Annotated in this window: 51 protein-coding genes and 4 pseudogenes (2 of these 55 only partly in view); 22 read left to right on the top strand and 33 right to left on the bottom strand. The window is 70.4% G+C overall.

The genetic code is table 11. From position 1 onward, the window contains the following. Both ABT006_RS23840 and ABT006_RS23845 read left to right on the top strand, forming a co-directional pair. Positions 1-1,059, top strand: the 3' portion of a protein-coding gene (locus ABT006_RS23840) for an MFS transporter (RefSeq protein WP_350709711.1). The gene continues 369 nt to the left of window position 1, outside the view; the window shows 1,059 of its 1,428 coding nt (coding positions 370-1,428); its start codon lies off the left edge, out of view; its stop codon occupies positions 1,057-1,059. 551 nt (positions 1,060-1,610) lie between these two features. Further along, the gene (locus ABT006_RS23845; RefSeq protein WP_350709713.1) at positions 1,611-1,964 is read left to right on the top strand and encodes a hypothetical protein; all 354 of its coding nucleotides are present in this window, start codon (positions 1,611-1,613) and stop codon (positions 1,962-1,964) included. A gap of 72 nt (positions 1,965-2,036) precedes the next feature. On the opposite strand, the gene ABT006_RS23850 is transcribed toward ABT006_RS23845, so the two are convergent. After that, positions 2,037-2,507, bottom strand: coding sequence for a UPF0158 family protein (locus ABT006_RS23850; protein WP_350709714.1), 471 nt, complete (start codon positions 2,505-2,507; stop codon positions 2,037-2,039). A 157-nt stretch (positions 2,508-2,664) separates the two neighbouring features. On the opposite strand from ABT006_RS23850, the gene ABT006_RS23855 reads away from it, so the two are divergent. Further along, entirely contained in the window at positions 2,665-3,342 is a 678-nt protein-coding gene (locus tag ABT006_RS23855) for a YwqG family protein (protein ID WP_350709716.1), read from the top strand. A 179-nt stretch (positions 3,343-3,521) separates the two neighbouring features. Here the strand turns inward: ABT006_RS23855 and ABT006_RS23860 are convergent, their stop codons facing one another. Then, the gene (locus tag ABT006_RS23860; protein WP_350709718.1) at positions 3,522-4,016 is read right to left on the bottom strand and encodes a DinB family protein; all 495 of its coding nucleotides are present in this window, start codon (positions 4,014-4,016) and stop codon (positions 3,522-3,524) included. Positions 4,017-4,339: 323 nt separating this feature from the next. Here ABT006_RS23860 and ABT006_RS23865 point away from each other — a divergent pair. Then, a pseudogene (locus ABT006_RS23865) lies at positions 4,340-4,493 on the top strand (IS5/IS1182 family transposase); the annotation flags it as partial. Positions 4,494-4,575: 82 nt separating this feature from the next. Here the strand turns inward: ABT006_RS23865 and ABT006_RS23870 are convergent. Both ABT006_RS23870 and ABT006_RS23875 read right to left on the bottom strand, forming a co-directional pair. After that, positions 4,576-5,784, bottom strand: coding sequence for a helix-turn-helix domain-containing protein (locus ABT006_RS23870; protein WP_350709719.1), 1,209 nt, complete (start codon positions 5,782-5,784; stop codon positions 4,576-4,578). A gap of 533 nt (positions 5,785-6,317) precedes the next feature. Further along, positions 6,318-6,866: a hypothetical protein gene (locus tag ABT006_RS23875; RefSeq protein ID WP_350709721.1), complete on the bottom strand. Its 549-nt coding sequence runs from the start codon at positions 6,864-6,866 to the stop codon at positions 6,318-6,320. A gap of 242 nt (positions 6,867-7,108) precedes the next feature. On the opposite strand from ABT006_RS23875, the gene ABT006_RS23880 reads away from it, so the two are divergent. Then, entirely contained in the window at positions 7,109-8,659 is a 1,551-nt protein-coding gene (locus ABT006_RS23880; protein ID WP_350709723.1) for a peptide-N4-asparagine amidase, read from the top strand. Between the two features lie 267 nt (positions 8,660-8,926). Here ABT006_RS23880 and ABT006_RS23885 read toward each other — a convergent pair whose 3' ends face one another. Genes ABT006_RS23885 through ABT006_RS23895 form a run of 3 tightly spaced genes read right to left on the bottom strand, consistent with a single transcriptional unit; the run spans position 8,927 to position 11,189 of the window. Next, on the bottom strand, positions 8,927-9,658 hold the full coding sequence (locus ABT006_RS23885) for a hypothetical protein (RefSeq protein ID WP_350709725.1): 732 nt from the start codon (positions 9,656-9,658) through the stop codon (positions 8,927-8,929). Beyond that, positions 9,655-10,443: a hypothetical protein gene (locus tag ABT006_RS23890; protein ID WP_350709727.1), complete on the bottom strand. Its 789-nt coding sequence runs from the start codon at positions 10,441-10,443 to the stop codon at positions 9,655-9,657. Before ABT006_RS23890 ends, ABT006_RS23885 begins: the two co-directional genes overlap by 4 nt. After that, positions 10,440-11,189 carry an ABC transporter ATP-binding protein gene (locus ABT006_RS23895; RefSeq protein WP_350709729.1) on the bottom strand — a complete coding sequence of 250 codons (750 nt, stop codon included), beginning with the start codon at positions 11,187-11,189 and terminating at the stop codon, positions 10,440-10,442. Before ABT006_RS23895 ends, ABT006_RS23890 begins: the two co-directional genes overlap by 4 nt. A 96-nt stretch (positions 11,190-11,285) precedes the next feature. Here ABT006_RS23895 and ABT006_RS23900 point away from each other — a divergent pair, with 96 nt between their 5' ends. Next, positions 11,286-12,158, top strand: coding sequence for a sensor histidine kinase (locus ABT006_RS23900; protein WP_350709731.1), 873 nt, complete (start codon positions 11,286-11,288; stop codon positions 12,156-12,158). Positions 12,159-12,160: 2 nt separating this feature from the next. Beyond that, positions 12,161-12,826: a response regulator gene (locus ABT006_RS23905; protein WP_350709847.1), complete on the top strand. Its 666-nt coding sequence runs from the start codon at positions 12,161-12,163 to the stop codon at positions 12,824-12,826. A 437-nt stretch (positions 12,827-13,263) separates the two neighbouring features. On the opposite strand, the gene ABT006_RS23910 is transcribed toward ABT006_RS23905, so the two are convergent. Genes ABT006_RS23910 through ABT006_RS23920 form a run of 3 tightly spaced genes read right to left on the bottom strand, consistent with a single transcriptional unit; the run spans position 13,264 to position 16,451 of the window. Then, on the bottom strand, positions 13,264-15,003 hold the full coding sequence (locus tag ABT006_RS23910) for a multicopper oxidase family protein (RefSeq protein ID WP_350709733.1): 1,740 nt from the start codon (positions 15,001-15,003) through the stop codon (positions 13,264-13,266). Beyond that, complete coding sequence (locus ABT006_RS23915; RefSeq protein WP_350709735.1) at positions 15,000-15,452, bottom strand: DUF6220 domain-containing protein; 453 nt, start codon at positions 15,450-15,452, stop codon at positions 15,000-15,002. The genes ABT006_RS23910 and ABT006_RS23915 overlap by 4 nt, the downstream gene beginning before the upstream one ends. 9 nt (positions 15,453-15,461) lie before the next feature. Then, on the bottom strand, positions 15,462-16,451 hold the full coding sequence (locus tag ABT006_RS23920; protein WP_350709737.1) for a carboxymuconolactone decarboxylase family protein: 990 nt from the start codon (positions 16,449-16,451) through the stop codon (positions 15,462-15,464). A gap of 143 nt (positions 16,452-16,594) precedes the next feature. Between ABT006_RS23920 and ABT006_RS23925 the strand changes: the two genes are divergently transcribed. From ABT006_RS23925 to ABT006_RS23935, 3 genes are all read left to right on the top strand, one after another. Further along, on the top strand, positions 16,595-17,725 hold the full coding sequence (locus ABT006_RS23925) for a sensor histidine kinase (RefSeq protein WP_350709739.1): 1,131 nt from the start codon (positions 16,595-16,597) through the stop codon (positions 17,723-17,725). Between the two features lie 76 nt (positions 17,726-17,801). After that, positions 17,802-18,464 carry a response regulator gene (locus ABT006_RS23930; RefSeq protein ID WP_350709741.1) on the top strand — a complete coding sequence of 221 codons (663 nt, stop codon included), beginning with the start codon at positions 17,802-17,804 and terminating at the stop codon, positions 18,462-18,464. A gap of 306 nt (positions 18,465-18,770) precedes the next feature. Then, complete coding sequence (locus ABT006_RS23935; protein WP_350709743.1) at positions 18,771-20,057, top strand: erythromycin esterase family protein; 1,287 nt, start codon at positions 18,771-18,773, stop codon at positions 20,055-20,057. Between the two features lie 243 nt (positions 20,058-20,300). On the opposite strand, the pseudogene ABT006_RS23940 reads toward ABT006_RS23935, so the two are convergent. Further along, positions 20,301-20,399: pseudogene (locus ABT006_RS23940) on the bottom strand (IS5 family transposase); the annotation flags it as partial. A 671-nt stretch (positions 20,400-21,070) separates the two neighbouring features. Between ABT006_RS23940 and ABT006_RS23945 the strand changes: the two are divergent. From ABT006_RS23945 to ABT006_RS23955, 3 genes are all read left to right on the top strand, one after another. Beyond that, positions 21,071-21,721 carry a hypothetical protein gene (locus tag ABT006_RS23945; RefSeq protein WP_350709745.1) on the top strand — a complete coding sequence of 217 codons (651 nt, stop codon included), beginning with the start codon at positions 21,071-21,073 and terminating at the stop codon, positions 21,719-21,721. 57 nt (positions 21,722-21,778) lie between these two features. Further along, entirely contained in the window at positions 21,779-22,564 is a 786-nt protein-coding gene (locus ABT006_RS23950) for a cobalt transporter (RefSeq protein WP_350709747.1), read from the top strand. 68 nt (positions 22,565-22,632) lie between these two features. Beyond that, a complete protein-coding gene (locus ABT006_RS23955; RefSeq protein WP_350709749.1) occupies positions 22,633-26,832 on the top strand; it encodes a LamG-like jellyroll fold domain-containing protein in 4,200 nt (1,399 codons plus the stop codon). Positions 26,833-26,911: 79 nt separating this feature from the next. Here ABT006_RS23955 and ABT006_RS23960 read toward each other — a convergent pair whose 3' ends face one another. Next, positions 26,912-27,742: an alpha/beta hydrolase gene (locus ABT006_RS23960; RefSeq protein WP_350709751.1), complete on the bottom strand. Its 831-nt coding sequence runs from the start codon at positions 27,740-27,742 to the stop codon at positions 26,912-26,914. A gap of 48 nt (positions 27,743-27,790) precedes the next feature. After that, complete coding sequence (locus tag ABT006_RS23965) at positions 27,791-28,207, bottom strand: hypothetical protein (protein WP_350709753.1); 417 nt, start codon at positions 28,205-28,207, stop codon at positions 27,791-27,793. 305 nt (positions 28,208-28,512) lie between these two features. Here ABT006_RS23965 and ABT006_RS23970 point away from each other — a divergent pair, with 305 nt between their 5' ends. Beyond that, positions 28,513-29,289, top strand: coding sequence for an alpha/beta fold hydrolase (locus ABT006_RS23970; RefSeq protein ID WP_350709755.1), 777 nt, complete (start codon positions 28,513-28,515; stop codon positions 29,287-29,289). Positions 29,290-29,561: 272 nt separating this feature from the next. Here ABT006_RS23970 and ABT006_RS23975 read toward each other — a convergent pair whose 3' ends face one another. Further along, the gene (locus tag ABT006_RS23975) at positions 29,562-30,347 is read right to left on the bottom strand and encodes a VOC family protein (protein WP_350709757.1); all 786 of its coding nucleotides are present in this window, start codon (positions 30,345-30,347) and stop codon (positions 29,562-29,564) included. Between the two features lie 82 nt (positions 30,348-30,429). Then, a pseudogene (locus ABT006_RS23980) lies at positions 30,430-30,946 on the bottom strand (VOC family protein); the annotation flags it as partial. A 498-nt stretch (positions 30,947-31,444) separates the two neighbouring features. On the opposite strand from ABT006_RS23980, the gene ABT006_RS23985 reads away from it, so the two are divergent. Beyond that, entirely contained in the window at positions 31,445-31,894 is a 450-nt protein-coding gene (locus ABT006_RS23985) for a DUF1062 domain-containing protein (RefSeq protein WP_350709759.1), read from the top strand. Positions 31,895-31,992: 98 nt separating this feature from the next. Here ABT006_RS23985 and ABT006_RS23990 read toward each other — a convergent pair whose 3' ends face one another. Further along, positions 31,993-33,123 carry an FAD-dependent oxidoreductase gene (locus ABT006_RS23990; protein WP_350709761.1) on the bottom strand — a complete coding sequence of 377 codons (1,131 nt, stop codon included), beginning with the start codon at positions 33,121-33,123 and terminating at the stop codon, positions 31,993-31,995. On the opposite strand from ABT006_RS23990, the gene ABT006_RS23995 reads away from it, so the two are divergent. The 5 genes and pseudogenes from ABT006_RS23995 to ABT006_RS24015 form a co-directional block, all read left to right on the top strand. Beyond that, positions 33,052-33,873, top strand: a complete 822-nt coding sequence (locus ABT006_RS23995) for a TetR/AcrR family transcriptional regulator (protein ID WP_350709763.1) — start codon at positions 33,052-33,054, stop codon at positions 33,871-33,873. The two genes, ABT006_RS23990 and ABT006_RS23995, sit on opposite strands and share 72 nt — an antisense overlap. Positions 33,874-34,131: 258 nt before the next feature. Then, complete coding sequence (locus ABT006_RS24000) at positions 34,132-34,836, top strand: DivIVA domain-containing protein (RefSeq protein WP_350709765.1); 705 nt, start codon at positions 34,132-34,134, stop codon at positions 34,834-34,836. Positions 34,837-35,043: 207 nt separating this feature from the next. Then, positions 35,044-35,802, top strand: a complete 759-nt coding sequence (locus tag ABT006_RS24005; RefSeq protein ID WP_350709767.1) for a DivIVA domain-containing protein — start codon at positions 35,044-35,046, stop codon at positions 35,800-35,802. A 652-nt stretch (positions 35,803-36,454) separates the two neighbouring features. Continuing rightward, a complete protein-coding gene (locus ABT006_RS24010) occupies positions 36,455-36,835 on the top strand; it encodes a VOC family protein (protein ID WP_350709769.1) in 381 nt (126 codons plus the stop codon). Between the two features lie 35 nt (positions 36,836-36,870). Next, positions 36,871-37,011: pseudogene (locus ABT006_RS24015) on the top strand (hypothetical protein); the annotation flags it as partial. 41 nt (positions 37,012-37,052) lie between these two features. On the opposite strand, the gene ABT006_RS24020 reads toward ABT006_RS24015, so the two are convergent. The 6 genes from ABT006_RS24020 to ABT006_RS24045 form a co-directional block, all read right to left on the bottom strand. Continuing rightward, the gene (locus tag ABT006_RS24020) at positions 37,053-37,652 is read right to left on the bottom strand and encodes a class I SAM-dependent methyltransferase (protein WP_350709771.1); all 600 of its coding nucleotides are present in this window, start codon (positions 37,650-37,652) and stop codon (positions 37,053-37,055) included. Between the two features lie 20 nt (positions 37,653-37,672). After that, a complete protein-coding gene (gene tnpB, locus ABT006_RS24025) occupies positions 37,673-39,052 on the bottom strand; it encodes an IS607 family element RNA-guided endonuclease TnpB (RefSeq protein ID WP_350709773.1) in 1,380 nt (459 codons plus the stop codon). After that, positions 39,049-39,627 (bottom strand): IS607 family transposase, encoded by a 579-nt coding sequence (locus tag ABT006_RS24030; RefSeq protein WP_350709775.1) that lies wholly within the window; start codon positions 39,625-39,627, stop codon positions 39,049-39,051. The genes tnpB and ABT006_RS24030 overlap by 4 nt, the downstream gene beginning before the upstream one ends. Before the next feature lie 133 nt (positions 39,628-39,760). Continuing rightward, on the bottom strand, positions 39,761-40,711 hold the full coding sequence (locus ABT006_RS24035) for a M56 family metallopeptidase (protein ID WP_350709777.1): 951 nt from the start codon (positions 40,709-40,711) through the stop codon (positions 39,761-39,763). Beyond that, entirely contained in the window at positions 40,708-41,100 is a 393-nt protein-coding gene (locus ABT006_RS24040) for a BlaI/MecI/CopY family transcriptional regulator (protein WP_350709779.1), read from the bottom strand. The genes ABT006_RS24035 and ABT006_RS24040 overlap by 4 nt, the downstream gene beginning before the upstream one ends. After that, positions 41,097-41,558: a hypothetical protein gene (locus ABT006_RS24045; protein WP_350709781.1), complete on the bottom strand. Its 462-nt coding sequence runs from the start codon at positions 41,556-41,558 to the stop codon at positions 41,097-41,099. The genes ABT006_RS24040 and ABT006_RS24045 overlap by 4 nt, the downstream gene beginning before the upstream one ends. A gap of 87 nt (positions 41,559-41,645) precedes the next feature. Here ABT006_RS24045 and ABT006_RS24050 point away from each other — a divergent pair, with 87 nt between their 5' ends. Then, positions 41,646-42,407 carry a DsbA family protein gene (locus ABT006_RS24050; protein WP_350709783.1) on the top strand — a complete coding sequence of 254 codons (762 nt, stop codon included), beginning with the start codon at positions 41,646-41,648 and terminating at the stop codon, positions 42,405-42,407. Next, positions 42,404-43,264 carry a cytochrome c biogenesis CcdA family protein gene (locus tag ABT006_RS24055; RefSeq protein WP_350709785.1) on the top strand — a complete coding sequence of 287 codons (861 nt, stop codon included), beginning with the start codon at positions 42,404-42,406 and terminating at the stop codon, positions 43,262-43,264. The genes ABT006_RS24050 and ABT006_RS24055 overlap by 4 nt, the downstream gene beginning before the upstream one ends. Positions 43,265-43,361: 97 nt before the next feature. Here ABT006_RS24055 and ABT006_RS24060 read toward each other — a convergent pair whose 3' ends face one another. From ABT006_RS24060 to ABT006_RS24110, 11 genes are all read right to left on the bottom strand, one after another. Next, positions 43,362-43,568, bottom strand: a complete 207-nt coding sequence (locus ABT006_RS24060) for a hypothetical protein (protein ID WP_350709787.1) — start codon at positions 43,566-43,568, stop codon at positions 43,362-43,364. Next, positions 43,568-44,011: a hypothetical protein gene (locus ABT006_RS24065; protein WP_350709789.1), complete on the bottom strand. Its 444-nt coding sequence runs from the start codon at positions 44,009-44,011 to the stop codon at positions 43,568-43,570. The genes ABT006_RS24060 and ABT006_RS24065 overlap by 1 nt, the downstream gene beginning before the upstream one ends. Beyond that, complete coding sequence (locus tag ABT006_RS24070) at positions 43,995-45,851, bottom strand: hypothetical protein (protein WP_350709791.1); 1,857 nt, start codon at positions 45,849-45,851, stop codon at positions 43,995-43,997. The genes ABT006_RS24065 and ABT006_RS24070 overlap by 17 nt, the downstream gene beginning before the upstream one ends. Then, positions 45,848-47,155 (bottom strand): lipopolysaccharide biosynthesis protein, encoded by a 1,308-nt coding sequence (locus ABT006_RS24075; RefSeq protein ID WP_350709792.1) that lies wholly within the window; start codon positions 47,153-47,155, stop codon positions 45,848-45,850. Before ABT006_RS24075 ends, ABT006_RS24070 begins: the two co-directional genes overlap by 4 nt. 75 nt (positions 47,156-47,230) lie before the next feature. Further along, positions 47,231-48,046 carry a polysaccharide deacetylase family protein gene (locus ABT006_RS24080; protein ID WP_350709794.1) on the bottom strand — a complete coding sequence of 272 codons (816 nt, stop codon included), beginning with the start codon at positions 48,044-48,046 and terminating at the stop codon, positions 47,231-47,233. After that, the gene (locus ABT006_RS24085) at positions 48,043-50,451 is read right to left on the bottom strand and encodes a glycosyltransferase (protein ID WP_350709796.1); all 2,409 of its coding nucleotides are present in this window, start codon (positions 50,449-50,451) and stop codon (positions 48,043-48,045) included. The genes ABT006_RS24080 and ABT006_RS24085 overlap by 4 nt, the downstream gene beginning before the upstream one ends. After that, entirely contained in the window at positions 50,396-51,439 is a 1,044-nt protein-coding gene (locus ABT006_RS24090; RefSeq protein WP_350709798.1) for a phosphotransferase family protein, read from the bottom strand. The genes ABT006_RS24085 and ABT006_RS24090 overlap by 56 nt, the downstream gene beginning before the upstream one ends. Beyond that, positions 51,436-52,752, bottom strand: a complete 1,317-nt coding sequence (locus ABT006_RS24095) for a hypothetical protein (RefSeq protein WP_350709800.1) — start codon at positions 52,750-52,752, stop codon at positions 51,436-51,438. The genes ABT006_RS24090 and ABT006_RS24095 overlap by 4 nt, the downstream gene beginning before the upstream one ends. Continuing rightward, positions 52,749-54,257: a GH39 family glycosyl hydrolase gene (locus ABT006_RS24100; protein WP_350709802.1), complete on the bottom strand. Its 1,509-nt coding sequence runs from the start codon at positions 54,255-54,257 to the stop codon at positions 52,749-52,751. Before ABT006_RS24100 ends, ABT006_RS24095 begins: the two co-directional genes overlap by 4 nt. A gap of 2 nt (positions 54,258-54,259) precedes the next feature. Beyond that, the gene (locus ABT006_RS24105; protein ID WP_350709804.1) at positions 54,260-55,369 is read right to left on the bottom strand and encodes a GNAT family N-acetyltransferase; all 1,110 of its coding nucleotides are present in this window, start codon (positions 55,367-55,369) and stop codon (positions 54,260-54,262) included. Continuing rightward, positions 55,366-56,575: the 3' portion of a hypothetical protein gene (locus tag ABT006_RS24110; protein ID WP_350709806.1), read on the bottom strand. The gene runs 110 nt beyond the window's last position; only the last 1,210 of its 1,320 coding nucleotides appear in the window; its start codon lies beyond the right edge, outside the window; the stop codon is at positions 55,366-55,368. Before ABT006_RS24110 ends, ABT006_RS24105 begins: the two co-directional genes overlap by 4 nt.

The following is a 56,575-nucleotide window of genomic DNA, read 5'->3' on the forward strand; positions in this document are numbered from 1 at the left end:
ATGCTGGCCCCGGCGACGCTGGCCGTGATCAACACCTACTTCACCGAGCCGCAGGCACGGGCCCGGGCGTTCGGCGCATGGTCCGCCTCGGGCGGTGTGGGCGGGATGGCCGGCGCGCTCGCCGGCGGCGCCATCACCACTGGCCTGTCTTGGCGGTGGGTCTTCCTCATCAACGTACCGATCGGCGCCGTGCTGATCGCACTGGCCATGATGTCGCTGGTCGGCACACGAGCCAGCCGGCGGGAATCGCTCGACCTCACCGGCGCGGTCACGGGAACGGCTGGACTGGCCGCGCTGATCTACGGAGTCATGCAAAGCGCCGACCATGGCTGGACGTCCGTGCGGGTTCTCGGGCCAGCCGTGGCGGGCCTGCTCCTGCTCACCACCTTCACCGTGGTGGAGGCGCGTTTCGCCGCCCAGCCGATGATGCCCCTGCGGCTGTTCACGATCCGGACCGTGGCCGTCAGCAACGGCATGCTGCTGCTGTTCGGCGGGATCGCCATCGCGATGTGGTATTTCACGTCGCTTTTCATGCAGAACGCACTCGGCTACGGCGCACTTGAAGCCGGGCTCGGGCAGACACCCGCGGCGGTGACGTTCGTGGTGATCGCGCGATTCGCCGCCAACCTGCTGCCCCGAACCGGTGTACGCCCTCTGGTACTGGCCGGCAGCGCCTGCTTCCTCGCCGGCTTCGGCTGGCTCGCCCAGGCCGACACCGACAGCGACTACGTCACGAGCGTGCTCGGACCCACGCTGCTCATCGCCGTCGGCATCGGCCTGACCTTCCCCACCCTCATGGCCGCGGCCACCGCCGACGTACCCGAAGGCGACGCGGGCATCATCGGCGGCCTGGCCAACACCGCCAGCCAGATAGGCGGCTCGTTGGCCCTAGCCGTACTCGCCACAGCCGCCAGCGCCAAGGCCGGAACAGACGCCGCCGACGCCGGATCTCCTGCCGCCCTCGCCGCCGGCTACAACCTGGTCTTCCTCATGGCAGCCGGGATCGGCCTAGCTATCGCGATAGTCAGCCTGCTGCTACCACAACACCGGCGCGGCTGACCACGGCGACGCCGCGTGCTCACTCGCCGCACCCTTGCGTCCGCGTACGGCAGGGGTGCGGCGAGCGCCTGGTCAGCTCACCGCAGTTCCGCAAGCGCACGTTGCGGCTGCCAGACGAGCCCCGGGGAGACGAGTCGAAGCACGAGGCGATCAAGGCCGTAGCGTCGAGGCTGGGAATCGCCGCAGAGCCGCTGCGTCGTTGGCAGCGCGCCGAGCAGTGCCGGGCGCCGGGCAGAGCCCCAGCAAACCCATCGAGCCGGCATCAGGCCGACTGAGCCGTTGCATGGACTTTCCTGAGCCGCATCAAATGCGGCGAGCCAGGGCAGCAGCACAACGAGATGGCCATGCTGTCGATCGCCGCACGCGCACTACTTTCGGCAGTTTCCGGGCGTTGGCCGACGTGGAGTGCCGGCCACGGGGCGTGACGGCTCCCGGCTGGCTGCGCGCCCGGACGTCGGCACGAGAGTTGGCCGGATGTTGGAGTGCCCCACCATCGACAGGACGCTGTCCGGCGCTAGTTTTCGGTGTGCCGCCCCGGGACGTGCCTGCCGATGAGCCTTTCGAGAGCCGAGACCTCGAACTCGGACGCACCCTTACGGTCCTGGGCCGATGCGCACGCAGCATCGCTGGACCTCGAGCTCGAGGGTCCGCTCGATGCGCCGGGCATGGACCCCACCTGGATCCTTCGTATGTCCGGGCCGCGAGTCGAAGCTGAGGTGCACCTGTTCTACGGACCGCATGTAGACATTTCGGTAGTCCTGACCCAACATCCCGAAGACGGGATGTTCGTCTCGGGCGAAGACGGCATCACGGGGCAGTGGCTGACCGAGATGCTCGACGGACTCGAACAGATGAGTCGCGAAGACGCCATGCCGACGTGGCTGCGCCGACCGTCAGGCCCGTAGCCAACGAGCCACGCGCCATCTGCGGCAGATCCGTGCGTTCGTCGTACAGGAAGTCGCGGCGTGGACGCCCGCTCAGGGAAGGTCGGGATCCGGGTGCTCGGCCGCGAAACGCTCGCCCGCTTCCTCGTCGACCAGCGAGTTGTCGACCAGCCATTCAACCGCCCGCCGCCTTGCGCGAACCTCGCGGAAGGCGTACCACGCCGGCAGCAGGTGCGGATACTCCTCGTGCAACTCGTTCTTGAACCGCCGGAAGGCACCCCGGCCCTGGATAGCTCGCGCGAGTCGACGGCCGGCCGCCGCGTCACTGATCCTCTCAGCGAAGCCGGCCATGTCCTGGTACCAGACGTAGGACGGCAGCGGATCGATGCCCACCAGGTCGAGGTCGTCAAGTTCGACGGGCGCGTGTCCGTCGATGCCGCCGTCCGTCGTCCAGAACACGATCTCGCCGGTCTGCGGGTTGATCAGCCATCGGTGCTCGTAGTCGGTCTGGTCCTCGAGCGCGGTAGCGATCTCCTCCAGGTCTAGCCTGCTCAGGTCAAGCATCCAGCCACCATAAACCCGCTTCATTCCGCGTTTCGACCAGCGACAGCACGCGACAGTTCTGGGCGGCGATCATCGCTGTCGACCCGCCATCACACGACCAGCGCTGTCACGATTGGCTGCGGGCCGGGTGCTGGGGCTATCTGCTACGGTCGCCGCCATGGCTGCCGTATGGCGGATCGCGAACTATCACCAAGCCAAGGCACCGGTGACCGAGCCGGTCACCAAGTTCGGCGGTCAGCCCGTCTGGCTCACCGGACCGCAGTGGCCGGTCAGCCAAGGCTGGGACACCCCGATGCGGTTCGTCTGCCAGATCGCATTGGAGCCCGAGCTCGCCGGTGCCGGCCCGGGGCGGCTGGCCTACGTGTTTGTCACCCATGGCGACCACGGCAGCGACGTGGAGCACTTCGACCCGGACGTCATCTTCCCCGACGGCGGCGAGAACGCCGTCATCATCCAGCCCGGCGGCGTCTTCGACGGGTCGACCAGCCCACTGACCAGCGGCCCAACCCTCTACCACGGCGACGGGTCGCCGGCGGAGTACACCGTCGAGCTGGTCCGCGGCGAGGACCCCGAGCACCTGCCGTACGACGCCTACATGGCGCTGCCGCCAGACGAACGGGACCGCTACTTCCAGGCACTGGACCAGGACAAGATCGGCGGGACGGCGCTGATGCTCAACGAGCACGACTGGCCCAAGAGCGGGCCGTGGCGGCCCCTACTGCGCCTCGATGCGAACTGGAAACCGTTCTACCTCAACCTCGGCGCCGCACCGGTGGCGTTCGCGTTCATCTCCACCGACGGCCGGCACGGGTGTTTCCTCGTCCAAGACTCGTAGTCAATCCTGCCCGTACGCCAGTCGCCAGCGGCGAGCACAACGCGCCCTGTCAGCGCGCGCTCGCGGCAGATCAGTGCGCTCCTCACCGTCACCTGGCCGACCCGTCGGGCCGTGGTCTCCGCGCGCTCGACGACGCTGTATAGCACCGGACGGGGGGTACGGCCCCGAGTCGCGATCTCTTACCGACCGGTGGCGCCGTCGATAAGCTCCCGCAGGATGTCGGCGTGACCGGCATGCCGGATGGTCTCGCTCGTCATGTGGGCGAGCACCCAGCGAAGCGTACGAGGCGCGTCACCGACCGGCTGCGCGGTGAGGACGTCCGGGCCAGCGGCTGCGCTGATGTGGGTGTCGCTCTCGGCGATCGCAGCGCGGTAGCCGGCGATGATCTGATCTGGGGACCGGTCTGGCTCGACCACCATGTCGAAGTCCAGGTCGGCGTAGCGCGGGTCGCCGGCGACCGTGTAGCCGAACCAGTACCGTTCGGCGTCGGTCAAGTGCTGGACCAGGCCCAGCAGCGTGGTGTCGGAAACGACCAGGCGGCGCCGCAGTTGCTCCTCGTTCAAGCCCGCGACCTTCTTCAGCACGCATGATCGAGCGAAGGACAGGAAGGCGAGGGCGGTGTCGAGCTCGCCACCGTCGTTCCGCGGTACGGCTTCGCGTTGGGATTCGATCATGGCTCGACCTTACGTGATCGTCATCGAGGGGAGGCAGGCGCGGATGTCGTCTGAGCAGTTCCGACCAGGCTCCCGCTCATCGGCTACTTGTTCACTTGCCCTATGACCGGTGTCTGGCGAGCCTCGGCCCAGGCGCCCGGGCTGTCGCTCTCTCATCGGCTGCCCACGCTGATCGTGTGGATCTGTTTTGGCCTGCGCAGTCCCAGGCGTCGCCCAGGGCGGGGAGAGGCTCAACAGGGGTTTGCTCGGCTCGAAGTAGCGTTGCCCTCCCGGCTCGACAACCTGGACAGGATCGAGCATCGGAAGACTCTGATGAGCTCAGGGTGTCGCACCCCGCCGCGCATCGGGTCATCGACGCCGTCGGGCCCCTTGCTCGCTCTGGCGCCGGGGCGCCGGCGTCGGGTCGACCAGATCACCATCGTCGACGGCACCGTCATCCCGACGCGGGATCACCGCCTGGCCGTCCCGAGCAAAAACGTCTTTTTCGCGGAAGACGGCGAATAGCTGCTCGCGGTGCGGGTGCAGGTCGGCCTGCCCGCCGCGGTGATGTCCGATGCGGTCATCCGACCGTCAATCTGTGATGCAGCGCGGTGACCGCGGCCAGCTTGCGGGCGCGGGGTGGCACTGCAGCGATTACTGCCTTGGCGGCGACGTTGACGCTTTCGAAGCGCACGGTAGCGTCCAGGTCGTCGAGCACGCTGGTGGCGTAGGCGGTGCCGCCGGTGATGTCGCCGTCGATGACCAGGCAGCGGGCTCGGTGCAGCATGATTTTGGCCCGGTCGCGCGGCAGGTCCGTGTCGTAGAGGCTCAGGGCGCGGTCCTGGGCGGCGTAGGCGGCTGTGGTGTCCCGGCGGGCGGTGTACACATACGACTCGGCGTACCGCAGCCGGACCTCCGGCCAGCCGAACAATGATCCCCGATCGGCGGCAACCTCACTGGGGACACGCTCGGTGAGATCGGCCAGATGCCGCAGCGTCGTCAGAGCCACCGGGTCGCCGAGGTCGGCCTGGGTCTGCGCCAGTCCTCCCAGCAGCACGCAGGACGCACTGTTCGGGGCAAGGTGCTCGCCTAGCCGCTCCTGCGCCAGGGTAAGGGCTTCGCCTGGCCGGCGGCCGACGTTAGGCCCGTTGGTCACCGCCCACGCGCGCACCCACACTTGCGCGGCCGGGTCCCCGGATTGATCTGCGGCGTCAATGGCGGTGTGCCACCAGCGGCGGGATTGGCGGCGCTCGCCCATGTTCGACCATGCCAGCGCGGTGACGCCGGCCAGGTATCCCGCCGAGCGCAACAGGTCGCGTCGATCGGCATCGGCACCGTCGGCAACATGCTTCTCGAGCACAGCCGCGTCGGCGAGCAGATCACGCAGCATCTGCGCGGGGGGAGCCAGATAGTGGCTGGCGCCGTAGTCTGCTATTGCCTGCCGCCACCACTCGGCGCGGGAGCGGCGGCCGACTGCGTCATGCAGACCGGTGCGGATCGATTCGACAGCGGCCAGCGCGGGAACGGCGCCCAGCAGACCGACACCGGCATCGCGCAGCAACTCAAGCACTTCTCGGCGTTGCACGTCCTCACCTCCCACATCCAGGACGTGGCCCTTATCGGCCAGCGCGCGCTGGTACGCCTTTACCACCGTCGCAGTGGCCGCCCGATCACCACGCTCCACGTTGGACAGGTGGCTGTAGGAGATCCCGGTACGGTGCGCCATGCCCCGCATCGAAATCCCCGCCTTCGCTCGCTCGGCGCGCAGGGTCTGCCCATCGATAAGCATGCCAGCCTCACTTTACCCGTAGCCCTGGTTTGAATACGGCCGAATACCACTCGCTATAGATGCGCCCGCAGCGGGCAAGCGCTGGCCAAAGGTGCGGTTACCAGACCTTGTCGTGCATTGTGGACACGAGTTCAGCAGCTCAAGGCGCTACGCCTTAGATGATCACGTTTGTCAATATCTGCTCCAACTGTCGGCGGCGAGGGTCGAGGGGCCTGGCGGCGGCGCCAGGCCCCTCGGCGGGGCAATGCCTGACCGTGGACGCGCAGTTCGTAGATGCGTTTGCCCCGTCGGTGGTCTGGGGTTGGGGTCTAGATGTTCAGGCTCGCCCATGGCGAGACAGCGTTGTCATGTGCGCAAAAGTTTCGACCACGGTCGATGAAGCTGTCAAGAAGAAAGGACGCAAGGGAAACGCCTCTGCTACCTCACCCACGCGGCCCGTAGCGGCCACCACACGGGCAGTTCGTAGCCCCTTGGTTGCCGAAGTGGGCCACCCACTGGTTGTCCGCTGCCCGGAAGCTTCGGGCTCCGGACTCTCACCCCGGCATGGACAACGACCCGTGCACGGTTGGGCGAGACATCACCCGCGGCGAAGAACTGCCTTCACCGGCTTTGGGTCTGGCTGGTAGGGCCTTGAGCGGCCGGGCGGTGTGCTCGGTGCGGTCGTTGTGCTGGTGGTCGGACAGCAGGCCGGCGATGGCACGGATGGTGGCGTCGAAGTTCTCGCGTCGCCCGTGGTGGCGGCCCAGGATCCGCCAGTTCTTGAGGTGTCCGGTGACGTGCTCGACGCGAATGCGTTGTGAGGGGTGCCGTCTGCGGGCTGCGTCGTGCGCGGCGGCGACGCTCGCAGGCAGCGATGTCTGACGTTTACGCGGTTTGGGCCTCGGGGTGATCACGGCTCCGCGGGTTTCGGCGCCCAGTGCTTGGTGGCCGGCGCCGGCGAGATCCTGGACCTGGAGCGGCGCGTGCAGGAGGAGGTCGACGAGCCCGGCCAAGCCCTCAATCACCTGCCGGGACAGCCCAGTCATCCGACGATTCATCATGACCGCAGCACCAACCATGACGCGAACAGCGATCATCGACACTCAAAGGCTCGCAACCGTGCACAGGTCGTTAGGCCGGGTGCGTTGCGCGGCTCCATGTCGCCGTACCTGCATCCGCGAAGACCGCGCCAACGCTCAAACGATCACCCTGCTTGCCGAGCTCGACTGGATTGCGGTGTTGAACAGTATGAATACACCTCAGATTCGACACCAATCCGGTTTTCGGGCCAGCCGACCTACAATCCTAAACTATGAGACGATTTGCGACCGCTGGTGCCGCGGCAATGGTCCTGCTGCTAGGGGCCGGATCTGCCGCACACGCCGCCACCCCACCCCCAGAGTTCGGCACCGATTGGGACGACCCGCGCACGGCCACTCCGCCGATCGCCAAGCCCGGCGGGCCCTCGTGCACCGTCCGAATTGTCAACAACGAGTTCGTGAATTTCGACCCTTTCGTCGGCTCGTATGCCCCGCCCGCTGAGTGTGCCGGTCCGTGGCAGATGGTGGTGCTGACGTTGCACGGCGCGGTGAAGGGCCGTCAGTTCGACCGATTGGGCCGCTTAGCGCTCGGGGATACAACCATCTTCAAGACGTCCACTCCGGAGCCTTCGGCCGACGGTATCGCGTGGACGGTCGAAAAGGATGTGACCGCATACTCTGACCTGCTGGCGGGGCCCCAGCAGGTGACGATGTGGCTCGGCAACGTCGTCGACGACACCTACACGGGCATCCTGGACATCCAGGTGGACCTGACGTTCTACCCCGGCAGCAGGCCCACGGGAACCCCGGACGACGTGCTGCCATTCACCGGCGTCACCAGCGAGGGTCCGGATAGGACGGGTAGCGTGACGGTCGCCCGCAATACCGAGCGCCTGGTCGCCGAAGTCTACGCGACTGGCTCCGGCGGCGGCTGCGAGGAGTTCTGGTACCTCACCGCTCCCTCGTCCACCGGCTACTCCTGCCCCGCGGACAGCGGCCCCTACCGTGAGGTGCTCGTCGACGGCACCGTCGCGGGCATCGCCATGCCCTACCCGCACATCTACACCGGTGGCTGGTCAAACCCATTCCTCTGGTATGCCGTACCAGCCCCACGCGCCTTCAACGTCATGCCCATCGCCTATGACCTTAGCCCGTTCGTCGGCCAACTCACCGACGGCAAACCGCCTCAGGTGCGCGTGCGCGTGCTCGGTGTCTCGGCCGGACAGAGCGGCTGGGAGGTGCCGACGAACTTCCTCGCATGGCGTGACGTCAACTCCACCCAGGTGACCGGCGCCCTGCTCGCCTCGCGCGTGTCCGATCTGGGCATGTCGGTGACGACAAGCCCGAACGAGGTCAACGTCACGGCGGCACACGAGTTTACGGCCAACGGCTACGTGCAGACCTCGCACGGCCGCGTGACCTACAACGTGCATCGCACGGTCGGGAACACCTCGCGCCACACGTGGGGTGCGCAGGAAAACCCCGACGCGCTCAAGGCGGAGTGGACCGACAACTCCACCGTCGTCGCCGCCGGTCACCAGCCCTCAGTGACCGTCAACAATGCACGGTATGCCATCGACGGCTCGATCAGCGTCTCCGCGGAGAACCGCGTCACCACGACGTTGACGGCGACCGACGCCGCAATCCACTCGACCGTTGGATCGGGCCCGTCCAGCCGTTGGACGCTCGACGACACGTTCACCGGCACGGCGAGCTGGACCCTCGGCGTCCCACGCCCCGACCGCCACGCGACGGGCACCTCCCGCCAGCGCTACCAGCTGCACGGAGACGCCTGCTACGACCACACGCTCGCGACGGTGAACGGCTACTTCACCGAAGACAGCTCAGGCTGTTGACCCTTCGCCGAATAGCAGGAGGAGCGTCCATATACGTCCGTCGGCGTTGGGGTTTGGCGTGTGTCCGGGAGACACGAACCAATGCCCCGCCGCCGATGACGATCGGCAAGACCTTGAAACTCACGCACGTTGAGTCGCCTCCGGGACCTCTTCGGGTTCGCCGAAGAGGTCCCGGAGCAGGCAGCGCTGGCCGGAAGATTGCTGGTGGGATCCGAGTCCCAGATCCCAGGAACCCTGCCGACGCGAGCGCGACCGTAGCCATAGCATTCATGGGTCGTGCCGGATGAATCGTGCGGTCGCGATGCTCATGATTAGGACGATCCACGCGAGGGCGATGAGAGCGCCGGACCCTGGGGTGAGTACGGTGTCCGTGTTGTCGTAGAGCTGTGCGACGGCGCGGTCGGGGAGCCAGCGGGCGTGTTCGGTGACCCCGGCGAGCACGGGAGAGACGATGAGCACGAGGCTGAGCGTTCCGACGAGTGCGGGCACGAGGTGTCGCACGAGCAACGCGACGGCGTGGGAGAGCAGGCCGATCAGCGTGAGGTGAGCCGCCGCGCCGGCAGGGAGCCAGGGCTCGCCGTCTACAGGAGGCGGGGCGTCTGTCAGATGCTGCGTTACCGTGGCGGCGGCGAGGCTTGCGCCGATACTCACTGCCGCCGTGACGGCGACGACGAGAAACGCGGCAACCGTCTTGCCGGTGACCAGCAGGCCACGGTTCGGCACGGACGTGAGGGTCGTGCGGAGCTGGCGGCCGGCGTGCTCGTGCGTGGCGGGCAGGATGCCCAGCAGAACGAACCCTGCCTGCACGAACGGCATCGTCTGGAGGGTGATGTCGATGGCTGATGCCTGCGCGCCCTGATCGGCTGCGGAGGCGGCGAGGGCTGCGGCGATCGCGATGCCGGTGAGAATCGTGCCGATGACGGTGAGCGTCGTTGCGGGCAGGGTGCGGAGCTTGTCGAGCTCGGCCGTGGTGACGTTTCCGATGAGCACGAGATTCACGCGTCTCGGCGGCGGAAGACGACTGCGGCGACGATGAGCAGGGCGAGTGTCCAGCCACCCATGACGAGCGCGCCTGGCACGGCGTCCAGCCCGCCCTCGACGGTGTAGAGGCCGCCGAAGAGCCTGCGGCCGGCCATGTCGGGAAGCCAGTGCGCGAGCGGAGTGAGGTTCGTCAGCAGCAGCGAGAACGACACGACAGAGCTGTTCACGATGAGAACGATGAGCGGGATGATGCCGCTGCGGGTGAGCACCGTGATCGCAAACGCGATGAGCCCGGTGAGAGTCCAGTAGAGGGTGCCGCCGATACAGCGCGTCACCGCTTCGTCGAGCGTAACGGTCTCGGTTCCGGCCTGGCCGATGACGGCCCGTGCGATGCCGACGGTGATGGGCAGGGTGACTGCGGCGACCACTGCGACGAACACGACGATGGTGGCCGCCTTCGCCGTGAGCAGACCCACCCTGCGCGGGGATGCGGTCAGGGCCGCAGTGATCTGCCGGCCGCCGCCGGCATCGGTGCTGTTGGCCGTGTACTCGCTGCTGAAGACGATGACCCCGATGACGACCGCGCCGACGGTGCCCAGCGGCATCGCGGCGAACGCCGTCTCGAACGGGGAGGTGAACCCTCGCGTCTCCGGCTGGCTCGCGTCGAGCGCGGCACGAGTCGAGAAGGCGTTCAGTAGCGTGATCGCGACCGATCCGAGCAGCGCCACCGCAACCCCGGCCCACGCGGCGGGCAGGGTCGCGGTCTTCCGCAGCTCCGCTGCAAGCATGTTCCATGCGTTCATCGCCCGACCCCGCTTCCGCCGCCGGTGAGGGCGAAGAAGGCGTCCTCCAGGCTGCCGTACCCGACAGTCACTTCCGCCAGAGTCCCGGCCTTGACGATCCGACCGCCGGCGATGACGACGAGATCATCGGCGAGTCCTGCGACCTCACCCATCAGGTGGCTGGACAGCAACACGGTGCCACCGGCGTCAGCATGACGGCGCAGCAGCCCGCGAACCCAGCGGATGCCCTCCGGGTCCAGGCCATTGACCGGCTCATCCAGCACGAGCGCCTCCGGCTCGCCCAGCAGCGCCGTCGCAAGCCCGAGCCTTCGACCCATGCCCAGCGAGTACCGGCCGACGCGGGCCCTGCCGGCGTCGGCCAGTCCGACCTGTTCCAACACTTCCCCGATGCGGCGGCGCGGGATGCCGTTGCTGCGCGCCACCCAGACCAGGTGGTTCCGTGCCGTGCGGGAGCGGTGCGCGCCGGAGCCGTCGAGCATCGACCCGACCGTGCGGAGCGGATTACGCAGGCTCCGGTACGGGCGGCCGCCGACGAGGGCACTGCCGCCATCGGCGCGGTCCAGCCCGAGCAGGATCCGCAGCGTGGAGGACTTACCCGCGCCGTTCGGGCCAAGGAACGCGGTCACCCGCCCCGGGCGCGCCTCGAAGCCGACGTGGTCGAGAACGGTGCGGGAGCCGTGGCGTTTGACGAGTTGTTCGACCAAGAGCATGACCAACATCTCAGACCGATCACGTCGCGCAGGCATCGGCCCCGAGTCGGGACTTCGCCGTGATCCTCTGACGGTGGTCTGTCAGACCCGGGTCTGATGTGCGCGGACGGCCAGAAACCTAGACTTGGACAAGTGGAATCCACCGATCGGCCCGTGCTGCGCTCACGCGTGTGGCTGATCGCCGCCCTCCTGCTCGCGACCCTTGTCCTCGCGCTGTCGACCATCGGCATGAGCCGGCCGGCCGGAACCCTTGCCGTCCTGCTCGCCGCCGCCGGCTGCGCTGTTTCGGTGCTGGCGTGGGCGCTGCTGCGCACCCGCCGGCAGCGGCGCATCTACGAGGACGAACTGACCGCCTGGGCGGCCGAACGGGCCGCGCACGCCGAGCGGCTGCGCATCGCCCGCGACCTGCATGACCTCGCCTCCCACGGGCTCGGACTCATCACCGTCCGTGCCGCCGCCGCACGCACCCTCACCGGGCCGGCCGGTGACGCGGAACGCGTAGCCGCGCTGACCGACATCGAACGCGCCGGCCGCCAGGCCACCACCGAGTTGCGCCGGCTGCTCATGGTGCTGCGCACCCCCGGCGACGACGCGCCCCTGCGACCCGCCGAGACCCTGGACGACCTTCCCCGCATCGTGCACGCCGCCCTCACCAGCGGAGTTACCGTGACCCTCGACATCGGCGACATCGGCGAGATGTCCGCAGGCGTGCAGCTCACCGTGTGCGCGATCGTGCGCGAGGCCCTCGCCAACACCGCCCGGCACGCCGGGCCCACGGGCGCCCACATCGCCGTTCATCGCGACGATGACGCGATCATCGCCACGGTCGCCGACGACGGGCCCATCCCCGGCTGGGTGCCCCACCCCGGCGCCGGGGCGGGCCTGGCAGGTCTACGCGAGCGCGTCGGCGCGTTGGGCGGTAGCTTGCATGCCGAACGCGCCGGCCACGGGTACCGAGTCACCGCACGCCTGCCCGAGACCACTGACCGAGCGGGACGCCGATGACCATGCCCGTCCAAGTGCTCGTCGTCGACGACCAACCCCTCATCCGCCACAGCCTCCGGCTCATCATCGACAGCGCACCCGACCTCGTTGTCGCCGACGAGGCGGACAACGGCGAGGCGGCCGTCGCCCGTGCCAGGCAACTGCGCCCTGACGTCGTGCTCATGGACATCCGTATGCCCGGCGGTGACGGCATCGACGCCACCCGCCGCATCACCGCCGACCCTGCCTTGACCAGTATCCGCATCCTCGTGCTCAGCATGTTCGAGCTGGATGAGTACGTTCACGCCGCACTCCGAGCCGGAGCCAGTGGCTTCCTCCTCAAAGACGCCGAACCTGGCCAGCTCATCGACGCGATACGGCGCACCCATAGTGGCGAGTCGCTGTTCGCCCCGAGCATCCTCACCCGTCTCGTGGAGCACTACCTCGCCCAGTCCGCGCCGAGAGCAGCGCGGACTCAGAGCGTACTCACCGATCGAGAGAACGAAGTGCTCACGCTCGTCGGCCGTGGTTTGTCCAACCAGGAAATCGCTCAGGCCCTCAGCATCTCGATGGGAACCGTGAAGACCCACATCGGCAGCCTCCTGTCCAAGCTGCACGCCCGCGACCGCGCACAGCTCGTCATCTCCGCATACGAACAAGGGCTCGTCTCCACACCCCAACAACGATGAACTCCGGATCTTTCGGCCGTGCTGGCGCCGGTGCGGGCCGCCCCGACCGGGACGGCCGCGTTTCAACGGTGACGGCACGCACCTGCTTCACCCCGCAGCGGAGAGCCTCGGTGTGGTGATCGGGCGGAAAGCGCGTGTCTTGCCCGCAGGGACGTCGGTACCCGGGGCGGCATCGTTGGCGGATGGACGCAGAGACCGCCCGCCGGACCGGAAGCGCCGCCTTTTCCGTCGTCCTCGGCGACGGTTGGTTGGTGGGCGCCCGCCCTGGCGCCGCATGAGCGGGCCCGCGGCCTCGACCGGTCAGCCAGCCGGGCGACGTGACGTCCAGGGCCCGGCTCAGCCGGTGGCGGGACCGCCCGGGCTGTCAGCAGGGACGAGGAGCGTCCTACCGCGCCGTCGAGTCACCTGCCGCGGTCACCGTGGGTTCACAGCCAATGTCACGAGTACATCAGGTGCAGCGTCATCCCGGCGTCGGCGTGCGCCAGGTTGTGGCAGTGGTTGGCCCACATCCCGGGGTTGTCGGCCCGGAACGCCACCTCCCAGACGTCGCCGGGGCGCACGTCGAAGGAGTCCAGCCACAAGGGACTCCCGGTCGCCGGTTTTCCGTTGCGGGTCAACACCAGGACGTGATGCCCGTGCAGGTGCCACGGGTGCACGACCTGGGACCGGTTCACGATCGTGAACCTGACGATGTCGTCGAGGCGTACGACCTGAGGCGGGATGTCGGGCTCGGCCGCGCCGTTGACGGTGTGGGCGTACCGCGGAAGCAGTCCGCGCAGGTCGAGGCCGCGGTCGAGGACGAGGGTGAACTCCTTGTCGAACCGGGACCACGGCACCGGAGAGGCGACGCCGTAGCTGAGCGGATCCAGCACCGGCCATGCGCCGGTCGCCGCCGACACCGGTCCGGTCGAGTAGACCTCGCGTCCGTCGACGAACAGCGCCACCGGCGTGGCGGGCGCGGTGAACACCAGGTCGTAGCGTCCCCCGGCCGGGATCATCACCGCGGTGTCCACGAGCGGCGTCGGGCCCCGCAGGTCGGATCCGTCGATCGCGGCGACCCGGAACGGGGTCCCGGCCAAGGCGTACCGGTGGGTCGTGCTGTCGGTGTTGATCAGCCGCAGCCGCACGGGCACCCCCGCCTCGACCGGCTCCGTTCTCGGTGCGGGCAGCGGAAGGCCGGAAAGGGTGTGCACCGGCACGGTGACGTCGACGCCGGTCACCGGCGCCGGGCGCACCACCAGGACACCGTAGAGCCCCTTCCGTACGCCGATGTCGGATACCGCGTGCGTGTGGTACCAGTACGTCCCGACCTGGTCGGCGCGGAACCGGTAGACGAACTCCTGTCCGGGCAGCACCGTCGCCTGCGTCACGCCGGGCACCCCGTCCTGGCTGTTCGGCACGTCGTACCCGTGCCAGTGCAGCGTGACCCCCCGCCCGATGTCCCGGTTGCGCAGCGTCACCTCGAGGACGTCGCCGACGGTGGCGGTCAACTCCGGCCCGGGAACCTGCCCGTTGAACGCCCACGCCTCGACGTCCCTGCCGCTCACGCTCACCGTGGCGGTCCCGGCCGTCAGTGTGAACCGCCTGGTCGGTTCGCCAGCGGTCGGCGCATCCCGATATCGGTGATCATGTGGTACGCCGGGAGCGGCGTCCGGAGTGACGGCCAGCCCGGTCCCGGTCACCAGCGCCGCGACCGCCACCGCGAGGGCCACCCTCGACACCGTCGGCGACGGGCGTGCGCCGAGAGCGCGCCACGTGACCGCGGTCGCCGCGACGACCCCGGCGACCGCCAGCAGTCCGACTCCCGCCGACGCCGGATAGCCGTGCAGGACCGTCACGAGCAGGCCGCCGCTTCCGGCGTATCCGGCGAAGAGAAGCGGGACCGCGACGGAGCGGATGTCGCCCGGGGCCCGCAGCAGCCGCGGCCCGGCGACGACCACCGCCGCGAGTGACAGTGGGGCGGCGACGAGGACCTTCTCCGCCGCGAACCACCAGCCGGCGCGGGCGAGCGCGGTGATCGTGATCGCCCGGGCGAGCGTGGCGAGCAGCGCGAAGGCGGCCAGTCCCAGTGCGAGCGGCCGGCGCCGGGCGGCCGACGCGGCGCCGCCGCCCAGCCACCCGGCGGCCGCGAGGACCGCGATCACCAGGTCGGCCGCGAGCAGCGAGCCGGTGGTCATGCCGGCTCCCCTTCCCGGACGGCCACCGGGGCGACGTCGGTCGCCGGCAGGTTGGCCAGCCTCCGCGCTGCCTGGTGGACGCTGACCACCACGTGCACCACGATGATGCCGTTGAGCGCGTGCAGCCCGGCGATGGTCAGGCCGAACGGGGTGCTGGCGCCCGCGGCGTCGGTGGACCCGTTCGCGAGCCCGGCGATGAGCGCCTGCACGACGACCAGGCCGAGCGGCAGGGCCGCCAGCCCGACGGTCCGGCCCGGCGCCTTCGCCAGCACGGCGAACAGGATGGTGACCAGGGTGAGCACGGGGATGACCACCATCCCGTTGACGCTGTGCAGCGCATATGCGTCGTCGCCCGCGGGTTTCGTGAACGCGCCCACGGCGGCGAAGATGAACTGCAGGGCGAACGCGGCGAGCGACAGAGCGCTGACGATGACGAATGCCTTGCGCATGGTGAGCTCCTAGTGGTGAGCCGGGGACAGTGCCTGCGCGACGTGATCGGTGGCCGTGATCGCGCCGTACGCGACCAGCCGCACGAGGTCAGCGTCGTCCGGATGGGAGAGCCGCCAGAGGCCGACGTCGCCCGGGCTGATCGCGCTGGGCGCGAACGCCGCCAGCAGCGCTATCCGCGTGCCGACGCGGTCCGTGCCGGGCACGTCCCGGACCAGATCGACGGCCCAGTCCGCGGGCCGGGCCGGGTACCGTCCGTCCTCCCACCGCACCGTGGCCGTGACGGTCCGGCGAGCCACGTCGCCCAGGAGGTCCCCGCCTCGCGTGGCGGCGTCCTTCAGCGACGCGTACGCGACGCCGACCGGGCTGTCCCCGGCCCAGACCGGTGGCGCCGTCGCGCCGGCGTCGAGTAGCGGCAGGCTGCGACCGGGCTCCTTCGGCTCCCGGGCCACCCTGGCGTAGAGCCGGCCCCCGACCGACCGCACCAGCGGGGAGCGCTGCAGGCCGCCGGGCAGCAGATCCGGGTCGAGCAGCGCCGAGACGATCCGGTTGATGAACTGGAAGGCGAGCAGGGTGCCGGTGACCTCGGGGCGGTACGGGCTGGTCCAGGCGGCGGCCCGGGGACTCCGGCTGGCCTCGGCCCAGCCGACGAGCTCGGCGTGCCTCGGCTCCGGTGGCGTGCCGCCCCGGGCGATGACCTCGGCCAGCTCGTGCTCGCCGAGGGCGTGCAGCAGCATCACGTGGGCGTCGACGCAGAACCGGCAGCGGTTGGCCCGGGACACCGCCGACGCGACGAGTTCGCGGTCGACCCGGGAAGCGTCCCCGGCGAGCAGGGCCTCGCGCATCAGCGCCCACGCCGCGGCCTGCACCTCCGGCACGGCCGAGAGCGCCTGGAAGGTGGGCACCGGCCCGAGGAACTCGTCCCGCAGCTGCCGGTAGACCTCCGCGGTGAGACCGGTCGCGGCCTTCGCGGGAACCGGGGTGAAGAAGCGGTATGTCATGGGTTCGATGCTCGCCGCGGCGGGCCGGGAAAACGTCGTGCCGCCGCAGGCACTTGCCCGGCCGCCGATACCGCGTCCGCAGTACGCCTCATCTACCGCGGACGGGGGATGCTCCCTGATGACGGCCGCTCTACAGTTCGATCATGCGCCGCGATCTGCCGTACGCCCTCAGCGGCCTCGCCCTCGGCGGCCTCCTGCTCGGCAACGCCGCGCTCGCGCCGGACGCCGCACCGGTGCGGGCGATCGACGTCGCCCTGGTCCTGGTCATGGCGGCGACCCTGGCCGTGTGCCGGCGCTACCCGGTGGTGGCGTTGAGCGTGGTGACCGCCGCCATGCTGGCCCTGCACATCCGGGTGCACGCCGGGGTGTACGCCGCGTTCCCCGTCCTCGGCACGGTCTACCTGGCCGCCTGGCGAGGGCACCGAGCGGCCGCCGCTCTGGCCAGCCTCGTCTTCCTCGGCGGCTTCCTGGCCCGCGACGTCTCGGCCGCGCCCGCCGACCGGCCCAGCCAGCAGATCGCCGAGCGGACCGCCCTACTACTGGGCTGGTTCTTCGCGGCCAACGTCGCCGGGCTCGTCGCGCGGCAGCGCCGGGCCTACCTGGAACAGGTCGAGCAGCGGGCGATCGAGGCCGAACGCACCCGCGAGGAGATGGCGTTGCGCCGCGCTGGAGAGGAGCGCCTGCGCATCGCCCGGGACCTGCACGACTCACTGACCCACAGCATCTCCGTGATCAAGGTGCAGGCCGGGATCGCCGTGCACCTGGCCCGCAAGCGCAACGAGGAGCCGTCAGCCGCGCTGCTGGCGATCCAGGAGGCCAGCGGCGCCGCGATGCGGGAACTGCGGGCGACGCTGGACGTCCTGCGCTCGCCCTCGGACGCGGACCGCGTCGGACTGGCCCGGGTGGACGAGCTCGCCGAGCGGACCCGGGCGGCCGGCGTACCGGTACAGGTGACCGTCACCGGTCAGCCGCGGGACCTGCCCGCCGAGGTCGACCAGGCCGGGTATCGCGTGGTCCAGGAGGCGCTGACCAACGTGGCCCGCCACGCCGGCCCCGCCACCGCCCGGATCCACATCGAGTACGCCCCGGCGCAGCTCACGGTCTCGGTGGACGACGACGGCCAGGCGTCGCCGGTCCGGCCGGTGACCCCGGGGGTGGGCCTACGCGGCATGCGGGAACGGGTCACCGGGCTGGGCGGGACGCTGCAGGCCGCCGCCCGCGACAGCGGCGGGTTCGCGGTACGGGCCACGTTCCCGCTGGGCGGTCCAGCATGACCGAGCGCTTGCGCGAGGTCTCACCAGCTCAGCCTGTCACGGATCGTGGCGGCTCCGACCGGAGGGATGAGTCGGCATGATCCGGGTCCTGCTCGCCGACGACCAGGCGCTGATGCGGGCCGGATTCCGGGCGTTGCTCGACGCCGAGGACCACCTGGAGGTCGTCGGCGAGGCCGCCGACGGCGCTTCGGCCGTCGAGCTGTCGCGGCGCCTGCGGCCGGACGTCGTGCTGATGGACGTGCAGATGCCGGGACTCGACGGCATCGAAGCCACCCGGCGCATTGCCGTTGCCCCCGACCTCGCCGCGGTCCGCGTCCTCATCCTCACCAACTACGGGCTCGACTCCTACGTCTTCGCCGCACTCCGCGCGGGCGCCAGCGGCTTCCTCCTCAAGGACGCCGACCCCGCCGACCTGCTGCAGGCCGTCGACGTCGTGGCTCGCGGCGATGCGCTGCTGGCCCCGGCGGTCACGCGTACCCTCATCAGCGAGTTCGTCGCCGGCCCGCCGCCGGCTGACCCGGCGGCCGGACGCGACGTGCTGACCGCCCGCGAACAGGAGATCGTCGAGCTCGTCGCCCGGGGACTGACCAACGACGAGATCGCCGAGCGTATGGTGATCAGTCCGTTGACCGCCAAGACACACGTCAACCGGGCGATGACGAAGCTGCACTGCCGCGACCGTGCCCAGCTGGTCGTGTGGGCGTACGAGTCGGGGCTGATCACGCCGCGTCGCCGATGACAGCCGGTCGGCGGCATGCCAGGCAGTTGGTTTCGGCCTGGTAAGCGTCCGGCGCGGTGAACCAGTCGGATCCGCCGAAAAGCGTCACCGAGCGGAAGCCCTGGCCGAAGCGGTACGGCTGACCGTCATCTGCCGCTCCTCGGTCTCGTCGACCGCATACCCGACAGGACACTCGAAAGGTGCTGCGCACCGGACGTGCATCCGGACGTCGAGGGACGCGGGTCCGGATGCTCGCATGGCCGATGCCTAACCGGGTACGGCAGGGGCTGTGACCGCAGGCTGGGACCTGACGCGGCGGGGGTGAGCATGGGACGCTACGACGACGAGGTGGTCGGGCTGGCAGCGCCGCTGGCGGACCCGGGCGACCTGGACGTGCTGCTGGACCGGATCGGGGACGCCCGGGTGGTGATGCTCGGCGAGGCGAGCCACGGCACGCACGAGTTCTACACCTGGCGCGCGGCGATCACCCGGCGGCTGATCGGGGAGAAGGGCTTCTCATTCGTCGCCGTGGAGGGCGACTGGCCCGACTGCGACCGGGTGGACCGCAGCGTCCGTTGCCAGGCCGCAGCGTCCAGCGACCCGCGGGACGCGCTCGCCACCTTCGAGCGCTGGCCGACCTGGATGTGGGCCAACGAGGAGATCATCGACTTCACCCGCTGGCTGCGTACCCGCAATGCGGGGGTGGAAGAGCCCAACCGCGCCGGGTTCCACGGCCTGGACGTGTACTCACTGTGGGAGTCGCTGCGAGAGATCATCACCTGGCTGCAGGAGCACGACCCGGAGCAGGTGCCGGCGGCGCTGGCCGCGTACCACTGCTTCCAGCCGTACGACGAGGACCCCCAGCAGTACGCGCTGGCAACCCGATTCGTGCCGAACAACTGCGAGAACGAGGTGGTGGACCTGCTCGTCGGACTGCGCGAGCGAGCCATGACCGACGGCCCGGGCCGCTTCGGGACCTGGCAGAACGCCGAGATCGTCGCCGGGGCCGAGCGCTACTACCGGACGATGGCGCGCGGTGGCCGGCAGTCGTGGAACGTCCGCGACCGGCACATGGACGACACCCTCGACCGGCTGCTGCGGCACTACGGGCCGGGATCGAAGGCGGTCGTCTGGGCACACAACACCCACGTCGGAGATGCCCGCGCCACCGACATGGCCGACGCCGGAGAGGTCAACATCGGCCAGCTCGCCCGGGAGCGGTACGGTCCGGACCAGGTCGTGCTGGTCGGCTTCGGCACCCACCACGGAACGGTGGTGGCCGGTGACGCCTGGGGCGCGCCGATGGAGGTGATGCCGGTGCCACCCGGCCGCCGGCACTCCCTGGAGGAGGCCCTGCACAACGCCGCCCCCGCGCAGGCCCTGTTCGTCTTCCCTGGCGACGGCAACCCCGACGTGCTCACCGACGAGCTCGACCACCGGGCGATCGGAGTCGTCTACCACCCCGAGCGGGAGAGCATCGGCAACTACGTACCGACGGTGCTCGGCGACCGCTACGACGCCTTCTGCTGGATCGACGAAACCCAGGCGGTCCGACCGCTACGCGTGCCGCCCACCAGCCTGGCCGAGCCCGAGACGTATCCGTCCGGCGTCTGAGGACGGCGCCGCGAATCAGATCCGAGGGCCGTTTGCCGTCGGACGCCTGGGGCAGTCGCGCGGGCCCAGCCAGAGTCAGGCGGGTGAGGGCGTCCTCGCGCAGGTACACGTTTCTGGGATGTTCGACCTGGTTGGCGAGGGCATACTCCTCCGGGAACCGGCAGCGGTGGTAGGCGGTGCCCTGGTTGTACTGGCCCTTCATGCGTCGGTCGCAGGCGGCGCAGTAGATCATGCCCCGTCGAACCCTCCGGGTGGTTCCTTCTGCCCTTCGGGTTGGGTACGGGCACCGGCGGCGTGCTGATGCGCCCGCGCGACGGTCGAGTCGACGCTGACGTCCCAGGTGCAAGGCGTACGCCTTCATGATCTCCTGCGTGGTGCGGTTGCCGGCCGCATCCCACGTTTCGAGCTTCAGGGCGACGTACCCGTTGGTGTCCGCCAGCTCGGGGTGGCGGACGGTCACCTCGTGCCGCCCGTCGCCTTCGAGGTCGACGTCCTGTGCGGCCTGCCACGATCCGCCCCCGTCGACGGACGTCCAGACCTTCAGACCGGCCAGGCGCGGCGATCCGGTGTGGCCGGCCGCTCGTGACGTGATCTGCATATGCCGCCGGTGGCGCCCAGTGAAAAACCGCTACCCGCCCTGACCGATCGGGAGGCCGCCCAGGAGGGGTGGAAGGTCCTGAGCAAGCCGCGCTGCTGCCCGCCGCGCCACCCGAGTCGTGCAGGCCATCCTCGTCGACCGCCCCACCGGCGCCTCCGTGGCCGGGCGCACCTATGACCTCCAAGCCGCCGAAGGCGTCCGCTACCCACGATGACAAGGGCTCATAGTTTCGTAGTCCGGCAATCTCTCCGTAAGGGTTCGCTCAGTTCCCGTGACCTCGTTGGTCATGTGCGGCCACAACAGTCATTGCGCTTCCGGTTGATCTCCAAGCGAGTGAGAGTCTGTTGTGTCTGCCCTGTGCCGTGCCCTACGCCACGCCTGGCGTTGCTTCTGCGGCGTACTCGTACTGGTGCTGATGGGGGTGCTGGTTCCGGATTCGGCCTCGGCGCATCCGTTCGGTGCCCCACAGCAGATCGTGGTCGCAGGCGAGGGCGATCACGGTGTGCGGGTCCGCTGGCTTGTCGGCGGTACCGATGACCTGACCCTGCTCGGCATCGCCCTCGGCGTGCTCCCGGAGGACCGGGTGATGCTGGACGGTGCGGTGATCTACAAGGCCTCCGACGCTGAGGCGTTGGCTGGGGCTCCCGAGTTCGCCGGGTACCTGACCGAGCGGATCAGCGTGACCCAGGACGGGCGGCCCTGCGAGGGCGAGGCCAGCGTGGCTGGCGACCTGGCCTCGGGCGGCGCCGCTGTGCTGTTCACCTGCCCCGAACCGGTGAGCACGGTGACCGTGACGTCGCGGATGCTCACCGACCTGCACGAGGCCTACCGGACGCTCGCCAGGGGCCCTGATGGGCAGAAGGCGGTGTACGACGCCACGCACGAGTCGGCGGACTGGACCATCAGCGCCGGCACGGGCACCGGTTCCCGCCTCGCGTCCACCCGGACCGCCGCCGCGGTGTCTGCGGGCGGGAGTGCCCTGCAACTGTCGGTCGTCGGGGGCGCCCTGCTGGCCGCCGGAGCGGCCGGGACTTTCTGGTACCGCCGGCGCGGACGAAAGGCCTGAACCATGAACGCCACCACCAGCGCCGGAACCGCAGCGGCACCCCTCGGCTCCGGCCCCATGGCCCTTCTCGAGGTCGATCTCTTCGGAGCCGCTGCCTTCGGCGACCGGCTGATCGAGACGGTGCAGTCGCCGGGTTTCGTGCCGGTGGCACTGGTGATCGCCTTCGTGGCTGGGGCTGCGCACGGGCTCGCTCCCGGCCACGGCAAGAGTCTCGCGGCGGCGTACCTGATCGGCTCCCGGGGCCGGGTCCGCGACGCTGCCTGGCTGGGCTTCTCGGTGGCCGTGATGCACACGCTCTCGGTGCTGGCCATCGCGGTCGCCTGGACCTTCTTCTCCCTCTCGGACCTGGTCAGCCTCGAGCGACTGACCACCGGACTGCAACTGGCGGCTGGGCTGACCGTCGTCGCCGTCGGGCTCTGGCTGCTGCGACGCCACCTGAGTCGACACGGCCACGCGCACAGTCACGCGCACGGCCACGACCACGGCCACGGCCACGGACATGGCCACACCAGCACATCCCGCCCGGGTCTCCTCCTCCTCGGCATGTCCGGCGGCCTGACGCCCTCGCCGGCGGCCTTCCTCGTGCTGGTGACCGGCATCTTCGCCGGGCGGGCCGGGTTCGCCCTCGTCCTCGTGGTCTGTTTCGGCCTCGGGCTCGCCGCGGTGCTCTTCACCGTCGGCCTCATGGCTCTCACCGGCCGCTCCCTCGTGACGCGCGCCGCCAAGTCCCACGTCCTCCTGCAGCTGGCCACCCGGGTAGCCCCGGTGCTGGCCGCCTGCGGGATCACCCTCATCGGCGTCGGCATCTCCGCCGCCGCCGTAGCCGGCCTACCCGGCACCTGACCTGCTCCCTCGGCCTCCCGGCCAGCCTGCCCACAACAGCAACAGATGACCCCCGAAAAGGAGATGTCGTGACCACACGACTCCATCCGTACGCCCGGAGGTGGCGCCGCCTGAGCGCGGCCGCCCTCGGGCTCGCGGTGGCCGGCGGCGCGCTGATGTCGCCCGCCCAGGCCGCTCCGACCCTGCTCGGCACCAGCCAGGCTGCCACAGTCCCGGCGGCCGACGTGCTCGACGTCGCCTTCACCGGCGGCACCACCACCGACCGGGCCCAGGGCCTCGCCCCCACCACCTGGGGCGCTCCGAGCTACGCCACCGACGCGGAGTTCGGCCACGACCTGCTCAAGGTGGACGGCGTCGACGACGCGGTCTCCTTCGACTTCACCAACCAGTGGAGCAAGTTCTCCACCGGCTTCGCCATCGAGTGCGTCTTCCGGGTCGACGCCACCATGCCGGTGAGCCCCGAGAAGGACCTCTGCTCCGACAAGGAGGCCGGCGGCTTCTCGATCTACGTCAACGGCGGCAACCTCGGCACGATGGCCCACATCGGCGGCGGCTACAAGTCGCTGCTGGCTCCGATCAGCGGTAACCGCTGGTTCCACGCCGTCTCGGTCTGGGACGGCCGGACCCTGAGCCTCTACCTCAACGGGCAGTTGGCCGGCTCGACCGCGGCCACCGGTACGCTCACCCCGCCGGCGTCCGCCGCGCGCCGCTTCGTGATCGGCGCCGACGCCGCCCCGACCGGCGTCGGCCAGTTTGCCCCGCCCGCCTCGTTCGCCGCGAGCAAGGTCTGGAGCACGGGACTGACCAGCGCTCAGGTTGCCGAGCTGGCGTCGGCCTACAACACCAAGCCGCCCGTCCCGGCGGCCGACGTCCTCGACGTCGACTTCGACGACGGCACCCCGAAGGACGACGCGCAGAACCTCGCCGTCACCATCCACGGCGACCCGGCGATCGCGCAGGACACCGCGGTGAAGGCGCGGGTCGCCTCCTTCGACGGCTCCGACGACGCCTACTCCTACGCCTTCGGCGACCAGTGGAGCAAGATCAGCACCAAGGTCTCCATCGAGTGCACCCTGAAGTCCAACGGCACCCTGCCCAACAGCGGTGAGCACTCCGTCTGCTCGGAGAAGGAGGGCGGCGGCTACTCGATCGTGATCTACGGTGACAAGCTGACCTTCACCGCGCACGTCGGTGGCGGCTACAAGTCGGCGCAGACCCAGATCGTTTCCGGCCGTTGGTACCACGCGGTCGGCACCTGGGACGGGCAGACGATCCGGCTGTACGTCGACGGCGTCCTCGCGGCCGAGGCACCGGCCGCCGGCGCGCTCGGGCTGCCCGGTGGCGCCGCCCGCAACGCCTTCTACATCGGCGCCGACGCGGTCAACCAGTTCTGGGCTCCGGCCTCGGTGCTCAACACCCGGATCTACTCCAAGGTGCTGAGCCTCGACGAGGTCAAGGCGCTCAACATCGCCGCTTTCGGCGACGTCCGTGACGCGGGCGTTGCCGTCACCTCGACCGTCCCGGCCGAGGGTGCCCACCTCCGCAGCCCGACCGAACTCAAGATCACCGTCACCAACCAGGGCAACGCCACCGGTTGGCGGTACCTGCTCGACGGCGCGCCGGTGCAGGTCGGCCAGGAAATCGGCGCCGGCCTGAAGTCCGGTAGCCACACCCTGCAGATCTCGGCGACGGACGTCTTCGGCAAGCCGATCAGCAAGACCGTGAGCTTCACCTCCGACGCCATTCCGGCCAGCGGCGGCACCGACGTCGGTCAGGGCAGCGGCCGGGTGACCCTCTCCGCGATCGCCCACAACCCCGACGGCGGCGAGGTCACCACCACCTTCAAGCAGGCCACCCCGAGCGTCCCGACCGGCGGCATCCAGGGTGTCGTCCCGGTGATGCCTTCGACGTTGGACTTCTCCTACAGCGAGGGCAGCCAGATCGGCACCGCACCACGCCCCGACGGCAATGCCATCGACAGCCCCTCCACGGGCGACATCCCCTTCCAGCGGTACGACGTCCAGGTACCGGCGTCGGCCGAGCGTCGCCAGATCCTGTGGAACGGTGTGGTCGACCCCGCGCGCGCGGTCTCGCTGCACGCCTGGAACCGCACCACCCAGGCATGGACCGAGCTCGCCACCGCCCGTGGCCAGGCCGAGGGTGAGACCGCGCTGAAGGCCGTCGTCCGGCCGGAACTGGTCGACAACGGCGTGGTCCACGTCCTGGTCACCGGCCAGGACCCGTTCGCCGACGACCTGGCGCCGCGCGACGCCACCGCCGGCGCCCCGGCCAACCGGGACCACTTCGGGGACCCGTCGACCTACGACTTCTCGCTGGCCCACTTCACCGACACCCAGTACCTCGCCGAGGGCGCGGTCGGTGGCACGTACGACGACTTCGACGGCATCGACGAGCCCAGCGACAAGATGACGATGGAGGAGCAGGCGCTCTGGGCGAAGTCCTACCGGGACACCACCCAGTGGCTGGCCGACAACGCCGCCAAGCGGAAGATCGCCTACACCGCGCACACCGGTGACATCACGGAGAACGACTACTACGACCCGCTGGCCACCGATGCCAACGGCAACCTGCTCCGCCCCGGTCTGGACGAGCAGGTGACCAAGGAGTTCCAGTTCACTGCCGAGGCGCAGCGCACCCTGGACACGGCTGGACTGGTCAACCAGGTCGTCGCGGGCAACCACGACAACCAGGGCGGTGCCGAGACCGGCCCGAACTCGCGGTTCAACCGGTACTACGGCCCGGAGCGCTACTACGAGGGGTCCAAGCTGTGGCCGGCCGAGTACAAGGCGTCGTACCACGCCTGGGACGAGACCACCGACGCCTCCGGCGCCGTGGTCACCCGCGGTAAGGACAACCAGAACAACTACGTCCTCTTCTCCGCGGGCGGTCTGGACTTCGTCGCGGTGGGCCTCTCCTACGGCGTCACCCAGGCCGAGGCCGACTGGGCCAGCTCGATTTTCCGGCGGTACCACGACCGTAACGGCATCCTGCTGACGCACGCCTACATCGCCCCGTCGGGTAAGCCGGACGGCCGAGGCGCCAACTTCTCCACCGACGGATCGCGGGCGTTCTCGAGCATCGTCGCGGCCAACCCGAACGTGTTCCTGGTCCTCGCCGGTCACGAGCACGGCGTCGGCACCAACCTCAAGACCGGGGTCGGCGTCACGGTCGAGCACAACGTGGTCGAGCTGCTCGCGGACTACCAGTTTTACAAGATGACCGCCGGCGAGCTGTGGCCGGAAAAGGTCGACGCCAAGGGCAACCTCGACCTCGACGGCGACGGCACCGTCGACCACAAGAAGGACGACCTGCTGCAGTTCGGCGCCAGCTTCCTGCGGCTGCTGCAGATCGACGTCGACCGGGCCCAGATGAGCATCGACACCTACTCGCCGATGCTCGACAACTTCGGTGCCACCGAGTACGACGACCGCAAGCGCTACAACGGCGCGGAGGACAACATGGTGCTGCCGATCGACCTGTCGTCGCGGAAGACCAGCTTCAGCACCGACAGTCTGGTTCTGGTCACGCCGACCGACACGGTGATCGGTCAGGACACGGTCAAGTCCGGCTGGCCGGCCACGGTGAACTGGAGTGGCCTGACCGAGCGCGAGCTCTACGCCTGGACCACCACCAGCCGCACCGGCGACGGTGACCAGGTGGGCTCGGTCGACCAGTTCGGCGGCATCTTCATCGCCACCGCCGCCGGCACGGACGTCACCGCGCCGGTGCTGACCGTCGCGGCCTCGACCTCGGTCAAGCAGGGCCAGGCCTTCGATCCGCTGGCCGGGGTCACCGCGGTGGACAACACCGACGGCGACGTCACCGACCGGATCCAGGTGATCGGCACCGTCGACACCGCCACCCCGGGTAGCTACCCGCTGACCTACCTGGTCTCCGACACCAACGGCAACCAGGCGGTCGCCAACCGGGTCGTCACCGTCACCCCGGCCGCGACCGTGGAACTCACCCCGACCTCGGTCCGGGCCAACGACGTGCAGGTCAACTGGAAGCAGACCTTGAAACTGACCGCGGCCGTCACGCCGACCACGGCGACCGGCCCGGTGCAGTTCATGATCGGTGAGGACGTGCTCTGCGAGGCCCCGGTCAAGAAGGGCATCGCCTCCTGCACCGTCAAGATGCTGCCCAACCCCGGCACCCACAAGGTGCGGGCGGTCTACGGCGGCGACAAGACCCACGCGGCGTCGTACGACGAATTCATTCTGACGGTGGTCGATCACAAGCGCTGATCGAGGGGTTCAACGGGGGACACCCCGGAGCGGGGCCGGTCACATCGGGCCGGCCCCGCTTCACGTCGTACGCCCGGTACTACGACTTCCTGGCGGGCCAGGCGCCGGTCGCGGCCGGCCAGCCGGCGTGCTCCACGGCCCAGGCCAGGACGTGGTCGGCGACCTCCTCCCACCCCCTCTGCGCGGGCAGCAGGTGCGCCATGCCTTCGTATTCCTTGATCTCGGTGATGGTCTTCGACGACTTGTAGTGCTCGGCGTTGGACCGCTGCACACTCGGCGGCATGAGGTGGTCCTCGCTGCCGGAGACGAACAGTAGCGGCGCCCGGTTGTCGTTGTGATAGTCGACGTGGATGTCCTGCGGGCCGGGCTGGAAGTTCGCCAGCACGCTGTTCCAGAGGATCCGCCCGGATGCCGGGATGTGGTACCGCTGGTAGAGATCGAGGGACTCTTCCTCGGTGAAGGTGTTGGCGAACGTGTACTTCCACTGCTCGGGCGTCAGGCCGACGGCCTTGTGCCGGTTCGCCGGGTCCTTCAGCACCGGGAACGTCGACTTGATCTGGGACAGCGGCGTGACGAGCACGCCCTCGGTCGCCGCGGAGTTGAGCGCCACGCCCGCGGCGCCGAATCCGTGGTCCAGCAGAACCTGCGTGAACGCACCGCCCGCGGAGTGGCCGATGATGATCGGCGGCTCGTCGAGGGCGCCGACCACCGACTCCAGGTGCGAGATGATCGCCGGGGCCGTCACCTCCTCGATCGGCGTCGGGTCGGCGTTGAGTGCCTCGACCTCCACCTCGAATCCTGGGTAGGCGGGCGCGATGACGTGGTAGCCGGCCCGCTGGTAGCGGTCGATCCAGTGTTCCCAGCTGCGCGGGGTCACCCAGAAGCCGTGGACGAGAACGATGGTCTTCATGCGGGGCGGCCTTTCCGGCGAGGTATTCGATGTGCTGAGTTACACCAATTAGACCGAATAGCTCGGCGGGATGTGACAGGAACGAATCAAGGCGGCCTTGTGCTCGGGCCGTCTCCAGACGTGGCCGGGCTGGTGTACATCGCTGCTCTTGAGCTGGAAGCCGTGATCTGGTGGCGCAGCGCCAGGACCTCTACGCCCTTGTCCCGGGTCGCTGATCGGATGCAGCCGCAGCAACGCGAACGCGTTCGTCACACCGAGACAGGCGTACAGCCCGTCAGGCGCCTGGACGACCTCGATGACGACACGACCGCGTTCGGGCGGCTCCGGGTCTGGTTCGCAGATCACCCGGCCGAAACCGAGTTCGGAGGCAGCCTGGTGCGGCGTGTCGGTGTGACCATGGTCAATGGATGGCGTATCCGGTTCGGTGGGACGGCGACGCGTGGTACAGGCGTTCTTCACCACCACCCCGCCCGCGTACGCCCACGTCCTGACCGAGGGCGCCGGCATCCACTCGCCGTGTCCGCCGTCTCTTCGCCCAAGGGCTCCAGTCCGCCGACGGCTCACCGGCGTCCGGATTTGCCGCGAGCCGCGCGGTGTGGTCGTCCGACCGGATCTGCCGATGAGCAGACGTTCGCCCCGCGCCGGGATCCAATAGGTTGACTCTGATCAGGTCAATCCGACCGACCGGATTCCCTGTCACCGAGGGGCCACGTCGGCCCCGGGGTAGTGATGGGCGATCGCGAAGATGTGCGGGAGGCTGTACGACTGCCATGAGCTCTGCACGTTCACCTTCCGAGCCCCTTTACTTCACCGAGCGTGGATCGGGGCCGCCCCTCCTGCTCGTGCATGGGTTGATGGTCACCGGCGAGATGTTCGAGCCGGTGATAGAGCACTTCGCCATCCGGCATCGCGTGATCGTTCCCGACCTGCGCGGCCACGGGCGGAGCCGGGGACTTCCGCCGCCGTACGCGGCGACGCAGCTCGCATCTGACCTGTCGCAGATGCTCGACCATCTGGGCATCGACTCCGCCACCGTGCTCGGCTACTCGCAAGGCGGTGCGATCGCGCAACAACTGGTCCTCGACTTCCCCGGTCGATGCGACCGTCTTGTGCTCGCTTGCACCTTCGCGTTCAACATGGCGACCCGTCGCGAAAAGGTTGAGGGTCACCTCGTGCCGCTGATGCTCCAGGTCCTCGGCATGCGGCTGTCGGCCAAGGTGGTCGTCTCACAGGTGGCACCCGAGCTCGGCAAGGAACGTGCCGACTGGCTCGCCGCCATCATGGCGGACCAGGACCGCAAGTTGATGGTGTCGGCCTGGAAGCAGACGATGGCTTTCGACAGCAGGCGCCGGCTGGCGGAGATCGCACGTCCGACGCTCATCATCGCCGCTTCGGACGATCAAGCGGTACCGATCCACCACGCGAGGATGCTCCACGACGGCATCGCTGGTTCCCGGCTGGTCATCATCGACGATGCTGACCACGCGCTGATCTGGACGCACTCCGACGAGTTCGAGCGTGTGACCGACGACTTCCTCGGGGCCTGATCGGGCAAGGTCCGCGGCCAGATGGGCTGCCGTCCAAATTTGTCTGTCCTGACGGAGTGGGCGGCCGATGGCAGGGCGACAGGTGAGGGGATCGGCGGCGGGTGTCACATCCGGATCTGTTGCCGCTGACAAAGCGCGGCATCCGTGGGCGCGCCATGGGCCGTATCCGCGGTGCCCGATCGGCGACGAGAGTGACGAGCGGGGTGGCGGCGTCAACCCGGCCGGTGTAGCCAGGCCTCCTCGCCGCCGACACCCGCGCCTGATCGTCCAGGTCACGCAACGCCAGAACCAGCGCGCGGAGTAGTCCCGAGGATCGAGAAGAACACGCCCTGTGGATCGGTGAGCACCGCGAACCGGCCCCGCGTCAGGTCCGTCGGTTGGACGGCGACCGTCGCGCCCATCCCGAGCGCCTCGGCGACGAACCTGTCGGTGTCGGTGACCGCGAAGTAGACCATCCAGTGGGACGGGAGGTCACCCCAGTCTTCGCCGATCATGGGCATCATCCCGGCGACGGGACGACCGTCCAGCTGCCAGGTGGTGTAGGTGATCGAGCCCATCGGTTGGTCGTCCGCCGCCCAGCCGAACACCGACCCGTAGAACTCCTTGGCCCGGTCCCACTCCCGCGTGGTCAGCTCGGCCCAGGTCAGCGAGCCGGGCACGTCGAACACCTCGGCCCCCGGCATGCCGAGCGACTGCCACACCCCGAACGGCGCCCCGGCCGGGTCGGCGAAGAGCGCCGTCCGCCGGGAGCCGGGGACGTCGAAGGGCTCGGTCAGGATCCGGCCGCCGGCGGCGGTCACCCGCTGGCAGGCCCCCTCGGCGTCGTTGGTCGCCAGGTAGGGCATCCAGGCAGGCGGCCGTTGCGGGCCGGCCCCCAGCCCGGCACCGGCCACCGGTTTGCCCTGCTGGTGGAAGACGAGGTGACCGTCAGCCGCGGGTTGCCGGTCCGCCTCGGCGACGGCCCAGCCGAACAAGGGCGCGTAGAAGCGCGCCGCGCCGGGGAGGTCGGTGGTGACCAGGTCAACCCAGGCGGGTGCTCCCGGTGGGATATCTGTCATGGCTTCGGCTTCGCTTCCTCTGCTCGGGCAACTCTCGGCGGGATGGCGGCGGGCGGGCCCGACAGCCGACAGCCGACGGCCGTCAGCCGGCACCGGCGCGGGCGAGGGCGATGACGTTGAAGAGGGCGCCCTGCGGGTCGCGAAGGCCGGCGCGGCGGCCGGCCGGGCTGGCCCGAGACGGGACCAGGATGGTGCCACCCAGCTCGCCGGCGCGGGTGGCCGCCGCGTCCGCGTCGACCACGGAGAAGTGCACCGACCAGTAGGCGGACGAATTCTCCGGAAAGTCGTCGCCGAGCGGCATCAGCCCCGCCACGATCTGCGCGCCGTGCCGCCAGCCGGTGTTGGTGATCGTTCTCATCGGCTGGTCGTCCGGGTGCCAGCCGAGGACCAGCTCGTAGAAGACCTTCGCGCCCTCCGGGTCGGGGGGTGACCAGCTCGTTCCAGGCCATCGCGCCGGGGATGTGGAACACCTCGGCGAGTTCCGGGTGGCCAGGTCGGTCCAGCAGGGCGTGCCCGGCGGGACGGTGCTCACGTCGACCCCTCTCGACTGGGGGGCGGCCACCGCCGGCACGCCCTGCCGGCATCGTGGCACCGTTCGCGCGTCGTACGGGGCGGATCGGGCGAATCGTCAGCTGAACCGTCGTCCGGATCAGCCGCGATGCGAGCGCCGCCGTGACGACTACGGATGTCCGGGCTCGGGCTTTCGAGGCGGCTTTTCTATCCTCTGTTCACCGATCCGCCGCGGCAGGTAGGCGGTCGTCCCCCGCGAGGCTGCCGAAGGACAGGGCGAAGGCCAGCGGGAGGAACAAGTCCCACCGGGGTGGACGGACTACGGCGGAAAGGGCCGCGCGGGCGATCGGCGCGTGGTCGACGCCGACCCCGCCCCTCAGTGCTCGGCACCAGGACAAAAATTGGTGGCCTCGCCAGCCCGTCCCGCCCTACCTTGCAACTGGATCTTCTTCTCCGACCTACTCACGAGAGGACTTCACCCCGCGTGACGCCGCCTGCTCTTTAGACCTGACACCATCCCCGCGCATCGGTCGCCGACGTCGCCGTCGGCTCTTTCCCATGCCCTCCGTCAGGTCTTAAGAGAGATCATGTCTACGCGTCCTCATATCGTTCTGTCCTGGGCCGTTCGGCTCACGCGCCTTCCCCTGCTCGCATTCCGCTGCGTTTACTGCCATTCCGGCCTCGTCAGCGCCGGCGACGGGAAGTTCCGCGTCAATGCCAACGGCAAATTCCTCGACACCTGGCGCCTGGTCGCCTGCGTTTCCTGCGACCGCGCCAGCAAAGTCACCGTTCATGATCGCGTCCCGGTCCGGTACCTGGATCCGATCCTTCTGGGGGGCCACTCCGGTACCTTCCCTGCCCTCGTCGCCCGCGTCCTTCTCGACCGTCCTGCTCTGAGCCGCCGCCGTGGGCCTGAGCCAGGGCGAGAGGCAAGGTGGCCTTGCCCCGGACTGCATCACGCGGCGGTCCACGCGCGGTCGCTCGCGACCGGGCGCGAACGAGGGTCAGGGCCGGCCCGATACCGGCGACGAAGGTGAACGCCCGGATGCACCCATCCGGGCGCGCCGGTGAGCGGACGTCCGATCTTCGGGGGCAGGAGGGTCTGTCAGGGCGAGGCCGGCTGCGTTGCGCGTTGTCAATCTGCGGGTGCCGGCTCGGCGGGCCGCGGCGTGAAGAAGCGGATGATGTCGTCGGCTGCGGTGGGGGAGAGCATCATTGCTTGGACTCGTGCGGACATTTCGGCAATCGGCTGGATCCTGGTGAACATCGCCTCCTCGTACGTCTGGATCGCCGCGTCGGGGTCGGCGGGGTCGGCGGCGAGTTCGGCGGCGAGTTCGGCGGCGTCGAGCATGGCTTGGTTGGCGCCCTCGCCGACCGGCGGCATGAGGTGCGCGGCGTCACCGATGAGGGTGATGCCCGGTTGGTGGGCCCAGCGTGTACCGGTGGGCATCGCCTCGATCCTGCGTGGGGTCGGCGGGCTGTCGCCGGCCTCGATGAGTGCGGTGAGGCTGGGGTCCCAGCCGTCGAACATGTCCAGCAGAGCACGCTTGCTGCGGTAGGTGTCGAGGTGGCGATCGTCCGCGGGTAGGGAGATGCCGACTCGGATGCTGCCGTTGCCGAGGCGTTGTGCTGCCAGGATCTGGTTCACGCCGATGCACCAGAGGTTTCCGGGGCCGACCAGATCGGCGAGATCCGGGTGGCGCCGGTCGACGTCGCTGATGGTGAGCTCGGCCAAGGTGGCCACGGAGGACAGTGTCGCGTCGGTCAGCAGCGACCGGACGACCGAGCGTGCGCCGTCCGCGCCGATGAGGACGTCGCAGTCGGTGCTGCGGCCGCCATCGAACGTCAGTCCGAAGCCTCCGTCGGGTCGTGGCGTCGCCGCGACGAGCCGGTGCTGCCAGGCCACCGCGTCGCCGGGGAGCGAATCGAGCAGAAGATCACGCAGTGCGCTGCGGTCGATCTCGGGGCGCCCGGAGTATGAGCCGGGTTGTGGCTTGTGGTGCACGAGGGTGCGTCCGGCCGGGTTGAGGATGCGATGTTCCTCGCCTTCCGGCCGTGCCTCGGACCGGAAACGGCCGGCGAGGCCCGCATCGGCCAGGGCCCGTTGCCCGGACTCCGGGTGCAGGTCGAGCGATCCGCCCTGTGATCGCGCGGACCGGCTTGCCTCGCGTTCGTACACCACCGCGTCGATGCCGTGCCGGTGCAGGATCCGGGCCAGCGTCAGGCCGCCGAGGCCACCACCGGCGATCGCGATTCGCATCACCATCTCCGTTACCGTACGCTGTATCGTATGGATACGCCGTACGGTAGCGCACCGCTGCCCGTCTGGGAACGGCCCGAGCCTCAGCCGCGGGCGGCGCCGGTGCCGCTGAGCCGCGCGAAGATCGCCGCCGCGGCTATCCGGCTCGCCGACGCACACGGCCTCGAGGAGCTGTCGGTACGCAAGATCGCCAAAGAGCTCGGTGTCGGTCCCATGCGGCTCTATGACTACGTGTTCAACAGATCCGAACTTCTCGACCTGATGGTCGACGCCGTGTATGCCCAGATCGCCGAGGCCGGCCAGCACTCCGAGTGGCGCGCCACGGTACTGGCCATCGTTCACCGGACCCGCGACGCCGCTCTTGATCATGAGTGGTTCGTCGACCTGCTCGGCGCAAGGCCGCATCTGGGTCCTCACGCGCTCGCCGTGGGCGAAGCCACCGCGGCGGCGCTCAGCCAGGCCCCTGGCGTGCGCGGTATCGACGATCTCCAGCGGGCCGTGGGCGCCCTCAACGCGTTCATCGTCGGAGCACTCCGCAGGGAGATCACCGAGCGACGCACCGCCCGGTCAACCGGCACCGACGTGTCCGCTTGGCAGGCCGCCCTCGGGCCCTACCTGACACGCATGCTCGAAACGGGCCGCTACCCCACCATCGCCCGGCTCGTCATCGACGGCGCCCACCTCAACGCCGAGGAAACCTTCCACCACAACCTGATCACCATCCTGGACGGCATCACCAGCAATCCCCGCACGTGACCTACCGCTCGCACGCCAGTACCGGCTCACTACACCTCGATCAGAGATCCGGATCCGCCGCCGGCCGTGCGCGGGGACGTCACCCCTAACGGCCTGCTGATCTTCAAAGGCAGATCGAGTTTGCGGTACGGTGCCGCCTGACGAAGGCCGCCGACCGTGTGACGGTGCCGGCGATCGAGAAGCTGCCACATCCGCCGCACGATAGCCGGTCCCTGACTCGACGGCGATGTCGCTCAGCGACCGATCCAAGGAGTTCCGATGCCTCTGACGCCGGCCGACATTCACAACGTGGCCTTCAAGAAGCCCTCGCTCGGCAAACGGGGATACGACGAGGAAGAGGTGGATGCCTTCCTCGACGAGGTCGAACGTGAGATCCAACGGCTTGCGGACGACAACAGTGCTCTGCGGGCGCAGGTGGAGACCGGCGACGGCGGCCACGGCCGGCTGGGCCTGGAGTTGCAGGAACTGCATGCGCAGTTGGGCCGGCTGCAACGAGAGCGGGCGATCGCCGAGGAGGCCGCGCAGGACGCGCAGCGACAGTTGGAGTTGGCGCGCGCTCAGGCCAGGGAGGTCGCACCTGATGACGAGGGCAGAAGCCTGCCGGTGCTCATGATGGCGCAGCGTACCGCCGACGATTATTTGAGCAAGGCGCGTGCGGAAGCCGATGAACTGCTGTCGGGGACCCGAGCGACAATCGAGAGAATAGTTCGGGAATCGCAGGCCGAGGCACGGGAGACGGAGATGCAGGCCGTTGGCCGCCACAAGGAGGCCATTGAGGGCCTCGACGTCAAGGTGGCGGAGGCGCAGCGGCACATCATCACTCTCAATCATTTTGCCCAGGACTACCGCAAGCGCCTCCAGGAGCATCTGTCGAGCTTGATGAACGACATGGGTGGTGACGGCAGCAGGGACAACGACCGCGGTGCCGCTGAGCTGCCGGCCCAGCTCAGGCCCGAGATCTGAGGCACCGTCACGACCGCGGGTGGTTGTTTCGGTCGGTCCGCCGGCTGACGGCGGGGGACAGGGGCGCGGGTGGTCCGCTCCGATGTAGCTCTGCGCGAGGGCCGCTCGTAACGACGACGTTGTCTATGCGCTGCCATCCCTCTGCGCCGGCCGGGGTAGTCTGTCCGGCGCGACGCCGTGACCGCGGGCAAACTCCAGGGAGCCAAGATGCCACTAACTCCGGCCGACATCCACAACGTCGCTTTCAAGAAGCCTCCGATCGGCAAGAGGGGCTATGACGAGGAGGAAGTCGACGCTTTCCTCGACGGAATCGAACGTGAAATCATCCGGCTGATCGAGGAAAACGAATCGCTGCGCCGAAGGGTCGTGCAGGGCCCGTCGAACCACGAGGCCGACGGGCTCAGCGCAGCCGGCTACGCCGAGCTGTCAGAACTGCGGTCGAGGCTCCAGCGGGTGATCAGTGAGAAGGCGGACACCGAACGGGTCCGGGACCTGCTCCAGGCTGACCTGGAGCGCGCCCGCGCGCAGGCCGGGGCGCGCGCCGAAGGGGGCGCGCAGGACGGCCAGGTGGCCCGCGTGCTGGAAATGGCGCAGCAGACCGCGGATGGCCACATCGAGGACGCTCGACGCGAGGCGGACCGGCTGGTCGGGAGCGCCCTGGGTGAGGCGCAGACGCTGGTGGAGGAGGCCCAGGCGACCGCCGGACAGGCAGAGGAGACGGCCCTCCAGCGCTACCACGACGCCATCCTCTCGTTGGAGAACGAGCGCGACGCCCTACAGCGGAGGATTGAAGAGCTCACCGGCTTCGGGCGCGACTACCAGGAGCTCCTGCGACTCGAGGTGACGCGCCGGATGGACAACATGGAGGACATCCCCAAAGCCGGTCCGGTCCCGGTGTTCGATGAGAACGCCTGGCTCCGCTACCGGCTTCCGGGTCGGCAGAACGTCAGTGGCGACGTCCGCTGACACGCCGTGCGGCAGGTGCTGCTCGGCTCTCCGGTGAAGCCCACAGCGGCTGGTTCTGCCAGGTGTCCCCGATCGGCGCCCGCACCTGAGCCGGCGGTGGACAGCGGGCGCCCCGCATCGCGGACCGGCCTGGCCCAAAGGAGGGGGCGCTCGGCGGTTCCTGGCGTCGCTGGTCGTGCCTGCTCCCACCTGCCGGTCTCACCGAGCCGGCGCCGACCTGTGACGACCGGGCGGAGGCCACCGCCCCGGGCCGAGCATCCCGGGTCGGGGCTGCGCAACGGGGGTGGTGTCGGTGGAGCACCGGGTCGTGCTGGCCCCGGTCCAACGGGCCGTCTTCAACCCGGACGAAACGGCTGCGCCGTGACGAGCTGCCCGACCCGCTAGCCGCCCTGGACGCCCTGCTCCGGCTGCACCCGGCGCAGGAAGGAGGATCCTTCTACCTCACCCCATCCGGGAGTGGTATGCCCGGGTGGACCCGCGACCGTCGCACGCCCTCTCGTCGGACGGCCGGGTCAGGAGGTAGATCACCGGGTGCCTGGCGGGCGTACCTGGCATGCGGCGAGCCCAGAGCGGCCACGATGATGGCAAAGTGGAACAAAGTGGAAGTCTGTCGGCCTGGTGATGATTACCCTGTCGTAGGAGGTGAGCCATCATGTTGACAGACGCACCGGTGCAGGCGGCCATTCCCGCAAACGACATGGAGCGGGCCAAGCGGTTCTATCGCGATACCCTGGGCCTGACCATGTCGCAGGAAGCCGAGGACGCAGTCCATTTCGACTCCGGCGGAACGCGGTTCTTCATCTATCCCACATCGAACGCCGGGCAGGCGCCCCACACGTTGGCGGCCTGGCTGGTCGCCGACCTCGACGCCGAGATGGCGGACCTCCGGAGGCGCGGCGTGACGTTCGAAGAATACGATCTCCCTGGCCTCAAGACAGTCAACGGCGTCGCAGAGTTTCCGACGATGCGCGGCGCCTGGTTCAAGGACAGCGAAGGCAACATCCTCGGCGTGAGCCAGCCCCGCGAAGGTTGACCCCTGTAGTCGCCAGTCTGCCATGAATAACGACCATGAGATCTGGTCGATTTTGCCCCCGGCGCACACCCAAGCCCCCAACACTTCAGGTCAGGCCCGGCTGCCACAACGACAGCCAGGAGCTGCATCTGATGCGGGGCCTGAAGCAGCTGTTCGATCCGCGTGGGCTGATGAATCGCGGCAGGGTGCTGCCGGGGCGACCGCCTGTAGGGAGCGGTCACGGGCGGGTCGCGGCCACCACGGTGTCCAGGGCGTCGACCGTCTCGTCCCCCACCCGGACCGGACGCCGGGCCGTCTCGGCCCGGCTGATCTGCATGCCGGGCAGCTCGGCGACCACCATCTCCGGCGTCGGCAACACCGCGGGATCCTGCGGGCCGCCAGTGTCGGCGGTGAGGTTGGCCAGGTCGTGGGCGACGAGGACGAACGACCCGCCGGGGCGTACGGAGGTGGCCGCGTGCCGCAGGACGGTGGCCAGGTCGGGGCGGGGCAGGTGCAGGTAGGCGATGAGTACCAGATCGTAGGCGCCGGCTTCGGGCCGGTAGGTGGTGACGTCGGCGACCTGCCAGTCGATGTCGACGCCCCGTTCGCGGGCAAGGTCCTGGCCGCGTCGCACGGCCACGGCGGAGAAGTCGACGGCGGTGACGCGCCATCCGCGTTCGGCCAGCCAGACCGCGTTGCGACCTTCGCCCGCGGCCAGGTCGAGCGCCCGGCCCGGCGGCAGGTCGGCGGTCTCCTCGACGACGAACCGGTTCGGCTCGGCGGTCCAGACAAGTTCGGGGGCGTCGGCGTAGCGGGCATCCCAGTCGGCACTGTCCACGTTTCGGCTTCCGTTACCTTTCAGTGCGCTCTAGTGAGCACATGATCAGCAGTCCCGCCTTGCGGTGGGACGGTCCCGGTCTGACCGGCGGGCGCCGTGCCGGGTTGACGCTTCGTAGCCACCAGCCCGCCAGGGCGGGTCTTACGGTCGGCTCCACGTCCTGCCACCGGGCCACTCCCGGCGGTGTCGAACTGCGCCGCCAGGGCGGCCAGATTCGAGGCGGCGTTGCGGTCGCGGTCCATGACCAGGCCGCACGCCGCGCAGTGGTACTCACGCTCGGACAGGGCCAGCTTGGCTTTCGCCGCGCCACAACCCGAGCAGGTCTTGGAGGACGGATACCAGCGGTCGGCCACCAGCAGACGGCCACCATTCCATCTGGTCTTATACGCCAGCTGGCGGCGGATCTCGGTGAATCCGGCGTCGGTGATGTGCCGGGCCAGACGCCGGTTTCGCAGCATGCCGGTGACGTTGAGGTCTTCGACCACGATCGTGGCGTGCTCGCGAGTCAGCCGCGTGGTGAACTTGTGCAGTCCGTCGCGGCGCAGGTTCGCCACCCGGGCGTGTGCTCGGCCGAGCCGGTTCGCGGCGCGCTGCCACCGGTACGACGCGCGGCGGCCGGTGCGCCGATCCGGGCCCTGCTTACGCGACAGCGCCCGGCCGAATGTCCGCAGCCGGGCCTGTGCACTAACGAGGTGGCGCGGGTTGGGTACCAGTTCACCGGTGGACAGCACCGCGAGGTGCTTGATACCCACGTCCACGCCGACCACCGACCCCGGTCGGGCTGGGGCGCCTTCGGCGCGCTCCACCTCGCAGGTGAACAACACGTGCCAGCGTCCGCCGTCACGGCGCACGGTGGCGGACATAATCCGCGCTGTGCCGTTGTCCAGGCGGCGGGCGAGTTTGCGGGCCGACTCGTGCAGCTTCAACCGGCCCAGCCGGGGCAGCACCACGTGCATGCGGTCGGGTTCGACCCGGATCGCCCCGGTGGTGAACCGCACCGACGGGGTGGTGCGGCGGCGGGACTTGAACCGGGGGAATCCAACCGGCCGTCCCTTGCGCTTGCCTGAGCGGGAGTCGGCCCAGTTCTTCAGGGCGCGGGCGAGCGCGTCCAGGCCGGTGTTGAACGCCTCTTTGGAGCAGTCCCGCCACCACGGCGCGACGTCCTGCTTGGCGGTGTTCCACGCCTTGCGCAGCGCGGGCAGCGACCACGACACACTCTCGGTGAGCTGGTCGTCCGGCACGCCGTAGGTGCGCTCGGCGGTCCGCTGGTCCATGACCGCCTTGACCCGGGCGAGCGTCCAGTTGTGCGCCACCCGGGCCGCGCCGGCGTGCGCGAGCACGTCACGCTCCTGCCCTGGGGTGAGGTCCAGGGCGAAGCGGTACGCCTGGATCGTCTTCACGCCAAGCCCTCTGTGGCGGCCTCGACGGCGCGGCGGGCGCGGTTCGCCGCGGCGCGGCGGCCGTACAGGCGGGCGCACAGCGACGTCAGGATCTCGGTCACGTCGCGCACCAGGTCGTCGTCCACCTCGGCCGGGTCGACCACCAGCAGCCGTCGGCCCTGCGCGGCGAGAGCGGCTTCGACGTACTCAGCGCCGAAGCGGGCGAACCGGTCGCGGTGCTCGACCACAATGGTCGACACGGCCGGGTCGCGCAGCAGGGCGAGGAACTTCTTGCGGTGCCCGTTGAGCGCCGAACCGACCTCGGTCACCACCCGGGACACGGCCAGACGCTGGCCGGTGGCCCACACAGTGACCCGGGCGACCTGCCGGTCCAGGTCCGCCCTCTGGTCCGCCGATGAGACGCCGGCGTACACCACAACCTGCCCGGAGGCTGCCGCCGCGCCTGTCACCGGCTCGCCGACCATGATGAGCCGGCCAAGCCGGTACGTGGGAACGGGCAGCGTCCCAGCCTCGTAGCGCCGACGTGCGGTCGCATACGAAACGCCCGTCGCCGCTGCCCACTCCTTCAAGTTCATGCCGTCATTCTAGCGGACTCCTGAGCGCTCCTGACTATCGGAACGCCAGCAGTTGTCAACCCTTCGGGTTGGCGGCGTCTTCCGCCTCTCAGCATCGCCCGGCAGGTGAGGTGTGAGCGGGTCTTTCCCAGGCTCAGCCGCGGGCGGAGGTCTGTGAGTGTGAGCAGGTGGTTTCGTGCACGGCGATCCCCGCGGCTGTTGCGGTCGTGACCAGGGGAAACATCAGGAGCAGGGTGACGGCGGCGGCACCGAGCAGACCGCGTGCCGCCGACCTGGGTGGGGCGGGGGTGAGTAGTCGGCGCACCCGGTCCACGGCGGTGCCGCCGGCGCCGAGGGCGTGACCGGGGGTGGTGTCGGCGAGTCGGACGATGGCGGCGGCCACTGTGTGGCGGCCGTGCTGTGCGCCGGCCCGGTCGTCGGCGAGGTGCTCGACGAGGCGGCGGATCTCGTCCTCGGCGGCGCGGGCCAGGGGCAGCCCGGGCAGGGCCCGGTGGAAGGCCGCCGCGACGGCCACGAGCAGGTGGTGACGACCGCGTAGATGGGCGCGTTCGTGCCGCAGCACCGCATCGAGTTGCTGCGGGGTCAACGCGTCGAGCGCGCCACGGGTGACGACAACGTGTCCGGGTCTGCCGGGCAGGCAGTAGACCATCGGCGTGGCGTGCTCCACGACGGTGCAACCGCCCGTCGCTCCTGGTCGGGCCACGGGGGACAGCGCCGCCAGGTGGTGTCGCCGCCACCGTCGGGCCGCGTGGAGGGTGGCGACCGCGCTGATCGCGAGGCGGGCGGCGAGTGCGGCGGTGGCGGCCAGGGCGAGTGCGGCGAGGGTCCCGTTGGGAGCGCCGAGGCGGGCCAGCGCGCGGGCGCAGGCCTCGACGACGCCGTCGAGGCCGGCGGCGAGCGCGGCTGGCGGCACGGCGACGAGCAGCCCGGCGCTCAGCACGGCTCCGGTTGCCGAAGCCAGGGCGCCGAGCCACAGGCCGACTGCGACCCGTGGGGCGGCCCGACTCCAGGACCGGGCGGCGATGGCGCGGGGCGCAGCCACGGCGACGGCAGCTGCCCAGACGAGCAGGAGGAGACTGATCATGTCGACTCCTGCCGGTCGTGCAGGATGGCGCGCAGCAGGGCCGCCTCCTCGGGGCTCATGGTGTCGACGAACCGGGCGAGGGCGGCGTGCTGGTCGCTGGCGGAGGAGAGCGCGTCGGCCATCACCTGGCTGATGTGTTCCTCTCGGCCGATGCGGGGCCGGTAGCGGTAGGCGCGGCCGACGAGGTCCCGCTCCGCCCAGCCCTTGCGGTGAAGATTGTCCAGGACCGTCATCACCGTCGTGTAGGCCAGGCCCTTGTCGGCGAGCGAGTCGACCATCTGCCGGACCGTGAGCGGGGCATCCGCTGCCCAGAGCCGGTTCATCACCTCGGACTCCAAGGGGCCGAGGGAGCGTTCCGCGCCGCGGTCACGGCGCCCGGGCCTGATCACCGCTCGACCCTTCCGCCCGACGCGGGCACCGGGCACTGCCGTTCACCGAGCAGCCGCCGCCGCAGCGCCCAGCCGAGCAGGCCGATCGAGGCGGCGGCCAGTAGCGGTTGGGCCGGCGCGAACCAGGTCATCGCGCCGCTGGTGCCGAGCGCGAGCAGCACCAGCTTGTTGCAGACCGGGCAGCCCACCGCCAGCAGTGACAGCACACCGCCCACCGCGCCCACCTGTTGCTCCGCCCGAGGGGACCGCGTGGCGCCCGCAGGCCGGACGTAGGTGGCCAGCAGCAGGCCCGACAGCGTCGCCGTGACGACCAGGACCGGCCAGGCCCACCAGGTCACCGGAACGCTGCGGCCGAACAGGGGCGTGTCGAGCAGGTCGGTCGGCACGGCGATCACCACTGCGGTGACGACACCACCGACCACCGCGGCGGCCAGCCGGCGCGGCGTCCAGCTCCGCATGGTGCTCCTCCTCAGCTTCGTACGAACCATCATAGTACTAGAGTGGATAGTACTAAGACGGATAGTAGAAGTGTCCAGGGAGCCACCATGAAGCCCTCCGCCCGTTCCGCTCCGCGTCGGCCCGTACGCCGCGCAAGTGGGCCGCACGCCATCCGGCGCACCGCCGGATGGCTCGGTCCCGTGCTGGTCATCGCCGTGGTCGCCGTGCTGATCGTGCTCGGCCGGCCGTCCTCCGACGCAACGCCGGCCGTGCCCGGCGGACAGGCGGCAGGCCCCGGGGAAGACCGGGCGAACCCATTCGCCGGGCTGGCCCGACGGACACCGGGAGACCCGGTGGCACTGGGCGAGCCGGACGCGCCCGTCGTGATGCTGGAATACTCCGACTTCCAGTGCCCGTTCTGCCGACGGCACGCCCGGCAGGTCGAACCCCGGCTGATCCGCGAATACGTCGCCAAGGGTCTGGTCCGCATCGAGTGGCGGGACCTGCCGTACCTCGGGCCGGAGTCCCGGGATGCCACAGCCGCCGCCCGCGCCGCCGGCGCGCAAGGCAAGTTCTGGGAGTACCACCACGCGCTGTACGCCGAGGAACGGCGGGTCAACAGCGGGGCCCTGGACGACGAGGCGCTGCGCGCCGCCGCCCGCGAACTCGGGCTGGACCTGGCGCGCTTCGACGCCGACCGTGCCTCCGCGGTCACCACAGCCGCAGTCGACCGGGACGAGCAGGAGGCCACCTCGATGGGGATCACCGGCACGCCGGCGTTCATCGTCGGCGGCACCCCGATCATCGGCGCCCAGCCGTTCGAGGCGTTCAAGCAGGCCATCGACAAGGAGTTGGAGCTGGCGCGATGACCGACGTCGGCTACCTGGCCGCGCTGCTCGGCGGGACGCTCGCCTTGCTGAGCCCGTGCAGCGCGATGCTGTTGCCGTCGTTCTTCGCGTACGCGTTCGGCAGCCCCGGCCGCCTCGTGGCGCGCACCGGCGTGTTCTACCTCGGGCTCGCCGCGGTCCTGGTGCCCCTCGGCGTCGGTTCCTCGGCCATCGCCGGCGTGTTCTTCCGCAACCGCGACACCCTGATCCTGGTCGCCGGTTGGGCGATCATCGCGTTGGGTGTCGTACAACTGGCCGGACGCGGTTTCGCCTTCGGCCCCGCGCAGCGCTGGCTGGGCCGGCTGACCGGAGACTCCCCGGCTTCGGTGTTCGCCCTCGGCGCGGTCTCCGGGCTCGCCGGTTTCTGCTCCGGGCCGATCCTCGGCGCGATCCTCACGGTCGCCGCCACATCCGGTCAGCCCGCTTCCGGTGGGGCGCTGCTCGCCGTCTACGCCCTCGGCATGACCGCGCCGTTGCTGCTGCTCGCCCTGGTCTGGGACCGGTGGCGCATCGGGCAGCGGCGGTGGCTACGGGGCCGGGGCCTGACGGTGGGCAGGTTCCAGGTGCACAGCACCTCCCTCGTCTCCGGGCTGCTGTTCATCGCGCTCGGCGCGTTCTTCCTGGCCTTCGACGGCACCGCTGGGCTGGCCGGCGGCCTGGGCCTGACCGACGTCGAGGGCGCGGCACAGGAGTGGGTGGCCCGCACCCTCGGGTCCGTGCCGGACGAGGCGACATTGCTGCTCGTCGCCGCCGCGCTGGCCGTCCTGCTCCGCCGCAGACGGCGGAACGTCTCGGGCCAGGCCGCCCGGCAGGAGACCCCGACGAGGCCCCGCTCGTGACGTGCGGGAGCTTCCGGGGCCGATTCCTCGCACTGAAGTCCGCGAGGTCCCAGCGGCCTGCGACCGCCACGGCCTGTGGGGACCGGGGGAGCGGCCGTCAGCTCAGGTCACGGAACCGCTGAAGGATGATGATGACGAACGCGACGAGTACCGGTGCGGCGACCATGTCGAGGATCCGCAGGGTCTTCCGCCGCGCCGGCCCGGTGAGCTGCACCACGATCCGGGAGCTGAGCGTCAGCACCAGCAGGGCGAGCACGGCCGCCTGGACGGGCCCGGCCCGGGCCGCGGCGAGGGCGATGTCCATCACTCCGCCTCCATCCGTCGCCTCCGGCGGTGCTGCAGCCCGCACCGGGCCAACTCGATCAGGGCGGCCAGCGACGCGATCGCGGTGACGACGGCGAGCCCGAGCGGCGGTGACCATCGGTGCAGATGGATCATCCCCTGCGCGACCAGGACGCCGAGGGCGAGGCTGAGCGCGACGCCGACGACGAACCGGCTGGGGCCGTCCGGTATCCGGATCAGACGCGCGAAAGCCAGTCCCGGCGCCACGGCGAGATAGCCGAGGACGACGACCGCCCGCAAGATGCCCGGCACGTCCCAGAGAACGACGTTGAGAACGCCGGCACTGGCGAGAAGTGTCACCAACGCCGGCCAAGGCGAGAGCGGGAGAGCCCTCACTGAGGAAGCAGCCGGTTGCTCGGAGAAACGCCGATCGGCGGCCGCGCAGGACTCAACGATCTCCGTCACCACCGCCCCTTTCACCATCGCTGAGGACATAGACCCGCGCCTCGGGGTTGGTGTAGACAAGCCTGAACCGTCCTGAGTCGACGACCTGGCGTTCCAGGTTTTCGCCCCAGCCGCGCGGCTTGCCCAGGAACGACTCCGCGAAGACGAACTGCCCCTTCGTCATGATCAGGTACGCGCCCTTCGGGTTGCGCCGCATCTCTTCCTCGATCGCCATGACGCTCGTCGGCCCGAGGTCCTCGCCGAGGGGCCGGTACCGGTACCGTTCGACGCCCTGCGCCCGCCAGGGGACGTTGGACGTCACCGAGACGAACGAGACGCCCTCCGGAGCGTGTCCGTAGAGCCACTCGACGGCTTGATGGTCGGCCGGGCGTACCTGCTCGAACGCCTCGTTCCCGTATCGGGCGACGAAGAACGCGCCGATGAGCACGGTACTCAGCGCGCCCGCGATGAGGGCCGAGGTGACGCGACGCCGCGCCGGCCACACCGGGACCAGCAACGCGGCCAGCAGGATCGCCATGAACGGCAGGGCGAAGGCGTAGACCCGAAGGAAGATCTCGCCGCCGTAGCTCTGCATCCCGAGGAGGAGGAACGGTGCCCCGGCGAGTGCCAGCAGACCCAGGTCGGCATCACCCCGGCGCATTCGTCGCCACGCGCCGGCCGCGGCCAGCCCCCAGACCGACACCGCGAGGACGAGTCGCAGCAGCACGACCATCTGGTGCCCCTCGTCGCCCCGCACCCGTTCGACCGCCCCGTCGTTGATGGTGCCGCCGACCTGTCCGAAGTTGCCGAACATGTCGTCCAGGTGCCCCGCCCAGTACACGACGGCCCCGTAGCTGATGTAGGCCATGAGCACGACGGCGAGCAGGACCGGCAGCGTGCGGAGCGTGCACCGGCGGACCAGCGCCAGCGCACCGACGGCAACCACGATCGCGATCGGGGTGAGCTGATGGCTGACGGTGCTGGCCGCGAAGAGGGCGAGGATCACCGCCACCAGACCGACCAGCGACGCCGGGCTGGCCTGATGGGCCACGGGTTCGAGCAGCAGCGGCCTCGGCGGCAGCCGGAGCAGGCGCAGCAGCAGACCGACCGGGCTTCGCCGGGGCCGCGTGCGCTGCCGGCCGCCATACCGGACGGGCCGGAACCAACGGAGCAGCAGCATCAGCAGGACGAGGTAGAAGAGGTAGTTCAGCGCCTGGGGGCCGAAGTAGTCCTGCCCGACCCAGTTGGCGGGAAAGAACAGCCAGAGGGCGAGCCACGCCGTCCGCGCGTCAGCCGACGTCACCCGGGCCAGCCGGAACGCCGCAGCGCCGTAGAGCAGGTTGAACGCCACGGGCGCCCAGGCGAGCAGCGGCATGGCGTCCGGCATCCCGGCCGCCCGCGTGGCCATGGCCGCCAGTGCGAAGAATCCGGGCCAGCTGAAGCGGGCGTCCAGCTCCGGCAGCGTCTCCCCGGTACGGGCGATGTAGTCGGCGAAGCCGACGTGCAGCCAGCCCGGGATCATGCGCGGCAGTGGTTCGATGATCGGCGCCGCACCGAAGAGCAGGACGACGAGCACCACCACGTGTGCGGCGAGCAGGGTGTCCGAGGCCGGGCGGGTGCGGAAGACGCCCTGCAGGAAACTCGCGGTCAGCACGGCCAGTGCGGCGTACAGCTCGGGCCGGAGCGCGGTGACCAGGCCGAGCGACCCGATGTCGGCGACGTCCCCCCGCCGCAGGGCCCAGACCCCGAGCGCGAGCGCCGCCGCGGGCGCGGCCCACTCGACGCCAGCAAGCAGGCCCTCCCGGATCCGCTGACCGGCGGTGGCAGCCGGGGCGGCCAGCAGTGCGCCGTCACCGCTCACGACGCGCGCCGCAGCAGCTGGATCATCGACGGCAGGACGGCGCCCGCCACCACGACCTGTCCGGCGAGGTAGGCGACGCCGACCCCGACGACCCCGATCTCGGCCATCGCGACCAGCGCCAGCGACAGGACCAGCGTGCTCGTGGCCGCGTGCACGGCGATGATCCGCCCCACCCGGCGTTGCACACGGGACGCCGCGACGAAGACGGTCAGCACCAGCTTGGGCAGCACCGCGATGGCGAAGAGCCGCAGCGTGCCGGAGCCGGTCGCGGCGTAGTCGCTGCCGAACAGGGTCAGCAGCAGCGGCGCCGACACGCAGAGCAGGATGACCGCCGGTACGAAGAGGAGCAGGCCCCGTCGCAGCACCTGCCGCGCGTACGCCGCGAGGCGCGACTCGTCGGCGGCGGCCTCCACGGTCAGCGAGGTGCCGAAGTGGTACGCCACCAGTTCCAGGGAGCCGCCGAGCAGCCAGGCCACGTAGAAGACGCCGTTGGCTTCGGCGCCCAGCCGGGCGGTCACGATCAACGGCAGCGCGTTCGTGCCGGCCTGCATGAACAGATATCCGACGTAGTCCAGCGCCACGAACCGGGCGAGCACCCGGCGGGCCGGCAGCGCCGCTTCGGTGCGGCGGGCCCGCTGCCTGGGCAGCAGCCGGCGGAAGACCAGCACGTTGACGGGGACGAGCGCCGCGACAACCGCCAGGTTCCACGAGACGAAGATGCCCAGGGTCGGTACGGCGCCGGCGAGCAGCACCAGCAGCGCGATCTTGACGAGCCCGAAAATGGTGTTCTCGATCGGGACCCAGACGACACCGCGCAGGGCGGTCAGCACGCTGTCCTGCAGGGTGAAGACGCACCAGGCGGCGACGGAGAGGGCGAACGCCACAGCGAGCAGGGGAGTGCGGTCCAGGAAATCGAGCCGGTCGGTGACCCGGGGGGCGAGCAGCAGGAAACCGCCGCTCAGGGCGAGCGCCGCGAGACAGGTGAGCCCATAGGAGTACCCGACCAGCCGACTGCCCTGACCGGCGGCGGCCGGTAGGAAGCGGGCGAGCGCTCCGTTCAGATTGAGCTGCGCGAGGTTGCTGAGAAATGTCATCGTGGACACCATCGCCGCCCCGACGCCGAGTTCGACCGGCGAGTAGAGGCGGGCGGCGAGAGCCCAGTACGCGATGCCGAGCAGTGAGCTCACCGCCGTGTTGAGCATCAGCGCGTAGACGTTGCCGTTCAGCGGGTCGCGCAGGTGCTGCCGCAGCCGTACGCCGATCGGCTCGGCGACGGTGCCGACGCCGGGAGTCGCGCGACCCACCGACGGGTCCGCCGTCCCAGCTCGCTGGGCACTCACGACATCAGCCCTCCCCCCGTCCCCGTGCTCTCCCCGCGGTCACGACGTCGGCCGGCTCAGCCGCGGATCCGCACCGTGCACCAGATGGCGGGCCCGTCGGTACGCGCGCCAGCCCCTGGTGAGCAACCGCTCGCCGTGCCACGCCAGCGGCCAGCCGGTGCCGTCGAGCAGGGCCCCGATGCCGGCGACACCGGTGTCCCGCTCGATCAGCACCCGGGCGATGGCGAAGACGTCATCGCCCGGGTGGCTCAGCGCGTTCTTGACGCCACAGGCGGAGGAGTAACCGGCGGCGCGCACGGCGGTCCGCACGGCGTCGCTGTGGTAGCCGTACGGATAGGCGAAGGACCGGATCGGCGTCCCCAACCCGTCCTCCAGCACCTGCCGGCTCCCGGCGACCTCCTGCCGCAGCTCGGCTCGGCGGAGGCAGTCGAGGGCGCGGTGGCTCTGGCTGTGCGACCCGATCTCCACCCCGTGCGAGCGCAGATCACGCAGCTGGTCCCAGTCGAGTGACGGATCCCCGTCCGGCGGCGGCGTCGCGCCCACTCGCGCGGCGATGACGAACGCCGTCGCCGTGAGCCGGTACCGGCGGAGCACCGGCAGTGCGGTTTCGGCGAGGTCGGGAAAGCCGTCGTCGAAGGTGACCAGCACTGGTCGCGGCGGCAGCGGGGCCAGCCCGCGCAGCACGGCCGCGTAGTCGCTGACGGTCATCGGCGTACGCTCGCGCGCCCGGATCAGCGCCATCTGTTCGTCGAAGTCGCCCGGCGACACCGACCAGCGCAACGTGCCGTCGCGGCGCAGGTCGCCGACGCTGTGATAGCAGAGGACGGGGACGACGATCTCCGCTGCCGGGTTCATCGGCGGCTCCTCGCGAATCGGACCGCGGCGGCGGCGTAATGGACCGGCCCGAGCGCCAGCCCGCAGAGTTCAACGGCCGTCAGCCAGGCGGGGTAGCCCTTCTGCTTGCGGCCGTTCTTCGCCGAGCCGGGCCGCAGGGCGTAGGCGACGCCGCGGGGCAGCCGCGCCAGCAGCTCCCGCCGGGTGGTGGGGTCGTTCGCCAGGCATTTCGTCAGCACCGCGCCGAGGCCGACCCCGTACTGGTACATGGTCCGTCGTAGCGCCCGCACCTCACGTCGGTGGGTGTGCCAGACAATGGCCCCCGGCTCGTACGCCAGCACGTGACCGGCCAGCACCGTACGCAGCAGGACGTCGATGTCCTCCCCGCTGCGCAGCCGCGGATCGAAGCCGCCCAGCCGCAGCAGCGCGTCCCTGCGCAACGCCATGTTGGCGCCGGAGCCGTACGAGCCGGGCAGGTACGGGTGCAGCGACCGCGGTGGAAGGTCCACCCGACGGGCGGCTCCCGCCTCGAGCGTGGCGAACCCGGCCCGGTCGAACCGCCGCCGCTGGCAGCCCTTGCCGTAGCCGCCGTACTGCTCCAGCCAGATCTGCGACGGCGTGTCGAGTTCCCGGGCGAGGACCTGACCGGTCACCGCGGCGACGTCGTCGTCGGTGAAGCCGTCGACGAGGCTGCGTAGCCACCCCCGGTCGAGGATCACGTCGTCGTCGGCGTAGGCCACGATCGCGCCCCGAGCCTCGGCCAACCCCCGGTTGCGGGCGTGCGCGACGCCGGGTCGCGGCTCTCCGGCGTAGCGGAACCGGGGATCGTCGGCGGCGCGCCGGGCGACGATACGCGCCGTTTCGGTGACCTGCGGCGCGTTGTCCACGACGACGATCTCGTAGTCGGGGTAGTCGAGCGCGGCGAGCGAGTCGAGGGTGGACTCGAGCAGCGGTGTGCGTCCACAGGTGGGCACCACCACGCTGACGAAGGCGGAGTGCTCCACCGCCCGTCGACGGGAAGGACACGACCCGGCGTCGCCGGTTGCGGCCGCGTCTGAAAGGTGCGCCTCCCCGGGGCCGCCGGTCTCCTCGGCCGGCTCGGAGTCGAGGCGGTCGAGCGCGGGCAGGCCGTCGTGCCGGCGGTGCGCGTCGATCGCCGCGGACAGCCGGGACCGGATGGTGGCGGTGAGCGCCGGCGCAGCCAGCCCGCCGGCCGGCAGCGGGACATCGACCAGCCCGAGCGGCTGCCCGTGCAGCCGGACCAGGACCTGCGCGGCGGCGTACCGGATGTCGTCCGGCCCGCCGGTGTCGGGTACGTCGGGCACCCCCTCGGACAGCTCGACGGTGACCACCCGCACGGGCGCCGGACCCGTCCGGCGCCGGGGGACCGGCGTGCTCACCGCCTGAGAGGCGCGAAGGGCGTGGGCCGAGACGTAGCCGGCGGTGGTGACCAGCAGCCCGGCGACGATCGCTGCGGAGCGCAGCAGCCCGGCAGAGTCGCCGTGCCGGAGCTGGCGCATGCCGCGGCGCACTCCGGCGGGCAGGGTGCGGCGGGTGTACGTGCGCTCGGTGGCGAGGCCGGCGTCGCTGCCGACCAGCCGGGCGACCACGGCCTTGGACCGCCCCTCCGAGAAGCACCGCTGCCGGAAGTAGCGCCACTTCGCCCGGTCCGTGGTCACTCGATGCCGCACCCGGGCCGCCGGCTCGTAGAGCACCACGCCGTCCGGTTCGAGCTGCCGGATACGGATGCAGAGTTCCGTCTCCTCGCAGCCGACCGGCGTCCGGCCGACTCGGCCGAGCGCCGGGTCGAAGCCCGCGGTGCGGTCCAGGATCGACCGCCGGAAGGACATGTTGCAGCCGATGACGTTCCGCACGGGCGCGACCTCGGTGGGCTGGCCGGTGAAGCTGCACCCGACCACCCAGTCGAACTCGGGGGGCAGCCACCGTGGCCGTTCCCCCTCCCAGTCCGGCAGGGCGTGGCCGCCGACCGCGAGCACCCGCTCGTCCTGGTAGTGCGGCAGCAGCCGGGCCAGCCAGTCGGGTTCCGCCGCGGCGTCGTCGTCGAGGAAGGCGACGATCTCACCGGTCGCCCGGGCCAGCCCGGTGTTGCGGGCCGCCGAGAGGCCGCGCGGGCCGCTGCTCGGAACGACGGTCAGCTCGGGGAACGTGGCGCGCGCCCGCTCCAGCAGCGCCGGGTTGTGGTCGACGACCACGACGACCTGCGCCGGCGGTACCTCCTGCGCCAACGCGGAGCCGACCGCCCGGACGATCTGGTGCCACCGCCGCTCGGTGTAGACGCAGATGATCACGGTCGCGGTCGGGGCCGAGCCGGACCCGGCCGGCGCCTCCGGAACGAGGACGGTGATCGGCTCAGACGTTGACGAGGACGCGTTCGACGTTGCTGCGGACCCAGCGTGGATCGTCATGGTCACCTTCCGAGTCGAGGAAGAGCAGGATGTGGCGTAGCCAGTAGAGGAGGAGGGCCGGGCGCGGTGGGATGCCGTCCAGCCAGTCGGCCACCTCGCCGGCGGGGACGTAGAGCGTCCGGTCGATGCCGTGGCGCAGCGCGTGGACGACGATCTCGCCGAGTTCGTCGCCGCGGGCCAGCCGACGGGCGAGGACGTGCAGGTGCAGCAGATCGTGCAGAGGGAGTTGCCTGTCCGCGGCCTGGTCCCAGTCGACGATTCCGGTCACCTGGCCGTCCACCGAGCTGGCCAGTATGTTGCCGGGCCAGAAGTCGCCGTGGATCCAGGAGGTGTGAACGGTGCGGCCGACGAGGGCGACCATGAGTTCCTCCCGTAGCCGCCGGACCGTGTCGAGGAGCCGACCGCCACGCGGGTGGCGGGCGAAGAACTCCTCCAGCCGCCGGAGCGGGGCGTCCACCCACCCCGTCACGGCGGCCCGGTCGAGCAGGGTCCGTTCCCGGGTCTGCGCGTGGAGGTCGCGGATGACCCGGCTGGCGGAGGCGAGCAGCGCGCCCCGCCGGGCACGCCGCAGCATCATCCCGCTCGCAGGAGCGCCGCGCAGCGCCACTTCCACGCAGTAGTAACGCCCGTCGATCTCTCCTTGCGCCGCACAGTGCGGCAGGACCGGGCGCAGGGCGGGCAGGCGCGGGTCTGCCCGCAGAAGGTCGAGTATCTCGGTCTGGCGCCGCAGCCCCTCGATGGCCCGGCCGGTCCAGGGAACCTTGACCATGTAGCGGCCGCCGGTGCCGCGGCCCCGTACCGCCGCCACGGCGACGGACGTGCTGGTGAAGGCGACGGTCTCGGTCCGCCACCAGGTGTCGTCGGTGGCGGTCGCCCGGGCGACCAGGCGGGGAGCGACCGTGGCGGTCCAGCTCCGTTCGGGCCGGTGCAGCCAGGAGGCGAGCCGGTCGCGCAGGACCGGCTGCGCCCACTGGACCGCGCCCCTCACCGTGTCCTCCGCTCGACGTAGTGCCGCCAGATCCGGCCGAGCGCGTCGGCGAGCACCACTTCCGGTGCCCGGTCGGCGTCCACGCGCTCCAGGTGCGGAATCCGCCGGCGCAGCCGCCGGTACTGCTCGCGTTCCCGCTCGAGGTGCGCCGGGTCGTACTCCCCGGAGCGGCGGTACATGACCGACCCCGGGACGTCCAGCAGCAGCACCACGTCGGGTGCCGGGCAGAGCCGGCTCAGCAGCTGGAAGTACGGCCACTTGAGCCACACCAGCGGCCCGCGCGGCGGGAGCAGCGCGTCGTAGACGTACCGGTCGTAGACCACCATCCGGCCCAGGGCCCGGTGGCACGTGGCCGTCAGGTACCGGCGCCACACGGTGAACGGGCGCAGCGAAATGCGGACGGCCTGCTCGGCAACGCTGCGCGGCGCCTCGGTCGACGGCCAGAGCCCCATGTAGACCCGGCGTACCGGAAAGTAGAACGTCGACTCGAGGCCCTGCGCCAGGGTGGATTTCCCGGACCCGTCGGGTCCGAGGAGGGCGACGTCCGCGCCCCGGCGACTCCACGCCTGCAAGGGCCGCTCGATCGCGCGCAGGGTGGCCGAGCCGACGACACGGCGCGCCGCGCTGGCCGGATGGGCCCGCCACCAGCCGGCGAGCAGTTGCCGGCGGACGGCCGGCAGCGCCGCCGGACGACCGACCCGCCAGTACGCCAGAAGCATCCGGGCCGCCCGGTCCGGCAGCGCCCGGGGGAGTGGACCGTCGAGCGTGGCGTGCTCCTCCAGGTGCCGTAGACGACGGAGGTGGTGGCCGGCGACGGCGCCCTTGTCGAGCACGCAGTGCAGCAGCAGCGACCAGAACTCGTCCCCGGGCGCGAGTACCCACACGTCGTCCTGGCGGGCGCGGCGGTCCAGGCACTGTCCGGCGACCAGGGTGCGCACCTCGAAGTGACGGCCGTAGGCGAGTTCGGTCACCAGGTCGAGTTCGACCCACGAGCTGGTGGCGTCGTCGAGCCCCAGGAAGAACCGGTGACTGCCCCGGCCGTGACCTGCCAGGCGGATCAGGCCGTGGGTCTCGATGACGGCCACCGTCCGCGCGAGATCGGCCGGCGCGATCAGGAGGTCCAGGTCTCCGGGGCCGGTGAGCGCCTCCGGACCGCCCCGCAGCAGGCACCAGCGCACGCCGGCCTCGTCGAGGCCGGCCAGCACCGCCCGGGCGAGCCCGCGCGCGGCCCTCGCCGGTTCGGCCGGCCGTGGCGGCACCGCATCCCCCGCGGCCGCGGTCCTCGTCGGCGTGGTCACGTCATCGCCGCTCATCGTGTCTCCGGCGAGGGTGCGGCCGCGTCGGTCAGGCGAAGGCATCGACCCGCCGGTACGGTCGGCGCCGACGGCCAGGGGACCGCGAATTCCACCGGTGTGTCGGCCCGCAGTGGGAGATACCGGACCTCGTACGGCCCGAGGTTCAGCGGCCGTCCCTGAATCTGCAGGTCGATCCGGTCGCCGTCGTTGTGCACCAGGAGGACGCCCGCCCGGCCCCAGGCCAGGCCCAGCTCGGGTGCCGGCCAGGCGACGGCGTCGGGTCCGGCGCGGTCAGCGAGCACCTGCTGCAGCCGGGCGACCGCCTCCCCGTACGCCAGGGGCCGTCCCCCGTCGTCGCCGTTCGTCGAGCTCCAGAGCGCGGGCCCGTGCGGCTGCCCGGTGTCGCCCTGGGGTTCCCAGATCAGTGCCGCCGTCGCGCCCTGGTCGGCCATGTGCAGAAGGGCAGCGACGGCCCGGGCGGTCAGTTGCTGCTGCCCGGCGGCATAGGCCCGGCCCACGTGGAACTCGCTCCACCAGATCGGCAGGGACGTCCGCTGACGCAGCCATCGGGTGAGCGCGCCGAAGAGTTCGCCGCTCGTGGTGGTCGCCGTGATCGTGCCCTGGTCACGGGTCGACAGGCCGGCGTCGACGGCGACGAAGTCCGCGCCGCGCTTGTGCCGGAGCCAGTAGTCCAGCGCGTCGAGTCCGCGCTGGTCGACCACGCCACAGGCGCCGGCGAGTGCCGACGGGTGACTGGCGGTCTTCGCGTTCGCCCAGATGTCGATGACGACGTACGGGCCACCGACGGCGATGGTGGAGTCCACCGCCTTGAGCGCGTCGTACACCGCGTTGTAGAGCCTGGTGTAGGACTCGTAGTCCCAGCGGTTCCCGGCTGCGTTCCAGAAGCCCTTCATCTCGTTCCAGACCTGGAAGTGCCGCACGTCCCGATAGCGTCTGGCGACTGCCGCGGCGAGCGCCGCGAAGTCGGCGTAGTGCTCAGGACGGGGCGCGACCTCCAGCCGTTTCCAGTTGGTCTCCCCGGGTCGTCCACCCTTCATCCAGTCCGGGGCGCAGCAGAGCGTGATGACCGGGGTGCCGCGGGTCGACCTGATCAGGTTCACCCGCCGGTCCAGGGAGGACCAGTCGAACCTGCCCGGGCTCGGCTGCGGATTCTCCGCCCCCCAGCCGAGGATGTGCTGATTCTGGTAGCTGGCGGTCGCCATCAGGACGGCCTTGGCGGAGGTGGTGGCGGGTGCGCTGCCCCAGTCGTCGATCGAGTAGCGAGTGTGGGTGACGCCCAGGGAAAGGGTGCGCGGGTCGGGACGGTGGCTCTGTGGCGCCGACCAGTCGTATCCGGCCGCGTCCGAGCCGATCGGGAGGCCTTCGGCGTCGTCCGGCGGGTTCGAGGCGGGGCGGTCGAAAGTCACGAGCAGAGCGATCGCGGTCAGGGCCGCGGCAAGGACCAGCCACCGGTGGCCAGCAGGCCGGGACAGGCCTGGCCGGCGACGTGGGGTACGGCTCATCACTACTCCCGCACCTGCCGGAGCGCCAGGATCCGGCGTACGCCACCGCGGGCGCGCTGGACCAGCGGAGTGATCGGCAACCGCTCGATCCGGTAGCTGGCGTAGTCCTGGCTGACAGCGCCGAAGCGGCTCTTGAACAACTCCAACGAGGAGACCCGGGCGGAGTCGCCCATGTTGTAGGACGTGCACCCCGCCGCGACCGCGTCCGCGATCGCGGTCTTGTGCAGCAGGTAGTTGGCGTAGACCGGGCCGGCGAGCTTCTCCAGCATCGCACCGCGCCAGTACATGGCCGTCCTCGCGCCGAGCAGCACGACGATCGCGGCGACCGGTCGTCCCTCGTGGTACGCGGCGTACACCCGGCACCGGGAACCGAGCGCGGCCGCGACGGTGCTCAACTTCCGGGGCGGTTCCCGCCGGGCCGCCAGCCGTCGGGCGAGCGGCAGCGGGAGACCGTCGCGTCGCGCCCATCGGTCGACGGACTCCCGGTAGAGCTGCTGGAAGACCCGGACCAGATCGCCCCTGTCGTCACACTCGACGAGGACGCCGGCCCGCTCCGCGCGCCGGATGCGGTTGCGGGTGTCGCTGCGGAACCGCTTGCGCCAGACCTCGTCGAAGCCGCCGTCGAGGGGGAGTGTCTGCGTCATCCGCTCCTCGCGCAGCACGCTCGCGGGCACCGCCGCGTCCCAGATCGCGGCCGTCGCCGGGTCGGGACGGACCAGGGTGCTCAGCACGTACCGCTGTCCCAGGTCGTTGACCACCATCCGGACGTCCTCCGGACGGAGTACGCCACCGTCGCAGACCAGCCCGCCCGGTCCCCAGCCCACAGGGAGTCCGAAGTCCGTGGCGAGGATCGGACCGAGCCCCGGGCGCCGAACCAGGGGAAGAACGAGTCGCCGCCTGTCGGCCGTCTCGTAGAGCCGGGAGACGTCCTCGTAGCCTTCGACCACGCAGACGCAGCGGAGCCACGTCGGCGTCTGGCTGGGCAGGGCGTTCGGCGCGGAGGCGAGCACCTGCTCCCACGCGTCGACCGGTGCCGGACTCGTCACCCGCAGCGGTCGCAGGTCGCCGGACGCCCCCCGGAGGCCGGGCTCGAGGCTGGTTCCGACGCTCACGACGAGCCCAACTGGAGGTCGGCGTGCCAGTAGCGCTGGGTGGCGTCGTTGCTGGCCATGACCACCATGCCGGTGGCGCTGGTGACGCTCTGCTTGGTGGCCGTCACATTGTTCATGTCGGGCGAGAGGGCGTCCCTGATGACCGGCGTACCGCGGCCGTCGGGGAAGGCGACGCCATCCATCGGGGAGCTCTTCATGAAGATCGTTCCCGGGTAGCCCGTGTAGGGACACCCACTGTCCGGCGCGGTCATGAAGACGTACAGCGTCTGGTGTTCGGAGTCGATCAGCAGGACCGGCCGGGTGTGGCAGTCCTTGATCCGCCCGACCCGGTGGCTGGACCACTCGCCGGTCGACGGGTCCCGGGCGAGGAGCATGATCAGGGGTGCCGACATCGCGGCGCCGGCGTCGTCGAGTCCGGTCTTGACGACCGCGAAGACCCGTCCGGAGGCGTCGGCCTGGAGTGCCTTGAGGTTGATGTGGTCGTCGGCGCTGTTCGGACCCTGGATCGCCGTACGCGTGACGTTCCACGTATCACGCGGCGCACCGTCGATGTGCTCGGCGAAGTAGACCGCGGACTTCACCTGGTTGCTCCACATCACGCCGGTCCGGCTGCCGCCGAAGGTCACCACCGACGAGATGTCGTCGCTGGACAGACCGGTGGCGGCGGCGACCGGGAGCACGAACGGCGTGCCCCAGACCACGTCCCCGCCCGTGGTGTTGTTCACGTAGACCTTCGAGCCCTGCGTCCAGGTTGCCCAGAGCACACCCGTCGAGTCCTTGTCGATGGTGAGGGTCTCGCTGGAGTAGCTGGTGATCTGCACCGGGAAGCCGGGGTCGCGGGAGTAGGTCTTCGTTGCGGCGTCGTAGCTGAAGCGGTAGAGCCGGGCCGGGTTCCCGGAGGCCGCGCCCGCGGAGGAACTGGCCCGGACGTGCGAGGAGACGTAGAGCTTGGTGCCGTCCCACAGCACGTCGGACCGGGTTTTCGGCCGGTTGTCGACGACGGTCCCGGTGTCCACCCACTGCTGGCTGGAGCGGTCCAGCCGGAAGGCGTGGTGGGTCTGGCTGCTGGTGTGGAAGAGCACCGCCCACCAGGCGCCGTCGTTCCACCACAGCTTGCTTTCCGGCTTCTCGCCGGTCGCCGCGGAGCCGGCACCCGCAGTGGAGGGACCGACGTAGCCGATGTCGCCGGTCGCCGCCCTGGCTGGT

It is taken from the genome of Micromonospora sp. NPDC002717 (assembly GCF_040295705.1).
GTDB lineage: Bacteria > Actinomycetota > Actinomycetes > Mycobacteriales > Micromonosporaceae > Micromonospora.

Coding starts and splice junctions, on each gene's coding strand:
- ABT006_RS23925 (WP_350709739.1), top strand. CDS start 16,595: ATGCGCCGCGATCTGCCGTACGCCCTCAGCGGCCTCGCCCTCGGCGGC.
- ABT006_RS23990 (WP_350709761.1), bottom strand. CDS start 33,123: ATGGTGATGCGAATCGCGATCGCCGGTGGTGGCCTCGGCGGCCTGACG.
- ABT006_RS23950 (WP_350709747.1), top strand. CDS start 21,779: ATGGCCCTTCTCGAGGTCGATCTCTTCGGAGCCGCTGCCTTCGGCGAC.
- ABT006_RS24095 (WP_350709800.1), bottom strand. CDS start 52,752: ATGAGCGGCGATGACGTGACCACGCCGACGAGGACCGCGGCCGCGGGG.
- ABT006_RS24050 (WP_350709783.1), top strand. CDS start 41,646: ATGAAGCCCTCCGCCCGTTCCGCTCCGCGTCGGCCCGTACGCCGCGCA.
- ABT006_RS24010 (WP_350709769.1), top strand. CDS start 36,455: ATGTTGACAGACGCACCGGTGCAGGCGGCCATTCCCGCAAACGACATG.
- ABT006_RS24055 (WP_350709785.1), top strand. CDS start 42,404: ATGACCGACGTCGGCTACCTGGCCGCGCTGCTCGGCGGGACGCTCGCC.
- ABT006_RS23860 (WP_350709718.1), bottom strand. CDS start 4,016: ATGATCGAATCCCAACGCGAAGCCGTACCGCGGAACGACGGTGGCGAG.
- ABT006_RS24060 (WP_350709787.1), bottom strand. CDS start 43,568: ATGGACATCGCCCTCGCCGCGGCCCGGGCCGGGCCCGTCCAGGCGGCC.
- ABT006_RS23970 (WP_350709755.1), top strand. CDS start 28,513: ATGAGCTCTGCACGTTCACCTTCCGAGCCCCTTTACTTCACCGAGCGT.
- ABT006_RS23845 (WP_350709713.1), top strand. CDS start 1,611: ATGAGCCTTTCGAGAGCCGAGACCTCGAACTCGGACGCACCCTTACGG.
- ABT006_RS23945 (WP_350709745.1), top strand. CDS start 21,071: ATGGGGGTGCTGGTTCCGGATTCGGCCTCGGCGCATCCGTTCGGTGCC.
- ABT006_RS24085 (WP_350709796.1), bottom strand. CDS start 50,451: ATGACGATCCACGCTGGGTCCGCAGCAACGTCGAACGCGTCCTCGTCA.
- ABT006_RS23850 (WP_350709714.1), bottom strand. CDS start 2,507: ATGCTTGACCTGAGCAGGCTAGACCTGGAGGAGATCGCTACCGCGCTC.
- ABT006_RS23890 (WP_350709727.1), bottom strand. CDS start 10,443: ATGAACGCATGGAACATGCTTGCAGCGGAGCTGCGGAAGACCGCGACC.
- ABT006_RS24045 (WP_350709781.1), bottom strand. CDS start 41,558: ATGCGGAGCTGGACGCCGCGCCGGCTGGCCGCCGCGGTGGTCGGTGGT.
- ABT006_RS23905 (WP_350709847.1), top strand. CDS start 12,161: ATGCCCGTCCAAGTGCTCGTCGTCGACGACCAACCCCTCATCCGCCAC.
- ABT006_RS23985 (WP_350709759.1), top strand. CDS start 31,445: ATGTCTACGCGTCCTCATATCGTTCTGTCCTGGGCCGTTCGGCTCACG.
- ABT006_RS23915 (WP_350709735.1), bottom strand. CDS start 15,452: ATGCGCAAGGCATTCGTCATCGTCAGCGCTCTGTCGCTCGCCGCGTTC.
- ABT006_RS23870 (WP_350709719.1), bottom strand. CDS start 5,784: ATGCTTATCGATGGGCAGACCCTGCGCGCCGAGCGAGCGAAGGCGGGG.
- ABT006_RS23935 (WP_350709743.1), top strand. CDS start 18,771: ATGGGACGCTACGACGACGAGGTGGTCGGGCTGGCAGCGCCGCTGGCG.
- ABT006_RS24035 (WP_350709777.1), bottom strand. CDS start 40,711: ATGATCAGTCTCCTCCTGCTCGTCTGGGCAGCTGCCGTCGCCGTGGCT.
- ABT006_RS23895 (WP_350709729.1), bottom strand. CDS start 11,189: ATGCCTGCGCGACGTGATCGGTCTGAGATGTTGGTCATGCTCTTGGTC.
- ABT006_RS23920 (WP_350709737.1), bottom strand. CDS start 16,451: ATGACATACCGCTTCTTCACCCCGGTTCCCGCGAAGGCCGCGACCGGT.
- ABT006_RS23855 (WP_350709716.1), top strand. CDS start 2,665: ATGGCTGCCGTATGGCGGATCGCGAACTATCACCAAGCCAAGGCACCG.
- ABT006_RS23975 (WP_350709757.1), bottom strand. CDS start 30,347: ATGACAGATATCCCACCGGGAGCACCCGCCTGGGTTGACCTGGTCACC.
- ABT006_RS23960 (WP_350709751.1), bottom strand. CDS start 27,742: ATGAAGACCATCGTTCTCGTCCACGGCTTCTGGGTGACCCCGCGCAGC.
- ABT006_RS23930 (WP_350709741.1), top strand. CDS start 17,802: ATGATCCGGGTCCTGCTCGCCGACGACCAGGCGCTGATGCGGGCCGGA.
- ABT006_RS23910 (WP_350709733.1), bottom strand. CDS start 15,003: ATGACCACCGGCTCGCTGCTCGCGGCCGACCTGGTGATCGCGGTCCTC.
- ABT006_RS23880 (WP_350709723.1), top strand. CDS start 7,109: ATGGTCCTGCTGCTAGGGGCCGGATCTGCCGCACACGCCGCCACCCCA.
- ABT006_RS24100 (WP_350709802.1), bottom strand. CDS start 54,257: ATGAGCCGTACCCCACGTCGCCGGCCAGGCCTGTCCCGGCCTGCTGGC.
- ABT006_RS24030 (WP_350709775.1), bottom strand. CDS start 39,627: ATGAACTTGAAGGAGTGGGCAGCGGCGACGGGCGTTTCGTATGCGACC.
- ABT006_RS24005 (WP_350709767.1), top strand. CDS start 35,044: ATGCCACTAACTCCGGCCGACATCCACAACGTCGCTTTCAAGAAGCCT.
- ABT006_RS24000 (WP_350709765.1), top strand. CDS start 34,132: ATGCCTCTGACGCCGGCCGACATTCACAACGTGGCCTTCAAGAAGCCC.
- ABT006_RS24080 (WP_350709794.1), bottom strand. CDS start 48,046: ATGAACCCGGCAGCGGAGATCGTCGTCCCCGTCCTCTGCTATCACAGC.